Genomic DNA, 57671 nt, shown 5'->3' on the forward strand with positions numbered 1-57671 from the left:
TTGGGCACTAACTAAGAAACACCCGAACGCAGAAGCACGTCGTTACCTAGAAAAAGTTACAAATTTCAAAAAGGAATTTAACTCAAAGCAAACTTTGTAGTGATAGTTGAATAAAAAGCGTTCGAACAAGCACTTTTTTGAAATTATTTAAAAAAAGTGGTTGACGCAAAGCGGGAAAATCCGTTTAATAGCGCTCCGTTGCCCGGATAGCTCAGTCGGTAGAGCAGAGGATTGAAAATCCTCGTGTCGGTGGTTCGATTCCGCCTCCGGGCACCACAATTTGATTTGTTGGTGTCTTAACGAAATGTTATAACACGGACAAAAGCACAAAGAATAAAGTGTGCCGACTTAGCTCAGTAGGTAGAGCAACTGACTTGTAATCAGTAGGTCACCAGTTCGATTCCGGTAGTCGGCACCATTCTTTTGCCTCGATAGCTCAGTCGGTAGAGCAGAGGATTGAAAATCCTCGTGTCGGTGGTTCGATTCCGCCTCGAGGCACCATATTTGGTGCGCTTGCTTAATTTAAATCATTGGCAAGACACAAAACAGAATAGTTCCTCCTTAGCTCAGTTGGTAGAGCGACGGACTGTTAATCCGCAGGTCACTGGTTCGAGTCCAGTAGGAGGAGCCAAATTCAAGAATTTCATATAAATGAGATTCTTAAAACGAAGAGTTCATCTCTTCTAAAAAGAATAAAGTGTGCCGACTTAGCTCAGTAGGTAGAGCAACTGACTTGTAATCAGTAGGTCACCAGTTCGATTCCGGTAGTCGGCACCATTCTTTTGCCTCGATAGCTCAGTCGGTAGAGCAGAGGATTGAAAATCCTCGTGTCGGTGGTTCGATTCCGCCTCGAGGCACCATATTTGGTGTCATTGCTAAACACGATACACGAATAATTCCTCCTTAGCTCAGTTGGTAGAGCGACGGACTGTTAATCCGCAGGTCACTGGTTCGAGTCCAGTAGGAGGAGCCATTTTTAAAAAGCCGCATCTTTTGATGCGGCTTTTTGGCATCTGTCCTACGCTCATTTCATTTTCTTTGTTTCTCTGTTTCTTTGTTTCTTTGTTTCTCTGTTTCTTTGTTTCTCTGTTTCTCTGTTTCTTTGTTTCTCTGTTTCTCTGTTTCTCTGTTTCTCTGTTTCTAGCATCGCAAAATATTAAGCCCAATCTCTAAAAAACACTTATTTTACGCTAAAAATTTAATCCTCATCATAATTTCAATACGCACTAGTATGCGCTCATATTCATCTTCACTAAGATGCCCGAGTTATTACATTTCTTCTTTTAGCTATGCCTTGCATAGTGATGACACTTTATTTGTGAGCTAAATATGAAACTAAAAACTCAAGCCTATTTATTATCTGCGATCATATTGCTAGCACTCCTAGCACTGACCGCAACGGGCTTATGGACACTTCGCGTCGCAAGTAACCTTGATAACAAAGCTCGGGTTACTGAGCTATTCAAAAGTGCGTACAGCATTCTTACCGAAGTAGAAAAAATGGCTATCGAAGGCAAAATGCCAGAGGACGAAGCGAAATCATTAGCCACTCGCCTACTCCGTAATAATATCTACAAAGACAACGAATACGTTTATGTCGCAGATGAGAACATGATTTTTGTTGCAGCTCCGCTTGACCCTCAATTACATGGAACAAGCTTTCACGACTTTCGTGATGGAGATGGCAACAGCGTCGGCCAACTTATCTTAGATGTTTTGGGGCGCAAAACAGGTCAAATCATCGAATATACTTGGAGTCAAAAGCAGGCCGACGGAAGCATTGAAGAAAAACACTCTATTGCCGAGAAAACACCACATTGGGGCTGGGTTGTAGGTACAGGGATCGGCTTTAATGAGGTGAATGCTCGCTTCTGGGCTACCGCTCAATGGCAGCTTGTACTGTGTTTAGTTATCGCGGGGAGTATTCTCGGTGGCCTGATAATCTCGATTCGCAAGATGCTCAATCTACTTGGTGGAGAGCCAAACGATGTGCGCAAAGCCGTTCAAGCTGTCGCACAAGGTGACATTCAGACCAGTTTTGATGCAGTGGCGCCGAGAGGAAGTATCTATCGTGCGGTGCAAGATATGAGTCAATCGCTAGCCAGCATGGTGACAAACCTTGAGAAATCCATGCACGCACTGCGCGCTGAGTTATCTGCCGTAGAATCTCGCTCAAATACGATTGCCGATCTCACCGTATCTCAGCAGCAGTCAACAGCAATGATTGCCACTGCGATGACTGAAATGGCATCTTCAGCCAACCATGTTGCCAACTCGGCAAGTGATACAGCAAACAACACAGACGAAGCCGATAAACAAAGTCAGCATACTCAGAAGCTGATTCACAGTACTGTTGAAAACATTCAAGGTTTGGCTTCTCAATTAAATACTGCAAGTAAAGCGGTCGCCGATCTAGATCAGGATGTAAATAGTATAGTGAAAGTGCTCGATGTAATTGGCGATATTGCAGAGCAAACAAACTTACTCGCACTCAATGCTGCCATTGAAGCAGCACGTGCCGGAGAGCAAGGTCGAGGCTTTGCCGTTGTTGCCGACGAGGTGCGTAACCTGGCAGGCCGAACACAAGATAGCACTAAAGAGATTCAGCATATGATCTCCAACCTGCAAGAAGGTTCCCGTAACGCTATTCACACAATAGAAGTGTGTGCAGAAACCAGTGAGGGCACAGTAACAGAGTCTAAGAATGCCTCTGAAGCTCTGCAGCAAATTGTAACGGCGTTAGAATCTATCACCGCAATGAGTCAGCAGATCGCGACTGCAGCAGCCGAACAAACTCAGGTTAGCGATGATATTGCGCTTCGCGTCAATCTTATCGAGGAAAGCGGAAGCCAGCTCAACTCTGTGGTAACGGAGAGTCAATCAAGCACTCAAAGTTTAGCTTCGCTGGCGGATGAGCTAGAAGGTTGGGTAAACAAGTTCTCTGTAAAGCACTAGGTTAAAGTCAATTGTTTAGTATAAAGCACGTTTTCAAGCGTGCTTTTTTTGTTTTTATCCATTTACTCTACTTTCAAACTCCTATTTCTCCATTAAAGAAAGCTTAGTTGATGGCGGATTTTTATCAAAAATGCATAAAAACAGCCCACTCCGAGCACATTTTCATCAAACGATATTTTATTTTAATTTTATGGTTGACCTAAGAGCCGAAAAACCGTTTAATACACCTCGTCGCCCGGATAGCTCAGTCGGTAGAGCAGAGGATTGAAAATCCTCGTGTCGGTGGTTCGATTCCGCCTCCGGGCACCACAGTTTATTAATTGTTGGTGCTTAGCACGAACAATAGTTAAAGAATATAGTGTGCCGACTTAGCTCAGTAGGTAGAGCAACTGACTTGTAATCAGTAGGTCACCAGTTCGATTCCGGTAGTCGGCACCATTTATTCTTTTAAAAAGACAATTCCTCCTTAGCTCAGTTGGTAGAGCGACGGACTGTTAATCCGCAGGTCACTGGTTCGAGTCCAGTAGGAGGAGCCATTTTTCAGTTAGTAAGTCGATTACTTATTAACGAAAATATGCCGACTTAGCTCAGTAGGTAGAGCAACTGACTTGTAATCAGTAGGTCACCAGTTCGATTCCGGTAGTCGGCACCACTTATTAAAATTTGTTCCTCCTTAGCTCAGTTGGTAGAGCGACGGACTGTTAATCCGCAGGTCACTGGTTCGAGTCCAGTAGGAGGAGCCATATTAGAAAAAGCCGTATCTCTTGATACGGCTTTTTTGCATTGGTTTAAAGTCAAACTCTTTTCTACTCATGTCACTCAGGAAAGAAAATCAGAGTTTAGATCATTACCTTGAAGGCATCGCTTAACTTAGAGTGAAATATCTGCTCACCAACAACTCTGCTTTCTATCGATAGTCCCACCATAAGCAATGTTCACCAATAAATAATAATCATAGTGGGTGGCACACATCTCCCAGATCAAAAAAGCCAGGTAAAACCCAGCTTTTTGCTTAAATCAACCAACTCAGCTTAAACCACCGAGACAAATATACTTTGTCTCCAAATATTCATCGAGCCCTTGTTTCGCACCTTCTCGGCCAACTCCTGACTCTTTCACTCCACCAAACGGGGCCACCTCAGTAGAAATAATCCCCTCATTGACACCAACCATGCCGTATTCCAGACCTTCGCTGAAAGCAACAATACGCTTGAAGTTATTCGTGTAGAAGTAACAAGCCAAACCATACTCTGTGTCATTCGCCATTCCGAGAACTTGCTCATCATTCTCAAAGGTAATAATAGGTAATACAGGCCCGAATAGCTCTTGCTGAACAATCGACATATGCTGCTTGACGCTATCCAAAAGAACGGGCTCCATAAAGCGCCCAGGGCGTCTCTGCGGAGAGTTGGCAATAGAAGCTCCTTCTTGTACGGCTTGATCGATCACTGCCTCTAGGCGATGTTTAGAAGCCATCGTAATAACAGGACCTAATGTGACACCTTTCTCTAAACCATTACCAAGCTGTAATTTGTTTAACTTCGACAATACTTTTTCAATAAAAGCTTGTTTTACATCTTCATGGACATACAGCCGATTGGTACAAACACATGTTTGCCCTGCATTACGGAACTTCGAAGCGACAAGCCCTTCCGCCGCCGCATCTAAATCTGCATCTTCAAATACAATAAAAGGTGCATTACCACCTAACTCCATCGAAACCGCTTTGACAGAGTCACTGGCTTGTTTCATCAAAATCTTCCCGACTCGCGTAGAGCCCGTAAAAGAAACTTTCTTAATCCTAGGATCAGTACTTAGTACTTGGCCAAACTCAGCTGCCTGCTCTGATACCACTACAGGAAGCAGTTCTTTTGGGATTCCTGCCTGATAAGCTAATTCAACAACAGCAATTGCAGTAAGAGGAGTAAGCTCAGAGGGCTTGATCAACATGCCACAGCCTGCCGCCAGGGCTGGTGCTGCTTTTCTTGTAATCATCGCAATAGGGAAGTTCCACGGCGTAATTGCAGCGCATACCCCTACAGGCTGGCGAATAGCAGACAGACGTCGATCTGTCGTGGGGGCAGGTATAACTTCGCCATAAGCACGTTTGGCTTCTTCTGAGAACCACTCGACAAAAGAGGCGCCATACATCACCTCCCCTTTACTCTCGGTTAATGGTTTCCCCTGCTCTAAGGTAATAATTGTGGCAATGTCTTCTGCATTATCAAAGAGTAATTGATACCACTTTTTCAAGCGACGAGAGCGCTCTTTAGCACTTAACTTTGCCCAGCGAATTTGCTCGGTTTTACACTTACCAATAATGTCATCTAATTCCTCAAGAGCACTGGGCTTTAGTCGAACTAACTCTTGCTCAGTTGCAGGGTTGATGACCACAATTCCCTCTTCGGAAGACCATTGTTTAAATACGGATTTCAAGGTTTCATTTTTTATTTGTTGCATCATCAAACTTACTCCTACGAGAACTCCTCTTAGGTTAATCTTTACTAGCAAGATCAGCAAAGAAAACAAAGTTTTCTAAAAGACATGAATGTTCGAATGACTTTATTCTCTTAACAGTCTAGACGCTCATTCTCTTCCAATGACTAAATCAGACTAGCGGTAACAAACTCCAGCAATCCATTCTCCTAGGGACTATCCAGAACACTAGAACGATGAATATTTGCGAAGTAGCAGTAGAAAACTCTTATTAGAGAGGAGCGTTAACGAAATACGCAGTGACAAGAATGCAGAATACGAGCTAGCTTATGCGAATTCTCTGGTCTAATGACCGGCATAACCCATCAGTCCCCAGCATTTACTATAGGCTCGAATCTGTAGAGAAATGGGCAAGATTACATTCAACTAGAATTGTGCAACTTGGTTACAGAGAAAGCTGGTCCTACAGATACCAAAAATCTTAGTCTTTCAAGTGAAGCTTAATATAAGTGGCAGCGGTTCCGGGCTACTAATAGGCCTTTCCGCAGGACTCATTCGATTGAAGGGAAAAATATACTCGCATTAACGAAAAAGCCCCAGTCTTTCGACTGAGGCTTAATATAAGTGGCGGAGTGGACGGGACTCGAACCCGCGACCCCCGGCGTGACAGGCCGGTATTCTAACCAACTGAACTACCACTCCGCAGTGGTATCACTCGCTTGTAATCAGCAAGTGTCCATAATTTAAAGCCTGGCGATGTCCTACTCTCACATGGGGAAGCCCCACACTACCATCGGCGCTATTTCGTTTCACTTCTGAGTTCGGCATGGAAGTCAGGTGGGTCCAAAACGCTATGGTCGCCAAGCAAATTCTTTAATTCGGAAAGCTGTTTCTTAATTCTCGTTCTTACACATTCAATGTTCTTTCATTGAGTCCATCAAAACCCCTTGGGTGTTGTATGGTTAAGCCTCACGGGCAATTAGTACAGGTTAGCTCAACGCCTCACAACGCTTACACACCCTGCCTATCAACGTCGTAGTCTACGACAACCCTTTAGGATACTTAAAGTATCAGGGAGAACTCATCTCAAGGCTCGCTTCCCGCTTAGATGCTTTCAGCGGTTATCGATCCCGAACTTAGCTACCGGGCAATGCGTCTGGCGACACAACCCGAACACCAGAGGTTCGTCCACTCCGGTCCTCTCGTACTAGGAGCAGCCCCTTTCAATTCTCCAACGCCCACGGCAGATAGGGACCGAACTGTCTCACGACGTTCTAAACCCAGCTCGCGTACCACTTTAAATGGCGAACAGCCATACCCTTGGGACCGACTTCAGCCCCAGGATGTGATGAGCCGACATCGAGGTGCCAAACACCGCCGTCGATATGAACTCTTGGGCGGTATCAGCCTGTTATCCCCGGAGTACCTTTTATCCGTTGAGCGATGGCCCTTCCATTCAGAACCACCGGATCACTATGACCTGCTTTCGCACCTGCTCGAATTGTCATTCTCGCAGTCAAGCGGGCTTATGCCATTGCACTAACCTCACGATGTCCAACCGTGATTAGCCCACCTTCGTGCTCCTCCGTTACGCTTTGGGAGGAGACCGCCCCAGTCAAACTACCCACCAGGCACTGTCCGCAACCCCGATAAGGGGTCGACGTTAGAACATCAACACTACAAGGGTGGTATTTCAAGGACGGCTCCACGCAATCTAGCGACTGCGCTTCAAAGCCTCCCACCTATCCTACACATGTAGGGTCAATGTTCAGTGCCAAGCTGTAGTAAAGGTTCACGGGGTCTTTCCGTCTAGCCGCGGGTACACTGCATCTTCACAGCGATTTCAATTTCACTGAGTCTCGGGTGGAGACAGCGTGGCCATCATTACGCCATTCGTGCAGGTCGGAACTTACCCGACAAGGAATTTCGCTACCTTAGGACCGTTATAGTTACGGCCGCCGTTTACCGGGGCTTCGATCAAGAGCTTCGACCGAAGTCTAACCCCATCAATTAACCTTCCGGCACCGGGCAGGCGTCACACCGTATACGTCATCTTACGATTTTGCACAGTGCTGTGTTTTTAATAAACAGTTGCAGCCACCTGGTATCTGCGACTCTCAATAGCTCCATCCGCGAGGGACTTCACCGTCGAGAGCGTACCTTCTCCCGAAGTTACGGTACCATTTTGCCTAGTTCCTTCACCCGAGTTCTCTCAAGCGCCTTGGTATTCTCTACCCGACCACCTGTGTCGGTTTGGGGTACGATTCCTTACAATCTGAAGCTTAGAGGCTTTTCCTGGAAGCATGGCATCAATGACTTCACATCCGTAGATGCTCGACGTCGTGTCTCAGCCTTAAAGAGAGCCGGATTTACCTAACTCTCAAGCCTACGCACTTGAACCTGGACAACCGTCGCCAGGCCCACCTAGCCTTCTCCGTCCCCCCATCGCAATTGTAAGAAGTACGGGAATATTAACCCGTTTCCCATCGACTACGCCTTTCGGCCTCGCCTTAGGGGTCGACTTACCCTGCCCCGATTAACGTTGGACAGGAACCCTTGGTCTTCCGGCGAGGAGGTTTTTCACCCCCTTTATCGTTACTCATGTCAGCATTCGCACTTCTGATACGTCCAGCATGCGTTACCACACACCTTCAACCGCTTACAGAACGCTCCCCTACCCAATATACAAAAGTATATTGCCGCAGCTTCGGTTTACTACTTAGCCCCGTTACATCTTCCGCGCAGGCCGACTCGACCAGTGAGCTATTACGCTTTCTTTAAATGATGGCTGCTTCTAAGCCAACATCCTGGCTGTCTGAGCCTTCCCACATCGTTTCCCACTTAGTAGTAATTTGGGACCTTAGCTGGCGGTCTGGGTTGTTTCCCTCTCCACGACGGACGTTAGCACCCGCCGTGTGTCTCCCGGATAGTACTTACTGGTATTCGGAGTTTGCAAAGGGTTGGTAAGTCGGGATGACCCCCTAGCCTTAACAGTGCTCTACCCCCAGTAGTATTCGTCCGAGGCGCTACCTAAATAGCTTTCGGGGAGAACCAGCTATCTCCAGGTTTGATTGGCCTTTCACCCCTAGCCACAAGTCATCCGCTAATTTTTCAACATTAGTCGGTTCGGTCCTCCAGTTGATGTTACTCAACCTTCAACCTGCCCATGGCTAGATCACCTGGTTTCGGGTCTATATCCAGAGACTGAACGCCCAGTTAAGACTCGGTTTCCCTACGGCTCCCCTAGATGGTTAACCTTGCCACTGAATATAAGTCGCTGACCCATTATACAAAAGGTACGCAGTCACAGGACAAGCCTGCTCCTACTGCTTGTACGTACACGGTTTCAGGTTCTATTTCACTCCCCTCACAGGGGTTCTTTTCGCCTTTCCCTCACGGTACTGGTTCACTATCGGTCAGTCAGTAGTATTTAGCCTTGGAGGATGGTCCCCCCATATTCAGACAGGATATCACGTGTCCCGCCCTACTCGATTTCACTGAATATGCGTCGTCAGTTACGGGGCTATCACCCTGTATCGCCAAGCTTTCCAGCTTGTTCACCTGACGCCTATAAAGCTTAAGGGCTAGTCCAATTTCGCTCGCCGCTACTTTCGGAATCTCGGTTGATTTCTTTTCCTCGGGGTACTTAGATGTTTCAGTTCCCCCGGTTCGCCTCGTTATGCTATGTATTCACATAACGATACTTACTTATGTAAGTGGGTTTCCCCATTCGGAAATCCCAGACTCAAATGGTTTTTACTACCTAATCTGGGCTTATCGCAAGTTAATACGTCCTTCATCGCCTCTGACTGCCAAGGCATCCACCGTGTACGCTTAGTCACTTAACCATACAACCCGAAGGAGTTTCGAATTGATGTTAAACAACCAAAGTTGTCTCTCATTATTTGAATGAGCGAGAGACATATCGATTTTGCCGGACTCAAATTCCAAGAACACTTGAATGTGTTTTTAGTTGTATTCAAATACATGAATACTTTGAGAACTTTACAAACAACAATAAATTGTTGTTTTGTCAGCTTTCCAAATTGTTAAAGAGCTAGATTTTCTGATGAAAACCATTTTTAAAGATTCTTTTTCAAGAACACTTAAAGATGGTGGAGCTATGCGGGATCGAACCGCAGACCTCCTGCGTGCAAGGCAGGCGCTCTCCCAGCTGAGCTATAGCCCCATCAAGGTGTGTCGATACTGTATGCCAATTTCTTGGGAAGGAAATTGGTGGGTCTGAGTGGACTCGAACCACCGACCTCTCGCTTATCAGGCGAACGCTCTAACCACCTGAGCTACAGACCCAGTATCGTCTCTTTACTTTATAAACCGTATCAATCTGTGTGAACACTCATCGCAATAATCATCGTTTAAGGAGGTGATCCAGCGCCAGGTTCCCCTAGCGCTACCTTGTTACGACTTCACCCCAGTCATGAACCACAAAGTGGTAAGCGTCCCCCCGAAGGTTAAACTACCTACTTCTTTTGCAGCCCACTCCCATGGTGTGACGGGCGGTGTGTACAAGGCCCGGGAACGTATTCACCGTGGCATTCTGATCCACGATTACTAGCGATTCCGACTTCATGGAGTCGAGTTGCAGACTCCAATCCGGACTACGACGCACTTTTTGGGATTCGCTCACTTTCGCAAGTTGGCTGCCCTCTGTATGCGCCATTGTAGCACGTGTGTAGCCCTACTCGTAAGGGCCATGATGACTTGACGTCGTCCCCACCTTCCTCCGGTTTATCACCGGCAGTCTCCCTGGAGTTCCCGACATTACTCGCTGGCAAACAAGGATAAGGGTTGCGCTCGTTGCGGGACTTAACCCAACATTTCACAACACGAGCTGACGACAGCCATGCAGCACCTGTCTCAGAGTTCCCGAAGGCACCAATCCATCTCTGGAAAGTTCTCTGGATGTCAAGAGTAGGTAAGGTTCTTCGCGTTGCATCGAATTAAACCACATGCTCCACCGCTTGTGCGGGCCCCCGTCAATTCATTTGAGTTTTAATCTTGCGACCGTACTCCCCAGGCGGTCTACTTAACGCGTTAGCTCCGAAAGCCACGGCTCAAGGCCACAACCTCCAAGTAGACATCGTTTACGGCGTGGACTACCAGGGTATCTAATCCTGTTTGCTCCCCACGCTTTCGCATCTGAGTGTCAGTATCTGTCCAGGGGGCCGCCTTCGCCACCGGTATTCCTTCAGATCTCTACGCATTTCACCGCTACACCTGAAATTCTACCCCCCTCTACAGTACTCTAGTCTGCCAGTTTCAAATGCTATTCCGAGGTTGAGCCCCGGGCTTTCACATCTGACTTAACAAACCACCTGCATGCGCTTTACGCCCAGTAATTCCGATTAACGCTCGCACCCTCCGTATTACCGCGGCTGCTGGCACGGAGTTAGCCGGTGCTTCTTCTGTCGCTAACGTCAAACAACGCCGCTATTAACGACGCCGCCTTCCTCACGACTGAAAGTACTTTACAACCCGAAGGCCTTCTTCATACACGCGGCATGGCTGCATCAGGCTTGCGCCCATTGTGCAATATTCCCCACTGCTGCCTCCCGTAGGAGTCTGGACCGTGTCTCAGTTCCAGTGTGGCTGATCATCCTCTCAGACCAGCTAGGGATCGTCGCCTTGGTGAGCCCTTACCTCACCAACTAGCTAATCCCACCTAGGCATATCCTGACGCGAGAGGCCCGAAGGTCCCCCTCTTTGGCCCGTAGGCATCATGCGGTATTAGCCATCGTTTCCAATGGTTATCCCCCACATCAGGGCAATTTCCTAGGCATTACTCACCCGTCCGCCGCTCGACGCCGTTATCGTCCCCCGAAGGTTCAGATAACTCGTTTCCGCTCGACTTGCATGTGTTAGGCCTGCCGCCAGCGTTCAATCTGAGCCATGATCAAACTCTTCAATTTAAGATTTTGTTCGGCTCAATGAATACTGAACATTACATAAGTAATGTTTGAATTGACTGTGCTGAATCTTTCGACTCAATGGTCACTTCGTATCATTGAAACCTAATTTGAAGCCGAAGCTTCTAATTGGATTATCATCAACGAGTGCCCACACAGATTGATAGGTCTATATTGTTAAAGAGCTTGCTTATCGAGAAGTTTTTCTCTCAAAGCGGAGGTGCATTCTAGCGAGATAATTGAGAGTGTCAAACACTTTTTTCAACTAATTTTCGTCGAAGCTTTTCACCTCTTCGACCCTGCTGAAGCCTTGTGGCGTCTGCCGTGTTGATGGATGCGCATTATAGGGAGAAGATTTTCTTTGGCAATACTAAAAGTACATTTTTTCTAAAAAAACATGCCAAGTGGATACTTTCCATCCAACCCAAAAATTACCCCGAAATAACACTCAAGATTTCTACAGCTTACCCACAAAAACCTGTGGATAACTACTCATCACTATCGAAGAAGTAAGAAATGCGTGAACGCGGATTAAGATACTCTTTGATTTTCTCCGGCAATTTAGACGGATGAATCGCGTTAACTATCTTTATATCCTTTGATGCAAGATCAATGATTGGCGCCTGCGTCCTTGGCACTGATGGGTCGTAAACCAATACATTTGGGAATAATAGATGCGATGCATTCACTGAGATAACCAAGCCCACCATATTATTGGAAAGCTGAACCACAGTGCCTGGAGGAAACACGCCCATAAACTTAATCAGGATATTCAGGTTTTCTTCTTTATATAGGTGTTTACAGTTCTTATATAAATGAGAGAGTGCGGTATAAGGAATTTTTTGCTCTGAGACTATAGGTGTATGACACAAGTTATCAAATGCGTTAGCTACAGCAATAATTTGAGCAAACTCGTTGATCTCATCTCCTTTCAGACCTTTGGGATAGCCAGACCCATCTCTTAGTTCATGGTGCTGTGCAATCACAACTCTTGCAACTTCGGGAAAACCTTCTATTTGACTCGCAAGGTCTACTCCATATTTGGTGTGCAACTTTAAGTAGTTAGTTTCTGGTTCCGTCAGCGGTGCTTGCTTTCTTAATATTGCGGTAGGAATTTTTATTTTCCCGATATCGTGGAATAGCGCTGAGAATGAAAGCTCTTTCAACTGCGCAGCTGAGTACCCCTTAGCACGGCCAATCATCATGGCGATAACAGCAACGTTCAACGAATGGAAATAAATATCTTCAAACTCATTTTTACCGTTCATCAGGTGTAGAGTGACATTATCATCACACATTAACTTCTCGACGATATCTTCAATAAGAAGCTTCGCTTCATCAACGGCAGCTGTTGGACGATTACGAATTTTCGTCATGACCGAGCGCATACGCGCAAGAGAGCGCTCAAACTCTTTTTCGCACTGGATAACGCGTCGACGATACGCACTTAACTTTTCTATGCGGTTTTGTTTTTCTTGCCAAAGTTTTTGAGTTTCATGATCTAGCGACGCTTCATTCGTTACTCTATCAGCTTGTATCTGGTCGACTGGAAGTGGTGCGGCATCACTTTGCTCTGGATTAAAGTAAACGAACTTTACACCGAGGTGACGGATCATCTCGACTTGTTCTTGATCTTTAATCTTAAAACTATTGAGTAGAAAAGGGTGATCGTTCCACTTTAGCGGAAGACGGATATGTAATCCGGGTTGAATACGATCGACCGTAAGTTTAATGGCTGCCACTTATTCACTACTGATTTACGTTGCCTAAGAGAGTTAGAATACTAGTAAATTTTGTGAATAAATTCATCAGTAAGTATCAAAACATCAGATGGTCATTTCTAATTACTCATTTAATGAGCAAAAGCAAGCTACTTTAAGGTTCGATCTGCTTTGCGTATTTTAAGCTGAGCCTCGAACGTTGGCTTATCTATTATTTCTTGACCTTTGACTAATCCCATTAATGTTTGTACCGCTACACGGGCCATATCACTGATAGGAAAGTGCACTGCCGACACTGTAGGATAAAGGCTTTCACAAAGGTCGACACTGTCAAAGCTAGTTAAAGAGATTTGCTCCGGTACTGAAATATTGTGCTCGTGTAAGTACTGCATTGCACCGACCGTCATTTCCTCACTGCAAGAAAAGACTGCAGTAACTTCAGGGTGTCGTTGTAAAATTGCAGCCATTGCATCATAACCACTTTGCCGACCATAATTCCCTTCTTCACACCAGCTTTCGTCAATATCGATACCTGCGTCCTTCATCGCGTCAACGTACCCAAGCTTTCTTAATAAACTATTATGACGTTGGGATGGACCGGTAATACAGGCGATTTTTCTATGACCACCAGCTAAAAGATGCTCGACGGCAATACGGCTTGCATGATGATGATTAAAAGTAACGCAACGCTCTTCTATTCCTTCAACATAGCGATCCAGAAGAACGAAAGGCGTAGGCTGTTTTGCTAATTCACGTAAATCATCATCTGACAAATAACGACTATGGAGGACATAGCCATCACAACGCAGATCATTAAAACGCTGAATGGCTTCCTTTTCACCTTCTGCAGAATGATGTCCTTGAGCGGTAATCAGAAACTTTTTATGAATATCCAGCTCAGTCTGAACCTGCTCCATCATCTCTCCAAAGAAGCCCCCCGTATAGTAAGTCACCAATAAGCCAACCATATTACTGGATGAGGTTGCGAGTGAACGAGCAATCGCACTCGGGCGATAATTCAGTTGCGCCATAGCTTGCTCTACTTTTTTCGAGTTTCTTCGCGAAACTTCCCTCCCCATTAATGATTCGAGAAACGGTAGAGCGATTTACACCGGCGAGTTCGGCGACATCTTTAATCCTTGCCATAATGCTATTGGGTCCAACTGCAATTGTTATTAAATATCCGTTTGTGTAGAACGGCTGCCAGCAATTCGTAAGGTGCTTATAGGGGGCGAAGCTGGCAGCCTTTAATCATACACCGACCATTTGATTGGTAGAAACGAGCTCAGAGTAATCCGTGACAGCTATACCATGTTGAGCTAACTGTTCTTTTAAAATGGGAGAGGTTAGAACTTGTAACTCTAGCTCTCGCTGAAGCGCATAACCACTCTTTAAAATCAGCGCTTGATCGGCCTCTGCCGGGTGGCACATCACCTCAACCAAATCATAGTTTGTCTTTAGACTCAATAAATGCGCCATCAAACCATCTAAACTTACTTTTTGATCGTAAAACTCGTCAGTAAAGACATACCTTGTTGTCATCGATTCTTGACACAAGCCAGTGCCCCGCAGTGGCACTCGGTATTCACTCGCTACCTCTTTAATAACGGGCAAAATTTGAGGGTGAGTATGCGCGTGATGATGGCTATCTAAGTGGCTTAGCTCTAACCCAAGCGATAAAAAATATTCCACCTGAGCTTTTGCTTCGTCATAAATGACCTGAGTTTCGAAGTCCTGCTTACCCCACAGTTCGTCGTATTTGATAAAATGCGCTCGACCGTTGGTCAAATTAGGGTGCCCAGTTAGAGGCACTCCCGCTGTAAACCTAAGATGAACGCCAATTCTCAAGTCTGGATTATGGCGAGCCAACTCTAAAGCATGTTTCTCAGCATCCATACCGACCATCATGGTGGTTGAATGAACAACACCTTGCTGATGAGCTTTTACGATGCCGTTATTTACACCTCTCGTTAAACCAAAATCATCAGCATTAAAAATGACTTTCATTGGCGCCCTTCCTTAGTACTACAACGTCGTTAGTTTAAATTGAGGTAAATACGGAGCGTTCACCGCTAGGATATCATCCAGAATTGACTTGGCACGACCAATGTCTGGCACCAATGGGTTGTTGGTTAATGCCATGAGCGCTTTGTCATAATTACCTTCAACAGCAGCGTCTATTGTCAACTGTTCATATGCTTTGACTTGATAGAGTAATCCTTTGATATTGTTTGACAGCTCACCAACCGCAAGAGGTTTCGCGCCCCAACTACCAATCACCGCGCTACACTCAATCACAGCATCGTCGGGGAGGCCGTTAATCGCTCCGTTATTTAAGACGTTAACAACATGAATACTATTACGATTGTTATAAATTGAATCAACCAAGTTTAGTGATGCATCTGAATAATAAGCCCCACCCCGCTCTTCTAACTCTTTCGGCTTATGATCGAGATTAGGATCTTGATAGAGCTTGAATAGCGCATTTTCTGTTTCCATTACCTGCTCAGCACGAGTGCCCTTTTCACCCGCGCTTTGTTTCTCTTCAGCGAGCATAGCATCGGTTTGATAGAAATAACGATGGTAAGGACATGGTATCGCCCCCAGCGCTTTTAAAAATGCTGGATCCCACGGTTCTTCCCAGATGTTCTTCATGCTGAAGTTAGCACCATCACCGACTTTCTCTAATACCGTTTGAGTAATATCTTCTCCATTGAGCCATGCTTTGTGCACCCAAACGAGATGGTTTAATCCGGCAAACTCCAGTTGTAGCTCTTTTGGCTCGCACTCCATCATTTCTGCGATCATCATTTCCATCGAAACCGGCACATTACATAAACCAATACTCTTTACTTTGGTGTACTTACTGACGGCTTCAGAGACCAAACCCGCAGGGTTGGTGAAATTGAGCATCCATGCATTGGGTGCCAACTCTTCAATATCTTTACATATATCAAGAATAACCGGAATGGTTCGCAGTGCTTTAGCAAACCCACCAGGGCCTGTTGTTTCTTGGCCGATGACGTCGTATTTAATTGGAATTCGCTCGTCATTAGCACGAGCAGCAAGGCCACCCACACGGAACTGCGTCATCACAAAATCCGCATCTTTTATCGCAGCACGACGATCAAAGTCTGCTTTTATCTCAATCTTTGCACCTGCTTTATCAACCATTCGCTGCGCTAGACCTTTGATAATCTCAAGCTTCTCAGCTCCTGACTCAATGTCCACAAAATGAATCTTCTTAACGGGTAAATATTCTAAGCGCTTAATAACCCCTTCAACCAGTTCAGGGGTATAGCTACTACCACCGCCAATAATGGCAAGTTTGATCGCCTCTCTAGACATTTTTCTCCCCTTATTTGTTCGAGATTTTTTTGTTCAGTGCAACGATTTCTACAGCCATTTCTTGAGCCAAAATCGTGGTCATTAAGTGATCTTGAGCATGTACCATCACTAACGTCATCGGGACTTTCCCTTCCCCCTGATCTTCCTCAATCAACTGAGTCTGAATTAAGTGGGCTTTGTTAATGCACTCTCTTGCTTGAGAGAGCTTCTCCTCAGCCGCATCAAAATCTTGTTCTCTAGATAAACGCAACGCCTCGTAGCTCAAACTTCTGGCTTCGCCAGCATTACAGATGATCTCCATCACAACCAATTCTTGTTCCATCATTTTCTCTCCGAAAATCGGGCCGCGGTAATTGCGGCCCATTAAGCACCGTTAAGCAGTAACACCTTCGCCTGAAGGTTGCGCCTCATCTTTAGTTTCTTTCGTCGTTGGTAGTTCTTGCTCCAACATTTGCTTCTCAAACATTTTGAAGAATGGGAAGTAGATAATTAGATCAAGAATCAATAAACCAATGACGAGCAATACTGGAGCAAAGGTCCAACCGCTACCCCACGAAGCACCTATCAGTGCTGGTGTTGTCCAAGGCGTTGTAGCGACACCCATACCCACAAAGCCGACATGCACAGCAAAGTACGCAATCGTAGCGTTGATGACTGGAGCGAAGACGAACGGGATAAACAAGGTCGGGTTCATCACAACTGGGCTACCGAAGATCACAGGTTCATTGATTTGGAAGAAGCCAGGCACCGCACTCATTCGACCAATACTCTTAAGGTGAACAGAACGGCTAAATGACATCAGCATAACAAGAGCAAGTGTTGCACCAGAGCCACCGATAAAGATGTAAAAATCCCAGAAAGGCTGAGTAAATACGTTTGGAATCGGTTCACCTGCAACAAAGGCTTCGATGTTGGCACCAATGTTGGTCAAGAAAATTGGAGAAAGCAGCCCCACAACAATTGCAGCACCATGGATACCCGCAAACCAAAGTAATTGGCAAAGCAATAGAGCGCCAATAATGGCAGGCAATGAGTTAGACGCACTAATTAAAGGCTTAAAGACTGCCATGACAGCATCTGGAATCAGCATGTCGTACTGGGTTTGCACGAAAAGGCTAAGTGGATATAAGGTAATAAATATCGCTAAGACTGGTAACAGTACTTCAAATGATCGTGCAATCGCAGGTGGCACCTGCTCTGGCATACGAATCGTAATATTGTGCCTTTTCATAAAACGGTAGAGCTCTACCGAGAAGAATGCACACATCACTGCGGTGAAGATCCCGGTTCCTCCCATGTGTGACATAGACAACGCGCCATCTTTAGCAGGGGCCGCGATGAGTAAAAAAGACATCAGCGACAATACTGCACTCGTGATCCCATCCATCTTGTAAGCCTTAGCTAAGCTATAAGCAACGCCGAGCGAAACAAAAATGGTCATGATCCCCATCGACATGTTGTAGGGCATCATTATGGTATCAAAATGTGTGGTGGCGAAATCGAGCCAAATTCGACCGAAAGTAAAGGTCGTGTCTTCGGCAAATGGTGGGAATGCAAAAATCAAAATGAAACTACCGACAATAATAAACGGCATTGCAACTATAAAACCGTCTCTCATTGCTCGAACATGGGGCTGATTCCCCACTTTTGCTGCTATAGGGGCTATATGCTTTTCGACTGCGCCTATAATTGCGTCATAAAGCTTCATAGAATCCATCCTTATTTTAGGCAAAAGAATCCCGCATCAAATATTTATATTTGATGTACAGTTATCTTTTTTAATTTAAAACTATGGTTTAGTTAATTAATTCTAATGCTTGCTCTAGTACTTCTTCTCCCTTCATCATTCCATAATGCTGAGGAGAAATCGCATCAATGTTTTTACCATGCTCTTGCGCCGTTTTTCTTAGCTCTTCTAGCTGAAAACGTACTTGAGGCCCGAGAAGACAAACATCGTACTCTTTAATTGCATCTTCAAATGCATTCACTGACATCGCGTCAATTTTGCATTCAATTCCTTTATTTTCAGCAGCTTGCTCCATTTTTTTAACAAGCATACTGGTTGACATCCCTGCGCTACAGCATAAAAGGATCTTTTTCATAGCCTTACTCCCGTTGTGTAAATTTCAACCTGCAAAAACTGTAGCAAAAATAACCAAGACAAAAAAGCGCAACCGGTTGCATTATTCGTGAACACAATCCCAATTTAGAAAATACGACCTGTTTTTTAGTAATTATTTAGGTCTAGGATAAAAGTCAGGAAATAAATTAAGACACCACATTAGGTTTCAAATTATCAATATATTACTACTGACAACGTCGTTATTAATTTCTAAAAAGGAATAGAGAATGAAATTTAATAAATTGGCTATTGCAACGCTTGTAAGTGCCGCACTATCACAATACTCATTTGCTCAAACCGACTCTAAAGGCACCATTTATCTAACGTTTGATGATGGACCAATCAATGCATCTATTGACGTTATTCAAGTACTTAACCAAGAAGATATCAAAGCGACGTTTTACTTTAATGCTTGGCACTTAGACGGAATTGGTGATGAGAATGAAGACCGTTCGCTAGAAGCCTTAAAGCTCGCATTAGACACTGGTCATATTGTCGCGAACCATAGTTACGATCATATGGTTCATAACTGCGTTGATGAGTTTGGACCTAATAGCGCAGCAGAATGTAATGCTACCGGCGACCACCAGCTTAACTCGTACCAAGATCCTGTTTACGATGCCTCAATGTTTACAGAAAACTTATCTGTTTTAGAAAAGTATCTGCCTAACATTACAAGCTACCCGAATTATAAGGCAACAGAGTTTGCTAGACTGCCCTACACCAACGGCTGGCGCGTGACTAAAGACTTCAAAGCAGATGGATTATGTGCAACGTCTGATGACTTTAAACCTTGGGAACCAGGCTACGTTTGTAATATCAACGACCTATCAAACAGTGTGAAAGCCTCAATTGCGGTACAAAACATTCTGGCTAATAAAGGCTATCAAACACATGGTTGGGATGTGGATTGGGCACCTGAAAACTGGGGGATAGCAATGCCAGCCAACAGTCTAACAGAGGCAGAACCTTTCCTAGGTTACGTAGATGCAGCATTGAACAACTGTGCTCCTACCACCATCAACCCTATCAATTCAAAAGCACAAGAGTTTCCATGTGGTACACCACTCCACGCAGACAAGGTCATTATTCTAACGCATGAGTTTTTGTTTGAAGACGGTAAGCGAGGAATGGGCGCAACCAAGAATTTACCTAAATTAGCGGAATTTATCCGACTAGCAAAACAAGCTGGCTATGTATTCGATACGATGGATAACTACACACCAAACTGGCAAGTTGGTCATAGCTACAACGCTGGCGACTACGTCCTACATTTAGGCACCGTTTACCAAGCAGTGACCAGCCATAACGCACAGCAGGACTGGGCACCTTCCCCAACCTCTAGCCTTTGGACCAATGCTGATCCGGCAACAAATTGGGAAGTGAATGTTTCATATAAAGAGGGAGATGTTGTGACGTACTCTGGCAAACGTTATCTCGTCAACGTGCCACACGTATCTCAAGCCGATTGGACACCTGACTCACAGAACACCTTGTTCACAGCTCTATAAGCTGTTCCCTACTATTATCATGTAGTAGCTTGCGCGAGGTAATCCCTCGCGCTTTTTTATTTTTAGAAAAGTAAAAATGGAAAGCAGTAAAGAGTGGAGTGACTGGGCCTGGCATTCCTGACGCCACGCTGGATTTGAATTCACAAACCCTAGACACAACAAAGCCCCGACTTTCGTCGAGGCTTTATCATATGAATTATGGTACCCGTGGGCAGAGTTGATTGGACAAGCACTCCTACCGCCACCGCAAAGGCAACGCTAACTTTCTTTTGATATTTACAAGCACCTAAAACGACGAAAGGCCGCTATAAGAGCGACCTTTCTATATATGGTACCGGTGGGCGGACTTGAACCGCCACGCCCTAAGGCAACGGATTTTGAATCCGTCGTGTATACCAATTTCACCACACCGGCATCTTTGGGCTATTGCCCTTTGATGGTTGGCATTATACGGAAGCTTTTGACCTGCGCAAGCAGAAATACCTTAAATAACTATCGTTTGCTGATAATTTCGCCACAAAGTGTGACAAAGCTGTACTGATAAGAAACGTACGCTCCATTTCCTACTACTGATCCAGGTGAAAATGAGTATACGCAACTCTTTTTAAATTCTATTCACTGTAATATCAGAAACATAACCATTCCCAATGCTCGACAAAGCCGTATGGAGCATCTCGGCAGCATCTTCCGCTTGCATGAAGTGACTCGTGTCCATCGTGTTGCCGCTTGTCTTCCAGAATTCCGTATCCATACCACCAGGATAAACCGCGATAATTTTCATCGGCTTTCCTTTTAACTCCAAACGAACCGACTCGATTAATCCTTTGACAGCCCACTTCACAGCACAATACGTAGACTCTTGCGCTTTTGGTTGTTGAGCGGCTGTGGACATGATCATGACCACTTTTATCGGTTGATCTTTGTAACGCTTTACTAACTCTCTTAACACATGAATCGCAGAATTCAGGTTATTATCAATCAGTTTTTGAATCTCTTCCGGCTCCTGCTCTTCCAGTTCGCCAAAATAACCACTTCCTGCACTATGAATGACCATTTCAGGCGGCTGTTTCATCCCATCAAATAGGTGTTTCACATCTTGATGCAGTGAGAGGTTGCAAGCTTGATATCCGACGTTATGAGAGAGTTGTTTAGCTAATGCGGATAGTTTTTCTGTGTTTCTTCCTATGATATACGTCTCTTTGTCTTCCGCATCATAACGCTTTGCCAGCTCTGCCCCTAAACCGCTACTTGCACCTGTAATTACAATCATGGCTACCTCTTTTCAATCACATACTTTTAATGCATCTATCAATTAAGGTAACAGAATCTTGGTAATTCACACCTCAAGAACACCATTCTTTGAAGCAAGCGGCTTTCTTACTCTCATGATGCATGAAATTCCACGTAGAATGAGGAAGATTTAACCTATGCTTAAGCAAGAATAACTTTCTGAATTTTCTATCGACTTTCGAGTAAGAACCTCATAGGAGCATACGAATGACTGGGTCAAAATGGCAATGGTTACTGAAGCAAATGACGCGTAAACTGTGGGTTCGCACGTCACTTTATGCCTTACTTGCTGTCGCCACTGCCCTAATATCCATTGTTTTAAACCAGTTCATTACTCTGCCTCCTGCAATCAACGTCAGTAAGGATTTGCTTAACAACATATTAAATATCCTCGCGACTTCCATGCTTGCGGTGACCACATTCTCGCTCAATATAATGGTCTCAGCGTACAGTGCCGCTAGTGCAGGGGTAACGCCGCGAGCGACAAAACTGTTGATGGAAGACAGCACAACACAAAATGCTTTGGCGACCTTTCTTGGCTCTTTTCTATTTAGTTTGGTAGGCATTATCGCGCTAGGCATTGGCGCCTATCATCAACAAGCACAAATTTACCTATTCATCGTAACCATCGCCGTGATCGTGATGATCATACTCACCTTGCTACGTTGGATTCAGCACCTTTCCGTACTAGGGAGAGTCAGTGAAACTACCTCCTACGTGGAACAAGCTTTGTTAGATGCGATAAGAAAACGGGGCAAAGAGCGTTGGCTAGGCGCTCACCCATGGAGCCATCCAGAACATAAACCCAGAGGAAGCAAGCCTATTTTCAGCCAAGAAATTGGCTACTTACAGCATGTTGATATGCATCATCTCGATAGTATTGCTGAAGCAAACCAATGCACTATCTATCTTGAACGACAACCAGGAAGCTTTGTGTATGTGAGTCAACCATTGGCTTGGGTTTGTGGAGCGTTGCCAGACGAAAGCGAAGTAACGGCGGCCTTCACGATTCGAACGGAGCGTTCCTATGATCAAGATCCTCGTTTTGGATTAGTCGTTATGGCGGAGATCGCCTCACGAGCTCTCTCCCCCGCCGTGAATGATAACGGTACCGCGATTGATGTTCTTGGGCGTTCTGTACGAGCCCTTTCATTGTGGGGAGAGTTACTCAGCGAACCTCCCACCAAGACTCGATACCCTAGGCTATTTGTGCCCGCATTAAGCTGCCAAGATTTATTTGATGATGTCTTTTTGCCAATCGCGCACGATGGTGCAGCGCAACTCCAAATACAGATTCGCCTACAAAAAGCCTTGCTGGCTCTTTCTAGTATGCACCCCAAGTTGTTTTTATCACCTGCAACCAAGCTATCAGAAAAAGCTTTAGAGCTCTCCTTGAGCCAGCATTATACCGAAGATGAGAAACACCAACTCTCTCATCTGTCTAATCTAGTTACAGACCAAAAAGCTAATGGTTAGGCAAGTAAAATTCAGTTGAAATAGGTTACCGAAAGGCCTTGTACATCATGGTATATATTCATAACACACAGCAGAAAAGTCACTTCGTTTATGCATAATTAAAGACTCTGTGCGTTAGGTCTCTTTTCTCTTGGTGAGGGAATCTATATTCTGACGCACAATTTTTAAGGTAAGTGATGGAATAATGACGACGTCTACAACTCTTCCACCTGCAGGTCTCTTTCGTCGACTTGCAGCGTTGATTTACGACACATTGATTATTATCGCAATCGAAATGATGGCCGCAGGTATTGTTATGGCCGTTGTATTTGCACTAAATGCAGCAGGGCTGTTGAGCTATGGCGAGTACGCAGATGCCGCTGATATGCTCGGAAAGCACCCTGTATTAAGCCCTCTATTTACACTGTATCTTGCGGTTGTGTGGATATACTTCTTTGTCTTCTTCTGGACGCGAGCAGGGCAAACACTTGGGATGCGCGCTTGGAAACTTCGAGTTCGCAATGCCAAAGACGGTGCGCCGATTACAGTCACTCAAGCCCTGATTCGCATTGCAACATCTGGCTTTGGTTTGGCAAACCTGACTGTGCCGATTGATCCCAAGAAACGTGGTTTCCACGACATTTGGGCAAAAACAGAGGTTGTTGTGTTGCCTAAGGCAAACTAACTTATCCGGGAATACAAAAAAGGAAGGCATAATGCCTTCCTTTTACATTTAGTCCGATGAAACATGGTTTATTCGGTGATACTTCAGCTACAGCTTTCTTCTCAGCAGCGCAATCGCAATGGCTAAGAACACCAGGCTCGGGGCCAATGCACCAAACACTGGGGATATACCATATACCAAGCTTAATGGGCCAAAGAACTCACTGGATATATAAAAAGTAAACCCGGCAACCACACCCGATAATACCCTTGCCCCCATGGTCACACTTCTGAGTGGACCGAAAACAAACGATAGCGCCATCAACATCATCACGGCAATTGAAAGCGGCTGTGTCAACTTACGCCAAAACGCCAATTCATAGCGAGACGCATCTTGCTCTGATGCTTTCAGATAGGTCACGTAATCATACAAACCGCTCAGTGATAACTCTTCAGGCTTTACCGTCACCACAGCTAGCTTATCTGGAGCCAATGACGTATGCCATTCCATCTGTTCGATGTCTTGCTTCGAAATCACGTTTTCATTTTTCATATCCGTGATTTGTACGTCTCGCATCAACCAATTGTTATCTTGTTGATAGTCGACTTCTTCGGCGAAAATAACTTTTTGTAGATTCTTATCATCATCAAAACGCCACATATTTAAAGCATAAAGCTTGTCGTCTTCGACTTTACCTATAAAGATAAAGTCGTTTGCGTCACGAGCCCAAACTCCAGAACGAACTGAGACAATACTACCTCCCGATATCGCAAACGCACGTAAGTCACGCGCCATCTTTTGTGCTTCTGGAGCGCCCCATTGCCCTAACGTCATAACGATAAGCATCAATGGCACCGCCGTTTTGAGCACGGATAACCCGATATCCAACTTTGAGAAACCAGCAGCTTGCATCACCACCAGCTCAGAGCTTGACGCCAACATACCCAAACCAATAAGGGCACCGAGTAATGCCGCCATTGGAAAGAACATTTCGATATCACGCGGCACACTGAGTAACACAAAGTACAACGCATGAGTGAGGTCGTACACGCCTCGCCCTACTTTACGTAACTGTTCTACGTATTTGATGATGCCCGATAAGCCAACAAACGTCGCTAAAACCAAGGCAGTGGTAGAGATGATGGTTCTACCGATGTAAAGGTCTAAGATTTTGAACACAGCTTACGCGAGCCTCTTCTTACGGAATTTGTCTTTTATTCGTCGAGCAGCAACGCTGTCCATCATATTGGCCATGATTGCGACAATCAGTAACATCGCATTAATTGGCCACATGCCGATTGCCGCCGGAATGTCACCATCTTCTAATGCAGATTTTGTTGCACTAATCGCCAGGAAATACGCTAGATAAATAAGAATCGCGGGCCCCATTTTGGCAAATCGTCCCTGACGCGGATTCACCGCCGACAAAGGAATAACCAGCATCGTTAAGAGTGGAATACACACAAATAACGAAATTCGCCATTGCAGCTCTGCTTGCGCTTCTGGGTCTGGGTGTCCGATCAAATCAACCGTTGGGTACGCTTCCCAATCTCGCCCTTTCTTTTTGACCTCACGCTGGCCGATAACGCCTTCGTATTCATCGAATTTTGTGATCATATATTCAACGCGAGTAGGCACACCTTCATAACGCGTGCCTTCTTTCATGGTGATGACCTGACGGCCGTCCGACAGTTCTTTTACTTCACCAGAGGACGAGAACATCACACTCGGCAATACTGAATCTCTCGGGCGCATCTGAGCGACAAAAACGTTGCTCAATGTATTGTCTTTAATGTCATCGATGAACACAACCGATGAACCATCTGGCGTGCCTTGGAATTGCCCTTTCTTTAGCAAGTCAACGCTGTTTTCTGCCGCCACTTGTTCATAAAGTTGCTCAACACGGTCTTGAGACCACGGCGATAACCACAATGCATTAAAAGCCGCCACAGCAGAAGTAATCAGCGCTAAGTACAAGGCCGCTTGTACCAAGAATTTGTTACCAATACCTGTCGCGTTCATCACGACAATTTCGCTCTCTGCATACAGACGACCAAATGTGATCAATATGCCGATATACAGACTTAAAGGCAGCATTAATAGACCCATTGCTGGCATATTCAAACCAACAATCGAGAAAATCAATCCAGCAGGAATATCCCCATCAGAAGCATCAGCAAGAACACTTATGAATTTCTGGCTTACAAACACCAAAAAAAGTACGAAAAAAATCGCAAATTGGCTCTTGAGTGTTTCGCGGATCAAATATCTAACAATAATCACGCTGAAATTACCTATACAAAACTTGTTTTTTTGGTCGAATCACTATAGTTTCCCGTTGAACCATTTATTTTTTTAAAAATTATAAACTAGATGTTAGTCGCTTAATCAGCTCTGCATGTAAGCCTGGAGCTAAAATTCAACAAGTAAGCGATCATTATCTAACATTTAGAGCAATTTGTCTTCAGGATGTAGGAGTACGCATGGAGTTCAGTGTAAAAAGTGGCAGTCCAGAGAAACAACGTAGCGCATGTATCGTTGTTGGTGTGTTTGAACCACGTCGCCTTTCTCCAGTAGCCGAACAACTTGATAAAATCAGTGACGGTTACATCAGTTCACTACTTCGCCGTGGTGATCTAGAGGGTAAACCTGGTCAGATGCTGCTACTGCATCAAGTACCAGGTGTTTTGTCAGAGCGCGTTTTACTTGTCGGTTGCGGCAAAGAGCGTGAACTTGGCGAGCGCCAGTACAAGGAAATCATTCAAAAGACGATCAGCACACTTAACGAGACAGGCTCAATGGAAGCGGTATGTTTCCTAACTGAACTGCATGTTAAGGGTCGTGATACATACTGGAAAGTGCGCCAGGCTGTAGAAGCGACTAAAGATGGTCTATACACATTTAATCAATTCAAGAGCGTTAAACCTGAGACTCGCCGCCCACTGCGCAAGCTTGTTTTCAATGTACCAACGCGTCGTGAATTAAACTTGGGTGAAAAAGCAATCACTCATGGTCTCGCTATCGCATCTGGTGTCAAAGCCTCAAAAGATCTTGGCAACATGCCACCAAACGTAGCTAACCCAGCTTACCTTGCTTCTCAAGCTCGTCGTCTGGCGGACGATTACGAAACCGTAACCACCAAAATCATTGGTGAGCAAGAGATGGAAAAACTGGGTATGACCTCTTACCTAGCAGTCGGTCGTGGTTCTAAAAACGAATCTATGATGTCTATCATCGAGTACAAAGGTAATCCTGACTCAGATGCAAAACCTATTGTGCTAGTAGGTAAAGGTCTAACCTTCGATTCAGGTGGTATCTCTCTAAAACCGGGCGAAGGTATGGATGAGATGAAGTACGACATGTGTGGTGCGGCATCGGTATTCGGTACAATGAAAGCGCTAGCGAAGCTAAATCTACCAATCAACGTTATTGGTGTTCTAGCGGGCTGTGAAAACATGCCTGGCAGCAACGCTTACCGTCCAGGTGACATCCTTACAACCATGTCTGGTCAAACTGTAGAAGTTCTGAACACGGATGCGGAAGGTCGTCTTGTTCTTTGTGACGCACTGACTTACGTAGAGCGTTTCGAACCAGACTGCGTGGTTGACGTTGCAACGCTAACCGGCGCTTGTGTTATCGCACTAGGTCACCACATCAGTGGCGTTATCTCTAACCACAACCCTCTTTCTCATGAGCTAGTTAACGCTTCAGAGCAAGCGAGTGACCGTGCATGGCGTCTACCAATGGCAGATGAGTACCACGAGCAGTTGAAGAGCCCGTTTGCGGATATGGCAAACATTGGTGGCCGTCCTGCTGGTACTATCACTGCGGGTTGCTTCTTATCTAAGTTCGCGAAGAAGTACAATTGGGCACACGTCGATATCGCAGGTACTGCGTGGAAATCAGGCGCAGCGAAAGGCTCAACGGGCCGTCCTGTCTCAATGCTTGTCCAATTCCTTTTGAACCGCAGCGGCCAAGAGACAGAAGAGTAATTTCTGAACAAAATCTAAAAGGGCCGCAAGGCCCTTTTTTATTATCCTAATTTTCTAAAATGAAAATGGGATTTAAGATGGTCTTAGGAAGAGACCCAAGGCAAGTGAGAGAATGATGCAAACTGCAACCTTCTACATCATTAACGAAGAGAGCCCGCAAGCAACGGTGGCTGGCTTTGAAGAGTACATTGTGTTTTTGGCGCAGCACTTTGCCCGCCAAGGCGCTAAAGTGTATTTAAACTGCCAAGACAAACCACACGCCGAGCAGCTCGCTGAAGCCTTTTGGCAAGTTGATGCAGACAAGTTCATGGCACATAACCTAGTAGGCGAGGGACCGAAATACGCCACCAATATTGAGATCGGCCATAACGGTGTAAAGCCGTCTTGGAATCGTCAATTGGTAATTAATTTGGCGGAAAATGAGACAACCTTTGCGAACAAGTTTGCTCAAGTGGTAGACTTCGTGCCCTGCGAAGAAAAAGCTAAACAACTCGCAAGAGAAAGATATAAAATTTACCGTCAAGCAGGTTACCAGCTGCAAACGATCGAAATTCAATATCCTTAACGGTCAATCCTTATAGTTAAGGCGATCTTGTTAAGATCCCTCACTTATAAAGATTGACTAAGATTCAACCATCAACGTATCCATTAAAAGAGCGCTATGGAAAAGACATACAACCCAACTTCAATCGAACAAGCTCTGTATCAGACTTGGGAAGAGAAAGGCTACTTTAAGCCACACGGTGACACTACTAAAGAATCATACAGCATCATGATCCCGCCACCGAACGTCACTGGTAGCCTACACATGGGCCACGCGTTCCAAGATACGATCATGGATACGCTTATCCGTTGTGAACGTATGAAGGGTAAAAACACCCTTTGGCAAGTAGGTACTGACCACGCTGGTATCGCAACTCAGATGGTTGTTGAGCGTAAGATCGCTGCAGAAGAAGGCAAAACAAAACACGATTACGGTCGTGAAGCTTTCATCGACAAAATCTGGGAATGGAAAGGCGAATCTGGCGGCACTATCACTAAGCAGCTTCGTCGTCTTGGCGCATCTGTAGACTGGGATCGTGAACGCTTTACGATGGACGATGGTCTATCTAACGCCGTTCAAGAAGTCTTCGTACGTCTATACGAAGACGATCTAATCTACCGCGGTAAGCGTCTAGTTAACTGGGATCCAAAGCTACACACAGCGATTTCAGATCTAGAAGTAGAGAACAAAGACACTAAAGGCCACATGTGGCACTTCCGCTACCCACTAGCAGATGGCGCTAAAACAGCGGATGGCAAAGACTACATCGTTGTTGCAACGACTCGTCCAGAGACCATGCTAGGCGATACAGGTGTTGCAGTTAACCCAGAAGATCCACGTTACAAAGATCTTATCGGTAAAGAAATCATCCTTCCTATCGTTGATCGTCGCATCCCAATCGTGGGCGATGAGCACGCAGATATGGAAAAAGGTACTGGCTGTGTGAAAATCACACCTGCGCACGACTTCAACGACTACGAAGTTGGTAAGCGCCACCAGCTACCAATGATCAACATTCTGACTTTCGACGCGAACATCCGCGACGCAGCAGAAGTATTCAACACTAACGGCGAAGCAAGCGACGCTTACAGCACTGAGCTACCAGCTAAATACCACGGTATGGAGCGTTTTGCCGCTCGTAAAGCTATCGTTGCTGAATTCGACGAGCTAGGTCTACTTGAAGAAGTGAAAGATCACGATCTACAAGTTCCTTACGGCGACCGTGGTGGCGTGGTTATCGAACCAATGCTAACTGACCAATGGTACGTACGTACTGCGCCTCTAGCGAAAACAGCAGTTGAAGCAGTAGAAAACGGCGACATCCAATTCGTTCCTAAGCAATACGAAAACATGTACTTCTCTTGGATGCGTGACGTTCAAGACTGGTGTATCTCTCGTCAGCTATGGTGGGGTCACCGCATCCCAGCGTGGTACGACAACCAAGGTAATGTTTACGTAGGTCGCACTGAAGAAGAAGTTCGCAAGAACAACAACCTAGAGTCAGTAATTGAGCTGCACCAAGACGAAGACGTACTGGATACATGGTTCTCTTCTGCGCTATGGACGTTCGGTACTCAAGGTTGGCCAGAGCAAACTGACGATCTGAAAGTATTCCACCCTTCAGACGTTCTAGTAACTGGTTTCGACATCATCTTCTTCTGGGTTGCGCGCATGATCATGATGACCATGCACTTCGTGAAAGACGAAAATGGCAAACCACAAGTACCATTTAAGACAGTTTACGTTACCGGCCTAATCCGTGACGAAAACGGCGACAAGATGTCTAAGTCGAAAGGTAACGTACTTGACCCAATCGACATGATCGATGGTATCGACCTAGAGTCTCTAGTAGAGAAGCGTTGTGGCAACATGATGCAGCCTCAGCTAGCGAAGAAGATCGAGAAGAACACGCGTAAGACGTTTGAAAACGGTATCGAAGCATACGGTACAGACGCACTGCGTTTCACTCTTGCAGCAATGGCATCAACAGGTCGCGATATCAACTGGGATATGAAGCGTCTTGAAGGTTACCGTAACTTCTGTAACAAACTATGGAACGCAAGCCGTTACGTAATGATGAACACAGAAGAGCAAGATTGTGGTTTTGGTGAAGGTGAGATCGAGTACTCACTAGCAGACAAGTGGATCGAGTCTCAGTTTGAACTCGCAGCGAAAGCGTTCAACAACCATATCGACAACTTCCGTCTAGATATGGCTGCAAACACACTTTACGAATTCATCTGGAACCAATTCTGTGACTGGTACCTAGAGCTAACTAAACCCGTTCTATGGAAAGGTACTGAAGTGCAACAGCGTGGTACTCGCCGTACACTAATCACGGTACTTGAGAAGACGCTACGTCTGGCTCACCCAGTGATTCCTTATATCACAGAAACTATCTGGCAAAGCATCAAGCCACTAGTTGACGGTGTTGAGGGCGAGACAATCATGCTACAAACGCTGCCTCAATTCGACGAAGCGAACTTCCACCAAGAAGCGCTAGACGACATCGAATGGGTGAAAGCGTTCATCACTAGCATCCGCAACCTACGTGCAGAGTACGACATCAACCCTGGCAAGCCTCTAGACGTTATGCTCAAAGCAGCGAATGAGAAAGACGCCTCTCGTCTAGAAGCAAGCAAACAAGTATTGATGTCTCTAGCGAAGCTAGAAGCAGTACGCGTGCTTGAAGCCGGCGAAGAGACCCCTGCGTGTGCAACGGCACTGGTTGGCAAGTCTGAGCTGATGATCCCAATGGCGGGTTTGATCGACAAAGATGCAGAGCTTGCTCGTCTAGATGGCGAAATCAAGAAGACGCGCGGCGAAATCAAGCGTATCGAAGGCAAACTGGGCAACGAAGGCTTTGTAGCGAAAGCACCTGAAGCGGTTGTTGCTAAAGAGCGTGAGAAGCTTGAAGGCTACAAAGAGACACTAGCTAAGCTAGAAGAGCAGAAGACAACGATCGCTGCACTTTAAGCCTCAGTAAAAGAGAAGAACTAACACTTCTCACTTTGAATCCAAAGGTTGGCCATCATGGTCAACCTTTTTTGTATATCTTTCACCAAAAACCATCATCAATAGCTTTCCCCTATCGCAACAATACTCATCATCCATTAGCATTAATGAGAATTATTATCGATAATAAACTCATCGAAACAAACACGATTGAGTAATTATCATGAAAAAGACACTAACTTTCGCAGCACTGCATTTTACTATCGCATTTAGTGTCGCTTACGTACTCACAGGCGACATTTTAATTGGTAGTTTAATTGCCATGATTGAGCCTTCAGTGAACACCGTAGCCTTCTACTTTCATGAAAAGGCATGGGCAAAAGTCCCAGCACTTAAAGCTCGTCAGTGGATGACCAAATTAAAAACCGCAAGCTTTGCGACCGTGCACTTCAGCGTCGCTTTTACCGTGGTTTACTTACTAACAGGTGATGCATTTGTCGGCGGCGTAATGGCGATGCTAGAGCCGAGTTTGAATACGGTGGCTTACTACTTCCACGAGAAAGTATGGATGCGTAAATCATCAGCAAAAACTCCAGCACCGCAGTTTTGTTTACATCACCACGCTTAAACATGGAGGCTCACTACGTCTCCTAACGAGCCAAATGACATTTATCATTGACAAAGTTGCGCACCGCAATTAATTTAATTGCGGTGCGCAACTTTATTTTTAGAGGTAAGTGATAATGAACGCTCGTCAACTCCGACACTACTCCCGTCAAGCCGTCCGATTGCTTGGTATGCTCGATAAACAATGCGGCGATGTCGCTCTTACCCCGGTACAAGCGCACGCATTAGGTGAAATCCAATTGCAGCCATTGACCATAAACCAACTGGCGCAGCAGCTTAGTGTCGACAAGTCCAATGCAAGCCGCACCATTACTGGTTTGATTAAATTAGGTTTGGTTGAGAGCATCGAAAACCCGAAAGATAAACGAAGCCAACTCGTAGTGCTCACAATTCAAGGACAGCAGGCGTTAGCGCAACTAGACCAACAGCAAAACAGCTTTTTTGAGCAGTTGCTTACACAACTTGATGACTGTGAGCAAGAACAACTCAAACTTGGTCTAGAGACTTACCTAAAAGGGCTAACAAAAGTGTGTCAGGCAGAGGAATACACCCTTCGACCTCTTACCAAAGCAGACAATCCGCAAGTGGCAGACGTAATTCGTAAAGTCTCCGCAGAATACGGCTTAACCGCAGACAGAGGTTATGGTGTGGCAGATCCAACGCTTGATGATATGTATTCGGTGTATAATCAAAACGGGGCCGCCTATTGGGTCATTGAACATCGCGGAGAGATCGTTGGTGGCGGTGGCTTTGCCCCTTTAGCTGGTGAGCCAAATGTGTGTGAGCTGCAAAAGATGTACTTCTTACCTCAAACACGAGGACACGGTTTAGCCAAACGCATCGTCGCATTGAGCTTACAACTGGCGAAACAGCTTGGGTATCAGCAGTGCTATTTAGAGACAACAGAATGTCTAAGAGAGGCGGTAGGCTTGTATGAAAAGCTAGGCTTTGAGCATCTCGATGCCCCGCTTGGGCAAACAGGGCATGATGCATGTGAAGTCGTAATGCTTAAGGTACTGTAATAAAAAATATTATCAGACGTTAAAGCACAACATGGGTAACGCAAAGCTCCTGGCTCAATGCAACAGTGAAGTTTTGGCGTTGTCCATCCAATTCAACAGACAACTGATAGAGATCATTTGGATCAGGGTCATTAAGATCAGCATACTTTGGCGCTTCAATCTGAAAGAGTGCGCTGGCGTGATCTGCACGAACGTCAATTGGGATATGGTAAGTCATGCCATTAAACTTTACCGCTGCTGACACTAGCCCTGGTGCAAATGTCTGGTAATACAAATCGACCTTAAATTCACACCCGCCACCATGGTGCCAAATCTGCTCGGTTGCCACGCGCTCTAAACGCACGTTGCGAATAAACTGCAAGTACGGTTCTTGCCACACGCCCAGTCGCTCATCACTTTTCTTATATTGATGTTCAGAAAGCGGGCACAGCTCTGGCTTATCCTCATCGAATAAAAGATCTTCTTCTTCCTCTAGGAACAATATCTCAAAGCGATTACGCCCCATTTGCATGTATGGGCGAATGTCTTTCTTATACACACTTTGCGAGCCATCACAATCAAACACAGCCACGCCGTTCAAACGTACCTCCGCATGGTAATCAACACCACCCATTACCATTTCCACTGCAGGAAATGCCATCATCGCCTCATCCACTTCAATATCGTGCATCAAGTGCCATTCTTGTTGACGAATCGCTTCTTCCGTCAATTCATCAGGCAGGACCAGACTTAAAGGGGCGGGAAAAGTGATGTCATCCTGTGGAATCGAGAGGTCCGTCAGTGGAGAGACTTGCCATAAACCGGCGAGTGAGAGTTGCATATACACCTTGCGCTAGATCAATTTTCACGCATTATAGGGAGAAATCCCCTATAAACTCAATGTGAATTATTTATCACCTCCACATTCATCTGTTGTTGGATGCCATTTTCAAGGTATAAAAAAACCAGCGTTAAACGCTGGTTTTTCTAAAAGAGGTGAGCTTTGATTACTCGTCGTCTTCATCTTCTTCAGGGTAAAGCGCATCTTCGCCTTCGTAGTACGTACCCCAACCGTCGTAGATGATGTCGTATTTTTCTGCCAAGTGAATCAGTTTTTCAACTTGCGCATCAATGGCTTCTGCGTCTAATGCTGATTCCATGGTTGCGTCACAGCAAAGCAACTTGTTGCCATCTTCATCTTCAGTTTCTTCCGCTTCAAGCACTTCAAAGCCCATCTTGAATGCTTCAACTACCGCTTTTTCTAGCGTGTCAAAATCTTCTGCAAACAGGTGGTGCTCGATTTCGTATAGCGAATCTGGATCGCTGCCATCTTCTAGCAATGCTGCAATGATATCGCGAGTCTCTTCCTTTTGAATCTCAATTAATTCTTCTACTGATAGATATTCATCTTCGTGAGACATGTTTTGGCTCCAGATTAGTTACTTGATAGAAACACTATACCCGATACTGAGTATGCTGATCCGGTGAAATATGGCATGGATTGCGATGAAAAGCCACAAACAAACATCATACCACCGCGATTCTTATCGGTTATTTGAATATAAATATTAAACCGACCACGCAAAGAAACAAAAAATTAACAAAAAATGGCATTTTTTAATATTCAGAACATCCTAACTGACACTTAATGCGGTTATTTTCTCTTTCTGTGCGTGTTTATGGCGCTTTCTTGAATACACTCACGTGTAAAACGAAGAAGCATAACGAATAAATTCACTTTAATAATGCATAATTGAGAATAAAAATGCACGTTTTATGCACTATGCATGTATTCTTTCTCAACGGGGAAATTAGAATAAAAACGCACGCTCTCCACATTTCACAAAATAGAATTTAAACCTAAACCAAGACTTCATAAGAAAACACCCAAAACTAAAATCTAAAAAACAATAAAAACTCAGAATATAGACAAAGTGTAGTGATTTGCATCTTTCTAGGAAGCTTGTCATAACTAACGGCTGGAAAATTTGTAAGGATACAAAATGAGCAAGCTGTACGTTGGATCAGAAGTTGGTCAACTTCGACGAGTTCTATTAAATCGCCCAGAGCGCGCCCTAACCCACTTAACTCCATCAAACTGTCATGAGTTACTGTTTGATGATGTTCTTGCTGTAGAAGCGGCCGGTGAAGAGCACGATGCGTTCGCACGCACGCTACGCGATCAAGATGTAGAAGTGCTTCTCCTCCACGATTTACTGGTCGAAACCCTCGCCGTTCCAGAAGCAAAACAGTGGCTGCTAAATACTCAGATTTCTGACTTTCGTTACGGGCCAACCTTTGCGCGAGACCTGCGCCAATATTTTTCAGAAATGGATGATGAACACCTTGCCAGCATCTTTTTAGGTGGCTTAGCTTACTCAGAGCTGCCGATCACCTCATCTTCTATGCTGCCAAAAATGAAGCGTCCGCTGGATTTTGTTATTGAGCCGCTACCTAACCACCTATTTACGCGTGATACCTCATGCTGGGTTTATGGTGGTGTATCGCTCAACCCAATGATGATGCCTGCACGCCAACGTGAAACAAACCACTTACGTGCGATTTATCGTTGGCACCCAATTTTTGCTGGCCAAGACTTTATCAAATACTTCGGTGATGATGATCTGCATTACGATAACGCGAATGTCGAAGGCGGTGATGTGTTGGTTATCGGTAAAGGTGCGGTGCTTATTGGTATGTCTGAGCGCACGACCGCGCAAGGTGTAGAAAACCTTGCAGCGAGCCTGTTTAAGGCAGGACAAGCGACCGAAGTGATTGCGATTGATCTGCCTAAACACCGTTCATGCATGCATTTAGACACCGTTATGACCCATATGGATGTGGACACTTTCTCTGTTTACCCAGAGATCATGCGCAAAGATCTCGACACATGGCGCTTAACACCAAAAGGCAATGGTGAAATGCATGTTGAAGCATCTCATAACTACCTACATGCGATTGAATCTGCTCTTGGCTTAGATCAGCTGAAAATCATTACCACGGGTGGTGACAGTTATGAAGCTGAGCGCGAACAATGGAATGACGCCAATAACGTTCTTACCGTAAAACCGGGCGTTGTGATTGGTTACGAACGCAATGTATACACCAACGAAAAATACGACAAAGCTGGTATCAAAGTACTGACAGTCCCAGGTAACGAGCTTGGCCGTGGCCGTGGTGGCGCCCGCTGCATGAGCTGTCCGATAGAGCGAGACGATATATAACCAATTCGTCCTTTTACATTAAATGAATAAAAACTAAGGTTGATGTGAGTGCATCAACCTTTTTTAGTTTCACGCAAAAATAATTATTCACAAATAAAGCATTTATATGTTTTAATGCATTCTATTAATTCAATCACACGTACTAAGGGACGAGCTATGGCTTTCAATTTACGTAACCGCAACTTTTTGAAGCTATTGGATTTCTCAACCAAAGAAATCCAGTTCTTGCTCGAACTGTCTGCAGAGCTAAAAAAAGCAAAATATGCAGGAACAGAGCAGAAGACACTTCAAGGTAAAAACATTGCACTCATCTTTGAGAAATCTTCGACTCGTACCCGATGTGCGTTTGAAGTCGCAGCTTTTGATCAAGGCGCTCAAGTCTCTTACATCGGCCCTTCTGGTTCTCAGATTGGCCATAAAGAATCAATGAAAGACACCGCACGCGTCTTAGGTCGCATGTATGACGGCATCGAATATCGCGGCTTTGGCCAATCCATTGTTGAAGAGCTTGGCACTTATGCTGGTGTTCCAGTGTGGAATGGTTTGACTGATGAGTTCCACCCAACCCAAATCCTTGCCGATTTCCTTACCATGCAAGAGCACGGACGCGGTAAGCAGCTGCATGAAATGACCTTCGCTTACCTAGGCGATGCACGCAACAATATGGGCAACTCGCTCATGGTGGGTGCCGCTAAAATGGGCATGGATATTCGCCTTGTCGCGCCAAAAGCGTTCTGGCCTGAAGAAGATTTGGTGGCAACTTGCCAAACTATCGCGCAGCAAACTGGTGCAAAAATCACATTAACTGAAAGCGTGGAGGAAGGCGTGAAGGGTTGTGACTTCCTTTACACCGATGTTTGGGTATCTATGGGTGAGTCTGCCGAGGCATGGGATGAACGTGTAGCGTTAATGACACCATATCAAATCAATATGGACGTGATTAAGCAAACGGGTAATCCACATGTGAAATTCATGCACTGCCTTCCTGCTTTCCACAATGATGAAACCACCGTCGGCAAAGAAGTCGCTGAAAAATACGGAATGAAAGGCCTTGAAGTAACAGAAGAGGTATTTGAATCGGAATACTCCATCGTATTCGACGAAGCTGAAAACCGTATGCACACCATCAAAGCCGTGATGGTTGCGACGCTAGGAAGCTAAACCAGCGCGCAAAAACAGCTGCCAAAAACCATGATGTAATCGCTTGCGCTCACGAAAGTTAAGCGTATAATGCTCGGCAATTTGTCTGAGGATTAAGAAATGACCAAGCTAATTGCCAACATGAAAACGCGATTTGCTCTCGCTAAGCGACTACGCTTACGTGGTGTTATTTTCGTTAATTCTATTGAATTTTAAAACCTCCCCATTTGGGGAGGTTTTTTTATGTCCAAAATTCCTTTCGGCAATTTGGATATAGTCATCAATGTTATAGGGAAGAAGATCATGGCGAACTCGCTTTACCAGAAGCACATCATCTCTATTCCAGAGCTTTCACGTGAAGAGCTGGAACTTATCGTAGAAACAGCAGGCAGCCTTAAAAAAGCACCTCGACCAGAACTGATTAAAAACAAAGTCGTTGCCAGTTGTTTCTTTGAACCATCAACACGTACACGTTTATCGTTTGAAACAGCGATTCAACGCATTGGTGGTGACGTGATTGGCTTTGATAATGATGGTAATACCTCTCTGGCGAAAAAAGGCGAAACACTCGCAGATTCAGTACAGGTCATCTCTTCTTACGTCGATGCCTTTGTAATGCGCCATCCACAAGAAGGCGCCGCTCGCTTGGCCTCTGAATTCTCAAATGGCGTGCCAGTGATCAACGCTGGTGACGGTGCAAACCAACACCCAACTCAAACGCTACTCGACCTATACACCATCGCAGAAACACAAGGGCGTCTAGACAACCTGAACGTCGCATTCGTAGGTGACCTAAAATATGGCCGCACAGTGCACTCACTGACTCAAGCCTTAGCGAAGTTTAATAACATCCGCTTCTTCTTTGTTGCACCAGAAGCATTGGCAATGCCAGATTACATCTGCGAAGAGCTAGACGAAGCTGGCATTCAATATAGCCTGCACACGGACATGGAGAGTGTGATTCCTGAACTGGATATTCTGTACATGACGCGCGTACAGAAAGAACGTTTTGACGAATCGGAGTACGCGCACATTAAATCGGCGTATATTTTGACAGCAGCATTACTCGAAGGGGCGCGCGAGAACCTAAAAGTACTCCACCCCTCCCTCGCGTGGATGAAATCACAACCGATGTTGATAAAACGCCTCATGCTTACTTCTTCCAGCAAGCTCAAAATGGCGTATACGCTCGCCAAGCACTGTTGGCGCTTGTTCTAAACGAAACACTGTAATCGAGGAGAAAACCCATGGCTAAAGAAACTCAATTGCAGGTAGAAGCAATCAAAAATGGCACGGTCATCGACCACATCCCTGCGCAAATCGGCATCAAAGTACTAAGACTGTTCGATATGCACAATTCATCACAGCGCGTTACTATTGGTCTGAACTTGCCATCATCAGCACTCGGTCATAAAGATCTACTGAAAATAGAAAATGTGTTTATTAATGAAGAGCAAGCGAGCAAGTTGGCGCTGTATGCTCCTCACGCGACCGTGAACCAAATCGAAAATTATGAAGTGGTGAAAAAGCTTGCGTTAGAGCTTCCAGAGCGCATCAATGATGTCTTCGAATGCCCAAATTCAAACTGTATTTCTCACAATGAGCCAGTAGAAAGCAGCTTTAGCGTATTCGAAAAGAAACAAGAAATCCGCCTAAAGTGTAAGTACTGCGAGAAAGTTTTCTCACGCGAGATCGTAACCGAACGATAAACACACCGTACGACTAGGCGTGATACGTTTAAAATACCCTGCAATGTCGGGGTATTTTGCTCTTTACCTACCACAGGTTTAGAGGCAAACTGAGAATCTTTATTCCCTACAACTGATGGAAAAAATCAAATGACGAAAGTACTTCACACTGAGTCTGCACCAGCAGCAATCGGTCCTTACGTTCAAGGCGTAGATCTAGGTAACATGGTTCTTACTTCAGGCCAAATCCCAGTAAACCCAGCGACAGGTGAAGTGTCTGCTGATATCGCAGAGCAAGCTCGTCAGTCTCTAGAAAACGTAAAGGCTGTAGTTGAATCTTCAGGCCTTAAAGTGTCAGATATCGTGAAGCTAACGGTTTTTGTTAAAGACCTAAACGACTTTGGCACGGTGAACGAAGTTTACGGCAAGTTCTTTGATGAGCACGGCGTAGCAAACTACCCTGCACGTTCTTGTGTAGAAGTGGCTCGCCTACCGAAAGATGTTGGTATCGAGATTGAAGCAATTGCAGTTCGCAAATAATTGCACTTGCTGACAAACATAAAAAAACGGGTAGCTCAGGCTACCCGTTTTTTATTGTCTTTTCGTGATGATATCGCAGTAAAACTTAAGCAGCATTACGCTGTTTGACTTCTTCATCTAACGATTCAAGCTTCTCTTTCATCTGTTCACGACAGATATTCGCTAGCTCGCGAATGCCCTCTTTACCATAGCCTTCAGTGCTGATTGGAGGTAGCATTTCAACAATCACATGACCATTGTTCCAACGGTTCAGCTTAATTTTATTCGTCGAGCTACATACGATAGGAATGATTGGCACGCCTGCTCCAATTGCTGCATGAAAAGCACCTGTTTTGAATGGCAGCAGACCACGCCCACGAGAACGCGTTCCCTCCGGGAACATCCACACCGAAACATCACTTTCTTTCATGCTGCTCACTACCTGATCGATAGTACCTTTTGCTTTCGAGCGATTCGCTCGGTCAATCAGAATGTTACCCGTAAGCCAGTAAAGCTGACCAAACAGTGGCATCCAAGCCAAGCTCTTTTTACCTACTGTCACAACTTTCGGAGTCACAGCAGCAGAAACAGTAAACATGTCCCAGTTGTTTTGGTGGTTAGCTATGTAAACATGTTGGCCGCGTGAATACGCATCTTCAGGGATACGCAGCTCTAACTTAATCCCAAATACACGAGACATCTTGGCAAACAAGCGGCCAAAAGTGAAAACGTGCTTAGGGTTTCGGGGGCTTAATAGGCAGTAACCACAACCACCAATAAACATAACAATCGCAAAGATAGCGACAGCAAATACACGTAACAGTGCAATCATTCTTGTTCTCCAGGAACCGGCTTTTGCCAGATACAGCTATTAATTTCTCTCTTTCCATAAAGGATAACTATGGTCATGAGAGTGATATAAAAAAGCCGAAACTCAGGTTTCGGCTCTCTTGATATCCAAGTTACCTGCGGTGCAGTTTAACTTGCCTCGCTCACTCGCTCAATATTTGCGCCAAGTGCAGCCAGTTTATTTTCGATTTTGTCGTAACCGCGGTCGATATGGTAAATACGATCAACGATGGTTTCGCCTTTAGCAATACAGCCCGCAATTACCAAACTAGCCGAAGCTCGTAGGTCGGTTGCCATCACTTGCGCACCGCTGAGTGACTCAACATCACCACAGATAACAGTGTTGCCTTCAATCTCGGCTTTCGCGCCCATACGCATCAATTCTGGTACGTGCATAAAGCGGTTTTCAAAGATAGTCTCAGTGATCACGCCGCCGCCTTTCGCCATCATGTTTAGTAGCGTAAATTGCGCTTGCATATCGGTCGGGAAGCCTGGATGCGGCGCTGTACGTACACTCACTGCTTTCAGCTCGCGATCAGTCATATCAACTGAAATCCAATCTTCACCCGTTTCGACAAGCGCGCCAGCTTCTTCTAGCTTGGCTAAAACCGCTTCAAGCAAATGAGCGTTAGTGTTACGACATACTACTTTACCACCAGATACCGCGGCAGCGACAAGGAATGTTCCTGTCTCAATACGGTCGGCAACTACGTTGTGTTTACAACCACCTAGGCGCTCAACACCTTCAATCGTGATCGTATCTGTACCTGCACCAGAAATTTTTGCACCAAGCTTATTTAGGAAATCCGCTGTGTCTACAATTTCAGGTTCACGCGCCGCGTTGTCTAACGTTGTAGTGCCTTCAGCAAGTGCTGCAGCACACATGATGGTGATCGTCGCGCCTACGCTGACTTTATCCATCACGATGTGCGCACCTTTTAGACGACCATCAACCTCAGCTTTAACGTAACCATCTTCAAGCGTAATCGTTGCGCCAAGCTGCTCTAGGCCAGAAATATGCAGATCAACAGGACGAGCACCGATAGCACAACCGCCAGGTAGAGAAACCTGACCTTGACCAAATCGCGCTACGAGCGGACCCAAAGCCCAAATAGAAGCACGCATGGTTTTCACCAAATCATACGGTGCGCAGTACTCAGTAATGCTACTAGGATCGACGTGAACAGAACCATTACGGCTTACTTTCGCGCCTAAACGCTTAAGCAGTTCCATGGTTGTATCGATATCACGAAGGTGTGGCACGTTTGCCACTTCTACAGGCTCTTCCGCCAAGATAGACGCAAATAAAATCGGCAGTGCTGCGTTTTTTGCACCGGAAATGGTCACTTCACCAACGAGTGGTTTATCTGACCCAATAACTCGAAACTTTTCCATCAATAAACCTTAAAGCGACATCAGTTTCTTATCACGAGCCCACTCTTCTGGTGTGAACGCTTTAATTGATAATGCGTGAATGTCGTTACGCTGGATGTATTCCATCAGAGGACCATAAATTAACTGCTGCTTCTTAACGCGGCTCATTCCATCGAAACAAGCATCAACAGCAACCACCTCATAGTGGCTACCTTCACCTTTTACATGCACTTCTTGAAGGTTTAGTGCTTCTTCTAATAACTGTTGTACTTTTGCGCTATCCACAATTTACCCCTGATAATTCTGTATGTGTTTGGCCACTAAAGATTCAACATTGCTCAGTTGAAACAAAGTGCGCAGTTGCGCCGGCACGAAACTGAGCATTATATGACAGTTTTGCTTTTTTGCATGCTCTAATAAGTGGATTAACATCACCATTCCTGCAGAGTCGACGCGCTCTATCTCTTTTAACGAGCATTCCAGCTCAGCTTGAGCTGGTTGCCATTGCTGAGCATACGCCCACAATGAGGGCACTGTATCTCTATCAAGTGCCCCTGTTAGCTTAAGAATGTTTTGATCTAATTGCCACTGAGCGGGAGTCTGGGCCATTATTTCTTCGCCTCAAAGCGAACCGGTTCCGCAGCTAATTTTTCTAGATCTTTCGCGACAGATAGAATGCCTTCTTGACGAATTTTGCTATTCCATTCTGACTGTTTGCTAGAGAGTAAACTGATGCCTTCCGCAATCATATCGAACGCTTCCCACTCACCAGATTTGTTGTCTTTACGCAATTTGAACTCTAGCTTGATGTTTGGACGCGGCGTATCGATGATATCAACTTTAATGCTGGTGATACGCTTAGAGTCATCAATACTAGGCTCAGGACCAAATTCAATTTTCTGGTCACTGTATTGCGTTAGCACTTGGGCATATGAAGCAATTAAATACGCGCGAAATGCATCGATAAACTCAAGTACGTCTTCACGTTTCGCTCCTTTTAGGTTTGGACCTAGGAGCTTTAACCCAGCATAGCGGTAGTTGACGTAAGGCATTAGCTCTTCTTCAACAATCACCTTGAGTAAATCTGGGTCTTGTTTGATTTTCGGCTGCTCGGCTTTTAATCTTTCGAACGTGACTTCAGCCACTTGCTTCATCATCTTATAAGGTTCAGTTTTATCCACTTCTGCTGCACTTGTACCAAACGCGCTAAACACAGCACAAACTGAAAGTAATAATCTCGCTAACATAGTTATTCCTTACTTGAATCGTCTGAACCACCTACGCTGTAAAGCACTTGACCAATTAAGTCTTCAAGCACGAGCGCTGATTTGGTGTCTTCGATGGTATCGCCATCGACCAGCATGACTTCATCGTCAAAAACAAAGCCTGGTACTAAACCAATGTATTGCTCACCAATCAAGCCAGACGTCAAAATTTGTACGCTCGACGTTTCTGGGAATTGATTGTATTTGCTATTGATCGATAGAGTTACAACAGGTAATAAGTTATCTGGGTTAAGCGAAATATTGCTTACCCGGCCAATCACAACCCCACCCACTTTTACTGGCGAGCGAACTTTTAAACTACCAATATTATCGAACTCAGCTTTGAGGGTGTAAGTATCACCAGAGCCAATGCTTTTTACGTCAGCAACTTGAAAAATCATCACAAGAATCGCGCAAATTCCCGCTAATACAAAGCTGCCAACCCATAATTCAGTTTTACGTGTTTGTTGCATGATTAATTCCCAAACATCAATGCGGTCAGTACAAAGTCTAGTCCTAGTACTGCTAAAGAAGAATGCACAACAGTGCGCGTAGTTGCTCGGCTGATCCCTTCCGAAGTTGGAATAGCATCATAACCATTAAATAGAGCAACCCAAGTAACCGTAATTGCAAACGCAAAGCACTTGATCATACTGTTACCAATATCCTGTCCTAGTTCAACTGAGGACTGCATCGCTGACCAAAAACTGCCATGGTCAACACCTTTCCAGTCAACACCAACAAGCTGGGCGCCCCAAATACCCACCGCCATGAAAATCATAGCCAGTAATGGCATTGAAATAGCGCCAGCCCAAAAACGTGGCGCGATCACTCTTTTCAAAGGATCTACCGCCATCATTTCAAGGCTAGAGAGTTGCTCCGTCGCTTTCATCAAACCTATCTCTGCAGTTAACGCAGAGCCTGCACGACCAGCAAACAGAAGTGCAGTGACAACGGGCCCTAATTCACGTAGCAATGAGAGCGCCACCATTTGCCCCAAACTGCCCTCTGCGCCGTAATCCACCAGCACAACATAGCCTTGTAGGCTCAAGACCATACCAATGAACAACCCAGATACGACGATAATCGCCAGAGACTGGACGCCTACGGAATAAAGTTGTTTAACGAGCAGAGGAAAGCTTTTGAGCGGTTGTGGCTTAGTAAACAGTGCCCCGATCAGCATGAAAGTCGCACGACCAAATGCTCCGCAGATGGAGAGCGTTCGTCTACCTAGTGAGGCGACAAAATGCATAAAGTTATCGACCATCAAATAAGTCCTTTTCGATACTTTGAGAAGGGAAGCGAAACGGTACCGGACCATCTGCATCACCTTGTAAGAACTGCTGAACGCGAGGGTCAGGATTCTGATTAAGCTCTTCTGGTGTGCCAAAAGCGATAATTTTGCCATCGGCCATCAGATAAACCCAATCGGCAATACTCATCACTTCAGGCACGTCGTGAGAAACGACTATAGAAGTTAAACCTAACGCATGATTTAGATTACTAATGAGCTCAACCAAGACACCCATGGTGATTGGGTCTTGTCCGACAAATGGTTCATCATACATGATTAAATCAGGATCCAGGGCGATCGCACGCGCCAACGCAGCGCGTCTAGCCATGCCACCCGATAGCTCGCTCGGCATCAATTGCGCCGCGCCGCGTAGACCGACGGCTTCAAGCTTAAGCAACACCATGGTACGAATCAGCTCTTCAGATAAATTCGTATGCTCTCGCAATGGGAAGGCGACGTTATCAAAGACATTCAAATCAGTGAATAAAGCTCCTGATTGAAACAACATGCTCATTTTCTTTCGAGCATGGTAGAGTTTTTTACGCGAGAGAGAGGGAATATTGTCGCCATCAAACCAGATCTCTCCTTGCTCGGGATACAACTGACCACCAATTAAACGCAGCAGTGTAGTTTTACCTATTCCCGATGGTCCCATAATGGCCGTCACTTTGCCCTCAGGAACATGCAGATCAATACCATCAAAGATCTTGCGCTCTCCCCGTGAAAAAGTGAGGTTGTTCACGGTGACTAAATCGTTGTTCGACATATCATCTCTTCTACTGTCGGAGCGTTGCAACTCACGGCATCATCAACCAGACACACAACGGAGTTGAATTTCACGTTTAATAAAGTAACGTCGGTACATTTATTAGGCTGCAATCATAAGCACATTGGCTTTGAATTTAAAGCACTGTTCAATTAAATAAAGTCGAGTATATACCTGCAATTTTTTATGGATTACGATCAAATCAGCGCAAAGTGTTTAAATCCTAGACAAGAATTGCTGATTTAAGTGAACGACATTTGCATACATTTTCGTTACTAACCTTTAATTTATTCGTCGTTTATCTTCCATTTTAGGCCGCAAAAGGTCAAAATTAGCGGTTATTCATGTTACTTATTTAATACTTAGGAATTCTCATGCTCGAAGCCGTAGCGTTGCTTATAGTCGGTCTTGTTTTGCTCGTATGGAGTGCAGATAAACTTGTTTTTGGTTCTGCAGCGATAGCCCGCAACGTCGGTATTTCACCTCTTGTCATCGGCATGACAATCCTTGCGATGGGCTCTTCTGCGCCAGAGATGATGGTTTCTGCAACCGCAGCCTGGGACGGAAAAACCGATACTGCAGTGGGTAACGTTTTAGGCTCAAACATCGCGAACATCGCGTTAATCCTAGGTATTACAGCACTCATCAAGCCTCTGTCGATTAGCTCCGCGGTCATCCGCCGGGAACTGCCATTAATGATTGCAGTAACAGTACTCGCCGGTATTCTGCTTTGGAATAGCCATCTCGGTTTTTATGAAGGTGTCTTATTGTTTGTACTCTTTGGGGCATTTTTATTTGCTATGTTGCAGATCAGCCGCAAAGAACAAAAATCAGGTGACGTTTTTCTTGATGACCAAGAGTCAGAGATCCCAGAAGGCGTCAGCAACCCTAAAGCGATCATGTGGGTGGTTATTGGCCTGATACTGCTTCCTTTGGCAGCAAGCATGCTAGTGGATAACGCGGTGATTATTGCAAAGTATTTTGGCATGAGCGATCTTGTCATCGGTCTGACTATCATTGCCATCGGTACTAGTCTACCTGAGCTCGCAGCATCGCTTGCTGGTGTTTTAAAAGGTGAAGACGACATGGCCGTCGGTAACATTATTGGCTCGAATGTGTTTAATATTCTGGCCGTAATGGGCATTCCTGGCATCATTAATCCATCGGTGCTGAGTGAGTACGCGATGGGACGTGACTTCTGGGTCATGTTAGGCGTTTCACTGTTACTTGTCGCGATGTGTTTGGGTAAATCACGCAGTATTAACCGTATTGAAGGTGCAATCTTGTTTGCATGCTTCCTAGGTTATCAAGTGTACTTATTCGCAAACATGGCCGCTTAATTACCACGATAAATAAGTAGAGAACTGATATGTCCAATCAATTTGATTTTCGCGCTGCTGCTAAACAAGTTCTTGATATCGAAGTTGCTGCTCTGCAAGAGCTGGATACCTACTTTGATGATCAATTTGAGAAAGCGTGCGAACTGATCCTTTCCAACAGCGGCAAAGTAGTCGTTATGGGTATTGGCAAGTCAGGCCACATTGGTAACAAGATTGCTGCGACTCTGGCAAGCACGGGGACTTCTGCGTTTTTCGTTCACCCTGGCGAAGCAGCACATGGCGACTTGGGCATGATCAGCCCTGGAGATATTGTGCTCGCAATTTCTAACTCTGGTGAGTCAAACGAAATTCTGTCTCTATTTCCGGTATTAAAACGCCTGAACATCAAGATAATTAGCATGACAGGCAAGCCAGAATCCAATATGGCAAAACTGTCTGACTTGCACCTGCAAATCACGGTACCTCAAGAAGCTTGCCCACTAGGGTTGGCACCGACCAGCAGTACCACGGCCACATTAGTAATGGGAGACGCATTAGCCGTAGCCCTACTCCAAGCGCGTGGTTTTTCTGCCGAAGATTTTGCTCTATCTCATCCAGGTGGCGCGTTAGGGAGAAAACTGCTGCTTAAGTTGTCTGATATTATGCACTTTGGAGAAGCGTTACCTAAAGTTTCTCCAAACGCATTGATTCGCGATGCCCTGCTTGAAATTTCAGAAAAAGGGCTAGGCATGACCGCTATCGTCGATGAACACGATGCTATGCTTGGTATATTCACCGATGGTGATTTACGTCGCACCTTAGACAAACGCATTGATATTCATACGACCGCGATTGGCGAAGTCATGACGACAAATCCAACCACAGCGCACCCTGATATGCTAGCGGTTGAAGGTTTGAACTTGATGCAGAATAAAAATATTAACGCTCTGATTTTATGTAAAGACGAAAAAATTGTGGGTGCACTGAACATGCACGATTTACTAAAAGCTGGCGTGATGTAATATCAGCACAAACATTTAAATCATTTATTACACAAATAAAGGCAATGGTCAGGGAAGTACTGAGCTAAACGATAGGCCTTCATTATATGAGTTTTACTCGCCTTATTTATTTGCTCTTGATCTTCGTTGTCGCATGGTGCGGTTATTACCTACTGACCCCAAAAGGCAACGACGCAATTCAAGTAGCACCAGATTCTGAACTGCCCATGTTCAGTGGTACTGGACTGGAAAACATCACCTATGGTGAAGATGGTGTCCGCAGTTACATCATCCGCTCCACGAACTTAGACCATTATGCTAAGAGTGGAGATACCATTTTTAATAACCCGACTTTGATGGTTTACCGTGAAGGTAGCGTCATTGAATGGAAGGTGACGGCCACAAGAGCCGTGTTAGATGAAGACCAAGTCTTAACGTTATATGACAAGGTCTTAATGCAAAATCTTCTGCCAGGTGCGAGTTTTGATACCATGGCAACAGACAAGTTAGTCATTAATCTAACCAATCGTGATTTTAAAGCTGATCAACAGGTCATGTTGGTTGGGCCACAATTTGAAACTACTGGAGGCGCAATGCAAGGCAACTTAAAGCAGCATACCGCAACTCTGACAGACGAAGTTCAAGGTCGATATGAAACCGTTACACCTTAGCCTACTGGCACTGGTATTGGCGGCGCCTCAAGCGCTGGCACTTAAGTCGGATACTCAACAACCGGTTTACATTAATTCTGACACCCAACAAGTGGATATGAAGAGTAACCAGGTTATTTTTAAAGGCGATGTATCTCTTAAGCAAGGTAGCATCAATATCGATGCTGATAGAATCGTGGTAACGCGCGATCCTAAAACCGAAGCCATCAAACAGATTCAAGCATTTGGTAAACCTGCCAAGTTTTCTCAGCTGATGGACGATGGTAAAACACTGAGTGGTCAAGCTGTGGAGCTGGATTACCGTATTTCTACAGACGAACTGACCATGAAAGGTCAAGCGCAACTGGCACAAGACAACAACACCATTAAAGGTTCTTCGATTCGTTACCAAATTGGTAAACAAAAGCTAGTCGCTGATAGCTCTAAGGAAGAGCGCGTTACGACCATTTTGCAACCCAATCAGATAGAGAACTAATATGGCAGTACTGAGTGCGAAAAACTTGGCGAAAAGCTACAAAAAGCGCAAAGTCGTAACCGATGTTAGCTTGGAAGTTGAATCTGGTCAGATTGTTGGGCTGCTAGGCCCAAACGGCGCAGGTAAAACCACCTCGTTTTATATGATTGTCGGCTTGGTGCCACGAGATGAAGGCACCATCACCATTGATGATAAAGATATCAGTATTCTGCCGATGCACAGTCGTTCGCGTCTCGGGATTGGCTACCTTCCGCAAGAAGCGTCGATTTTCCGTAAGCTGTCGGTAGAAGATAACATCATGGCTGTACTCGAAACTCGTCAAGAAATGACACGTGAAGAGCGCCAAGATAAGCTGGAAGATTTGTTGGAAGAATTCCACATCCAGCACATCAGAACCAGTGCGGGTATGGCACTATCGGGGGGTGAGCGACGCAGGGTAGAAATCGCTCGCGCTTTAGCAGCCAACCCTCAATTCATTTTGTTGGATGAACCTTTCGCAGGTGTTGACCCAATCTCGGTTAATGACATCAAGAAAATCATCGAGCATCTACGCGATCGCGGCCTCGGAGTGTTAATCACTGACCATAACGTGCGTGAAACACTGGACGTATGCGAAAAAGCCTATATCGTAAGCCAAGGGCACCTAATTGCATCGGGAACTCCGGCAGAAGTTCTCAATAATGAACAGGTGAAACAAGTTTATCTCGGCGAACAATTCCGTCTATGATTATATTAGGAACGGTAAGATTCTGAGCATTACAAGGTAAGTAACACTGAATGAAACCTTCATTACAACTCAAGCTAGGTCAACAGTTAGCCATGACGCCACAGTTGCAACAAGCGATTCGCTTACTGCAACTGTCGACACTCGATCTTCAACAGGAAATCCAAGAAGCCTTGGATTCAAACCCATTATTGGAAGTTGAAGAAGGCCAAGATGAGCCTCTAGCAAACGGTGAAGATAAATCAGCGGTCGAGGCTGCTGATAGCAACAGTGCTAACGAACCAGCAGACATTGACGTTCCAGACAGTTCAGACGTAATTGAGAAGTCAGAGATCAGCTCTGAACTTGAAATCGATACCACTTGGGATGACGTCTACAGCGCGAATACCGGTAGCACTGGCTTAGCTCTTGATGATGATATGCCTGTCTACCAAGGCGAAACCACGGAATCATTGCATGACTACCTAATGTGGCAGCTTGACCTGACACCATTCAGTGAAACCGATCGTACGATTGCATTAGCGATTATTGACGCTGTTGACGACTACGGTTACCTAACCCTATCTCCTGAAGAAATTCATGAGAGCTTCGATAACGAAGAGATTGAGTTAGACGAAGTAGAAGCCGTTCGTAAACGTATTCAGCAGTTCGATCCGCTCGGTGTGGCATCACGCAACTTACAAGAGTGCCTACTGCTACAGCTAGCGACTTTCCCAGAAGACACACCGTGGCTTGCTGAAGCCAAAATGATTCTTGCGGATCATATTGATCACCTGGGGAACCGTGATTACAAGCTCGTCATCAAAGAGACTAAGCTGAAAGAAGCCGATCTCCGTGAAGTCCTCAAACTTATCCAGCAGTTAGATCCTCGTCCCGGTAGCCGTATCACACCGGATGATACCGAGTACGTAATTCCAGATGTGTCCGTTTTTAAAGACAACGGCAAATGGACCGTTTCTATCAACCCAGATAGCGTTCCAAAATTAAAAGTAAATCAACAATATGCTCAATTAGGCAAAGGCAATAGCGCGGATAGCCAGTACATCCGCAGCAATTTGCAAGAGGCAAAATGGTTAATTAAGAGCTTAGAGAGTAGAAACGAGACGCTACTCAAAGTTGCAAGATGTATTGTTGAACATCAACAAGATTTCTTCGAGTATGGTGAGGAAGCCATGAAGCCAATGGTACTAAATGATGTAGCCTTGGCAGTGGACATGCATGAATCCACGATTTCTCGTGTAACAACACAAAAATTTATGCATACACCACGTGGCATTTTTGAATTGAAGTACTTCTTCTCTAGCCATGTTAGTACTGACAACGGCGGAGAATGTTCGTCAACAGCAATTCGCGCACTCATTAAAAAACTGGTCGCAGCAGAGAATACTGCTAAGCCATTGAGTGATAGCAAGATTGCTGCTCTTCTGGCTGACCAAGGGATTCAGGTCGCGAGACGTACGATAGCCAAATATCGAGAATCCTTGGGAATTGCCCCTTCAAGTCAGCGTAAACGCCTATTATAAGGCACTAACTGAAAAGGAAAGTCTATGCAAATCAATATTCAAGGCCATCACGTTGATCTTACCGATTCAATGCAAGACTATGTAAATTCTAAGTTTCAGAAGCTCGAAAGGTTCTTCGACCATATCAATCAAGTACATGTTGTACTAAAAGTTGAAAAAATCACTCAAATCGCGGAAGCTACGCTTCATATAAATCAAGGCGAAATCCACGCATCAGCTGATGACGAAAATATGTATGCCGCGATCGATTCGCTGGTAGATAAATTGGTTCGCCAACTCAATAAGCACAAAGAAAAACTAAACAGTCATTAATCATGCAACTGAGCGAAATACTGTCATTGGACTGCACCAAGAGTGCGGTCCACTGCACGAGTAAAAAACGCGCCCTTGAAATGATCAGCCGCATCGTGGCTGATCAAACGGGCCAAGATTCTACCGAACTGTTCGAGTGCATGCTCAACAGAGAGAAAATGGGCAGTACTGGTATCGGAAACGGTATTGCGATCCCACACGCTAGAATGCAATCGAGCGACAAGGCTATTGCTGTCTTGCTGCAATGTGATGAAGCAATTGAATTCGATGCGATTGATAATCGACCTGTCGACCTTCTTTTTGCGCTCCTTGTACCAGAAGAACAGTGCAAAGAGCACCTCAAGACTCTATCCTCTATGGCAGAACGTCTGAGCGATAAGCAAGTATTGAAACTACTGCGCAATGCTCAGAGTGATGAAGAACTTTACGACATCATGATTCACCAATAAGCAGGACGGACATCATGCGACTAATCGTGGTTAGCGGGCACTCAGGTGCCGGTAAGAGTATTGCGCTGCGCGTACTGGAAGACTTAGGTTATTACTGTGTTGATAACCTCCCAGTGAATTTGCTGGACGCATTTGTTCACTCTGTTGCTGACAGCAAGCAGAATGTTGCGGTAAGCATTGATATTCGCAATATCCCTAAAAAGCTAAAAGAACTGACTGGTACACTGGAGCAGTTGAAAACAGAGCTTGATGTGACCGTGCTTTTCTTGGACGCCAATAAGGAAACGCTACTCAAACGCTACAGCGAAACACGCCGAATCCACCCTTTATCTTTAGGTGGCACCTCTCTCTCCCTTGACCAAGCCATCGAGCGTGAGAAAGAAATTTTAACACCACTTAAAGCGCATGCCGATCTTGTACTGAACAGCAGTGGACAATCTTTGCATGAGTTGAGTGAAACCGTGCGTATGCGTGTTGAAGGCAGAGATCGCAAAGGGCTTGTTATGGTATTTGAGTCTTTTGGCTTCAAATATGGCCTGCCTTCCGATGCCGATTACGTATTCGACGTTCGCTTCTTGCCCAACCCACATTGGGAACCAGCGTTGCGCCCACTTACGGGTTTGGATGCCCCTATCGCCGCATTTTTGGAGCAGCACCAATCGGTGTTAAGTTTGAAATACCAAATTGAAAACTTTATAGAGAATTGGTTACCTCTGCTCGAGAAAAACAATCGCAGCTATTTGACCGTTGCAATAGGTTGTACCGGTGGTAAACACCGTTCGGTGTACTTAACTCAGCAAATCGGTGAGTACTTCGCCAATAAAGGACACCAAGTGCAAATTCGCCATACCTCACTAGAGAAAAACACTAAGGAGTAGCTGTGGAGTTAAGTCGTAAAGTATTGATTCAAAATCGCCTTGGCTTACATGCTCGCGCAGCCGTCAAACTGGTCGAACTGGCCCAGAGCTTTGAAGCGGTCATCACTATCGACAATGAAGAAGACAAAACCGCCACAGCAGACAGCGTAATGGGTTTATTAATGCTTGAGTCTGCTCAAGGACAGTACGTCACAATCCACGCTGCGGGTGAGCAAGCAGAAGAAGCACTGGATGCCGTTTGCCACTTAATCGAAGATAAATTTGATGAAGGCGAGTAATTTACTCGCTTTTTTATTACCTCTCACTCCCCTTCCCCTGACTGCGCCAATAAATAAATTTGCTTAGTATCATAAGTTGTTATTAAAAGGCGCCTAGAATTAAGTTATTATTCAACGCATTGTAAATATCAGGAATTGGGAGGAATGAATGGCAGAGCAAATTGAATTCGACCAAGCTCACCAAGCCCTCCAAGAAGTCACAGAAGCGCTAGAAAATGGCCGCTTCGTCCATGTTCGTCGTCAGTTACAGGACATGGAACCTGAGGATATAGCTCACCTTTTAGAAGCCTCTCCACGCAAAAGCCGTGAAGTTCTCTGGCAACTCACCGACCCTGAAGACTACGGTGAAATCCTCGACGAACTGAACGAAGACGTCAAAGATAGTCTCGTATCCAAAATGGCACCAGAAGCGCTTGCAGAAGCGACAGAAGGCATGGATACCGATGACGTGGCTTATGTACTGCGTAGCTTGCCAGACAACCTGTCACGCGAAGTCCTGTCGCAAATGGACTCCTCTGACCGTCTGCGTGTCGAAACCGCCCTGTCCTACCCAGAAGACACTGCAGGTGGGCTGATGAACACCGACGTTATCACGATTCGTGGTGACGTAGATGTGGACGTGGTTTTACGTTATCTGCGTATGAAAGGTGAACTACCCGAAGCAACGGATGCACTTTATGTCATTGATGAAGAAAGCAAACTGATTGGTGAACTACCCATTACTCTGCTGATCACGACCCAGCCTGATGTCAAAATTGTCGACATCATGGAAGATGCTGACGAAGCGATCACTGTCGATACCAGTGATTCAGATGTTGCTAGTCTGTTCGAACGTCGGAACTGGGTCTCTGCTCCTGTCGTAGACGAGAATCAGCATCTCGTTGGCCGTATCACTATCGATGACGTAGTTGACGTTATCCGTGAAGATGCCGAACACTCGATGATGAGTATGGCAGGTATGGACGATGACGAAGATACCTTCGCACCCGTTGTAAAATCAGCTCGCAAACGCAGTATCTGGCTTGGGGCTAATGTGTTGGCCGCACTCGCCGCCGCTTCTGTTTCTAACATGTTTGAAGCTACGCTAGACCAGATGGCTGCCATTGCCGTATTGATGACGATTGTTCCTTCCATGGGTGGTGTCGCTGGTAACCAAACCGTCGCACTAGTGATTCGTGGTCTTGCTCTTGGTCATATCGGTGACTCGAACAAACGAGAACTGTTGATGAAAGAAGCCTCGATCGGTTTACTCAACGGCATCATGTGGGCGCTGATTATTGGCGGCATTGTTGTCGCTTGGAAAGGTAACTGGATGCTAGGGGGAATCATTTCCGCCGCGATGCTGACTAACTTATTGGTCGCTGGGGTTGCCGGAGTAACGATTCCAATCCTCTTAAAGAAAATGAACATCGACCCAGCTTTAGCTGGTGGTATGGCGTTAACGACCGTAACGGATGTAATTGGTTTATCAGTATTCTTAGGGCTTGCCACAATACTGATTACCTAACTGCAAAAACTAAAAAGCCTGATGAACACATCAGGCTTTTTTAATTCTGAATTAGGAAAGCTTACTCACCCGCAACTTTCATCGCATCCAGTAAGATTGAACCCGTTTGAATTTGCGAGCGCGTTTCAACGTCGCTACCTACGGCAACAATCTTATTGAACATGTCCTTCAGATTACCAGCGATGGTAATTTCCGATACTGGGTATTGGATTTCACCGTTCTCAACCCAGAAGCCTGCAGCACCGCGAGAGTAATCACCTGTTACCACGTTCACGCCTTGTCCCATCACTTCTGTCACTAGAAGACCAGTACCGAGCTCTTTGAGCATTTGTTCGAAGTTTTGGCCTGTCGACTTCACGTACCAGTTATGAATCCCACCAGCGTGACCTGTCGGCGCCATCTTCATTTTACGTGCGGCATAACTGGTTAACAGATAAGTTGCTAGCACACCGTCAGTAATGATCTCACGGTCTTGAGTATATACGCCTTCGCTATCGAATGGGCTTGACGCCAAACCACGTAATACATGTGGACGTTCCGAGATATTGAACCACTCAGGAAGCACTTGCTTACCAAGGTGATCAAGTAGAAAAGAAGATTTACGGTACAGGTTACCACCGCTGATCGCCATCACAAGGTGACCAATCAAGCCAGTTGCAACATCAGCGGCAAACATGATTGGGTATTTACCTGTCTTTAGGCGCTGCGCATCTAAGCGGTTAATCGTATTCTCTGCCGCCTTACGACCCACTGTTTCTGGTGTCCATAAGTCATCGCGATGACGTGCCACAGTGTAGCTGTAATCACGCTCCATTTCGCCATTTTGACCAACGCCAATCACACAACAGCTGGTACTGTGGCGGCTAGACGCATAGCTTGCTAATAAGCCATGGCTGTTACCATACACTTTTACACCGTAGTGGCTATCATAACTCGCGCCATCACTTTGCTTGATTGCACTGTCATAACTTAACGCTTCTTTTTCTGCGGCAATCGCCACATTGGCAGCATAGTCAGGATCTGGTGCGTCTGGGTGGAAAAGATCAAGCTCAGGGATCTCTTGCACCATGTATTCTTTGGCAGCGGGCCCTGCGAATGGATCTTCAGATGTGTAATGCGCAATATCCAGCGCCGCAATAACGGTTTGCTCGATAGCAGCTTCACTTAAATCAGACGTGGAAGCACTGCCTTTACGTTGACCTCGGTAAACGGTAATGCCCAGCGCACCATCGCTGTTGAACTCGACATTTTCTACCTCGCCCATGCGAGTAGATACACTTAAACCAGTGCTTTTGGTAATTGCGACTTCGGCGGCGTCAGATTTTGCCGATGCAAGCTTTAAGGCTCTTGCGACGGCTTGCTCTAGCTCGGTACGTTGCTCAGCAACCTGCTGTTTAATATCCATTGTCTTTCACATCTTGTCTTTGATGAACAATAGGATAACAAGAATTTCGCTTTCTCCCCACGATTCTTGTTAAAATAGTCATAATATTAATCAAAACACAGGCAACTGAAATGGCACGTAAGAATCAAAAAGCGCCATGGGAACCAGAAGAAGAGATCATCTGGGTAAGCAAATCCGAGATGAAGCGAGACATGGAAGAACTGCAAAAGCTAGGTGAGGAGCTTGTCGGCCTCAAACCTGCAGTTCTAGAAAAGTTTCCATTGAGCGAAGACCTGCGAGAAGCAATTGCAGACGCACAACGCTTTAAAAACGAAGCACGTCGTCGCCAATTACAACGTATTGGTAAGTTGATGCGTTATGAAGATCCAGAGCCAATCCAAGCGGCATTGGATAAGATTCGTAACAAGCACTCTCAATTAACGGCGGTATTCCACAAGCTTGAAGCTCTGCGTGATCGCGTGGTAGAAGAAGGCGACAAAGCCATTGATGACGTAATGGAAATGTACCCAGAGGCGGATCGTCAGCGTCTACGCCAATTGGCTCGCCAAGCAGCGAAAGAGAAAAAGGCTGGGAAACCAGCAAAAGCGTACCGCGAAATCTTCCAGATCCTAAAAGGTCTGAACGAAGAAGAGTTTTAATTAGACGGTTCGATTCCAACGAGCATTCAATTAACGAAAAAAGCAGACATGATGTCTGCTTTTTTATCTTTTACTTAAATGTCAGCGTTACACCAAGCGATTAATACGCTCTCCGCGCTCGAAAGCGTTAATGTTCTCAATCAAGATTTCCACTAAACGTTGAATCGATGAGTCGCTGCCCCATGCAACATGCGGTGTAAGTAACAAATTAGGTAAACCCATATTGGCAATCAGCGGATTGCTCTCATCAGCTGGTTCTTGTGTAAAAACATCAAAACCAGCCGCAGCGATTTCTCCCTGTTTTAGGGCATCCACCAGCGCGTCCTCATTCACCAAGCCTCCACGCCCCGTATTAATTAGAATGGCGTTGGGCTTCATTTGTTGCAACTCTGCTTGACCAATCAAATTCTGAGTATGATCGTTGAGCGGGCAATGCAAAGTCAACGCATCAGAACGTTTCAACACTTCCTCAAGCGGTACATAACCAGGTCGACATTCCGGTGCACCTTTACGCTCAGCAAAGATCACCTGCATGCCTAGCGCATTAGCTAACTGTGCTGTCGCTTGCCCTAAAGCGCCGCTGCCAATAACACCTAGTGTGCTACCACCTATATCCCCGATTGGGTGCGTAAAAAAGCAGAACTGCTTATTACTCTGCCATTCGCCAGCGGCAATATCTTGATGGTAACCAAATAAATTTCGGCGTAAAGCAAACAGCATCGCAATCACGTGCTCAGGCACCGAACGCGTCGCGTAACCACGTACATTGGCAACCGCAATATCATGCTTAGCACAGTAGTCCACATCGACGTTGTTAAAACCAGTCGCGGCAACCGCGATCATCCGCAATTGTGGTAGTTGCTCTAATACATTTTGGTCAAGCAGGACTTTATTGCTAATCACGATATCTGCATCTGCTAACCTTTCTATTACCTGCTCTGGCGCGGTTAAGTCGTACTCACGCCAGTGGTGCTGAAAGCTAGGTCGTGGGATCTCAATGTGTTCTGGGATGGTCGCTCGGTCCAAAAATACGATGGTCGGCAAAGACATAACAACTCCTTGTTCACGGCTGAAAGACAGGATACATCAACCACAGTAACGAAATAGCGAACTAGAAAGAACCGTTGTTGACTGCGGTTGGCATTAAGGGTGTGGCAACGTTTTATAATCAGGCAATGTACGTTCTGGCGAAAAATAGTTAAAGATCGCCGCCTCGGCTTCAGGATAAAAGTCACAAGGTACAAAAATACTACTCAGCTGATCCGTGGCTGGGTGATAAAAACTTAGCTCCGCAGCGTGCAGCTCTAAACGTTCTGAAAACTGATACGCCTCTTCAGTTGCATAAAACTCATCACCAATAATCGCATGACCAATCGCCATCAAATGCACGCGTAACTGATGCGATCGACCAGTAATGGGCAGTAGTCGCACAACGGTCGTATGGGTGCCATCAGGGTGCACTTCACGCTTCACCACTTGGAATAAAGTTTGAGATGGCTTGCCGTCGTCGAAGCATACTTTTTGTCGCGGACGGTTTGGCCAATCACAAATTAATGGAAGGTCAATATTCCCTTCTTGCGGCTCGACATGCCCCCAAACACGTGCGTAATACACCTTGTGGGTGAGACGATATTGGAACTGCTTTTTTAATGCTCGCTCCGAAGGTTTGTTTTTCGCCAGCAGCATCAACCCTGATGTCGACATATCCAAGCGATGCACTACTTGGATTTCTGGATGCACTTCCTTGAGGCGGCTCCACATGCTGTCGTAATGCTCTGCAAGTCGACCAGGAACAGACAGTAACCCAGATGGCTTATTCACTGC

General features: G+C 45.4%; 49 protein-coding genes, 16 tRNA genes, 3 rRNA genes and 2 pseudogenes (2 of these 70 only partly in view). 39 read left to right on the forward strand and 31 right to left on the reverse strand.

Features of this window, described 5'->3' with window-relative positions; translation table 11 throughout:
- The 14 genes from mltC to P4S59_RS13465 form a co-directional block, all read left to right on the forward strand.
- A protein-coding gene (mltC, locus tag P4S59_RS13400) for a membrane-bound lytic murein transglycosylase MltC (protein WP_237312394.1) crosses the window boundary here: on the forward strand, positions 1 to 100 show its 3' portion. The gene continues 1040 nt to the left of window position 1, outside the view; 100 of the gene's 1140 nt are visible here — the last part of the coding sequence; its start codon lies off the left edge, out of view; the stop codon is at positions 98 to 100.
- A gap of 100 nt (positions 101 to 200) precedes the next feature.
- Positions 201 to 276, forward strand: a tRNA-Phe gene (locus P4S59_RS13405).
- Between the two features lie 66 nt (positions 277 to 342).
- Positions 343 to 418: transfer RNA gene (locus P4S59_RS13410), tRNA-Thr, on the forward strand.
- Between the two features lie 7 nt (positions 419 to 425).
- A tRNA-Phe gene (locus P4S59_RS13415) sits at positions 426 to 501 on the forward strand.
- A gap of 54 nt (positions 502 to 555) precedes the next feature.
- Positions 556 to 631 (forward strand) — tRNA-Asn (locus P4S59_RS13420).
- A 70-nt stretch (positions 632 to 701) separates the two neighbouring features.
- Positions 702 to 777, forward strand: a tRNA-Thr gene (locus tag P4S59_RS13425).
- A gap of 7 nt (positions 778 to 784) precedes the next feature.
- Positions 785 to 860 (forward strand) — tRNA-Phe (locus P4S59_RS13430).
- Between the two features lie 37 nt (positions 861 to 897).
- Positions 898 to 973 (forward strand) — tRNA-Asn (locus tag P4S59_RS13435).
- A 356-nt stretch (positions 974 to 1329) separates the two neighbouring features.
- Positions 1330 to 2955: a methyl-accepting chemotaxis protein gene (locus P4S59_RS13440; RefSeq protein ID WP_337168540.1), complete on the forward strand. Its 1626-nt coding sequence runs from the start codon at positions 1330 to 1332 to the stop codon at positions 2953 to 2955.
- A 233-nt stretch (positions 2956 to 3188) separates the two neighbouring features.
- Positions 3189 to 3264: transfer RNA gene (locus P4S59_RS13445), tRNA-Phe, on the forward strand.
- 53 nt (positions 3265 to 3317) lie between these two features.
- A tRNA-Thr gene (locus P4S59_RS13450) sits at positions 3318 to 3393 on the forward strand.
- Between the two features lie 22 nt (positions 3394 to 3415).
- A tRNA-Asn gene (locus P4S59_RS13455) sits at positions 3416 to 3491 on the forward strand.
- Positions 3492 to 3531: 40 nt separating this feature from the next.
- Positions 3532 to 3607 (forward strand) — tRNA-Thr (locus P4S59_RS13460).
- A 15-nt stretch (positions 3608 to 3622) separates the two neighbouring features.
- Positions 3623 to 3698, forward strand: a tRNA-Asn gene (locus tag P4S59_RS13465).
- A 283-nt stretch (positions 3699 to 3981) separates the two neighbouring features.
- On the opposite strand, the gene P4S59_RS13470 is transcribed toward P4S59_RS13465, so the two are convergent.
- The 14 genes and pseudogenes from P4S59_RS13470 to P4S59_RS13535 all read right to left on the reverse strand — a co-directional run bounded on the left by P4S59_RS13470 (position 3982) and on the right by P4S59_RS13535 (position 18489).
- Positions 3982 to 5418 (reverse strand): NAD-dependent succinate-semialdehyde dehydrogenase, encoded by a 1437-nt coding sequence (locus P4S59_RS13470; protein ID WP_337168541.1) that lies wholly within the window; start codon positions 5416 to 5418, stop codon positions 3982 to 3984.
- Between the two features lie 598 nt (positions 5419 to 6016).
- Positions 6017 to 6093, reverse strand: a tRNA-Asp gene (locus P4S59_RS13475).
- Between the two features lie 46 nt (positions 6094 to 6139).
- A 5S ribosomal RNA gene (gene rrf, locus P4S59_RS13480) occupies positions 6140 to 6256 on the reverse strand.
- A gap of 93 nt (positions 6257 to 6349) precedes the next feature.
- Positions 6350 to 9239, reverse strand: a 23S ribosomal RNA gene (locus P4S59_RS13485).
- Positions 9240 to 9504: 265 nt separating this feature from the next.
- A tRNA-Ala gene (locus P4S59_RS13490) sits at positions 9505 to 9580 on the reverse strand.
- A 45-nt stretch (positions 9581 to 9625) separates the two neighbouring features.
- A tRNA-Ile gene (locus P4S59_RS13495) sits at positions 9626 to 9702 on the reverse strand.
- A 66-nt stretch (positions 9703 to 9768) separates the two neighbouring features.
- A 16S ribosomal RNA gene (locus tag P4S59_RS13500) occupies positions 9769 to 11321 on the reverse strand.
- Together the 16S, 23S and 5S rRNA genes with 3 tRNA genes alongside form the textbook arrangement of a ribosomal RNA operon.
- A 485-nt stretch (positions 11322 to 11806) precedes the next feature.
- Complete coding sequence (locus P4S59_RS13505; RefSeq protein WP_012841389.1) at positions 11807 to 13060, reverse strand: HD-GYP domain-containing protein; 1254 nt, start codon at positions 13058 to 13060, stop codon at positions 11807 to 11809.
- A gap of 128 nt (positions 13061 to 13188) precedes the next feature.
- Positions 13189 to 14185, reverse strand: a pseudogene (locus P4S59_RS13510) (LacI family DNA-binding transcriptional regulator).
- A gap of 105 nt (positions 14186 to 14290) precedes the next feature.
- Complete coding sequence (chbG, locus tag P4S59_RS13515; protein WP_301661321.1) at positions 14291 to 15046, reverse strand: chitin disaccharide deacetylase; 756 nt, start codon at positions 15044 to 15046, stop codon at positions 14291 to 14293.
- A gap of 18 nt (positions 15047 to 15064) precedes the next feature.
- A complete protein-coding gene (locus tag P4S59_RS13520; protein ID WP_005397437.1) occupies positions 15065 to 16387 on the reverse strand; it encodes a 6-phospho-beta-glucosidase in 1323 nt (440 codons plus the stop codon).
- A gap of 10 nt (positions 16388 to 16397) precedes the next feature.
- Positions 16398 to 16709 (reverse strand): PTS lactose/cellobiose transporter subunit IIA, encoded by a 312-nt coding sequence (locus P4S59_RS13525; protein WP_031780628.1) that lies wholly within the window; start codon positions 16707 to 16709, stop codon positions 16398 to 16400.
- A 51-nt stretch (positions 16710 to 16760) separates the two neighbouring features.
- Positions 16761 to 18095 (reverse strand): PTS sugar transporter subunit IIC, encoded by a 1335-nt coding sequence (locus tag P4S59_RS13530; protein WP_256954215.1) that lies wholly within the window; start codon positions 18093 to 18095, stop codon positions 16761 to 16763.
- A gap of 88 nt (positions 18096 to 18183) precedes the next feature.
- On the reverse strand, positions 18184 to 18489 hold the full coding sequence (locus P4S59_RS13535; RefSeq protein ID WP_025767645.1) for a PTS sugar transporter subunit IIB: 306 nt from the start codon (positions 18487 to 18489) through the stop codon (positions 18184 to 18186).
- A gap of 247 nt (positions 18490 to 18736) precedes the next feature.
- Between P4S59_RS13535 and P4S59_RS13540 the strand changes: the two genes are divergently transcribed.
- Positions 18737 to 20020, forward strand: a complete 1284-nt coding sequence (locus tag P4S59_RS13540) for a carbohydrate-binding protein (RefSeq protein WP_182034390.1) — start codon at positions 18737 to 18739, stop codon at positions 20018 to 20020.
- A 329-nt stretch (positions 20021 to 20349) separates the two neighbouring features.
- On the opposite strand, the gene P4S59_RS13545 is transcribed toward P4S59_RS13540, so the two are convergent.
- Positions 20350 to 20434 (reverse strand) — tRNA-Leu (locus tag P4S59_RS13545).
- 190 nt (positions 20435 to 20624) lie between these two features.
- The gene (locus P4S59_RS13550) at positions 20625 to 21290 is read right to left on the reverse strand and encodes an SDR family NAD(P)-dependent oxidoreductase (protein WP_104969819.1); all 666 of its coding nucleotides are present in this window, start codon (positions 21288 to 21290) and stop codon (positions 20625 to 20627) included.
- Positions 21291 to 21517: 227 nt separating this feature from the next.
- Here P4S59_RS13550 and P4S59_RS13555 point away from each other — a divergent pair, with 227 nt between their 5' ends.
- Positions 21518 to 22786 (forward strand): DUF2254 domain-containing protein, encoded by a 1269-nt coding sequence (locus P4S59_RS13555; RefSeq protein WP_256950206.1) that lies wholly within the window; start codon positions 21518 to 21520, stop codon positions 22784 to 22786.
- A gap of 184 nt (positions 22787 to 22970) precedes the next feature.
- A complete protein-coding gene (locus tag P4S59_RS13560; RefSeq protein ID WP_005397453.1) occupies positions 22971 to 23450 on the forward strand; it encodes an RDD family protein in 480 nt (159 codons plus the stop codon).
- Between the two features lie 87 nt (positions 23451 to 23537).
- On the opposite strand, the gene lptG is transcribed toward P4S59_RS13560, so the two are convergent.
- Together lptG and lptF are read right to left on the reverse strand one after the other, a co-directional pair.
- Complete coding sequence (lptG, locus tag P4S59_RS13565; RefSeq protein WP_046873614.1) at positions 23538 to 24608, reverse strand: LPS export ABC transporter permease LptG; 1071 nt, start codon at positions 24606 to 24608, stop codon at positions 23538 to 23540.
- A gap of 3 nt (positions 24609 to 24611) precedes the next feature.
- Positions 24612 to 25712 (reverse strand): LPS export ABC transporter permease LptF, encoded by a 1101-nt coding sequence (gene lptF / locus P4S59_RS13570; protein ID WP_006742363.1) that lies wholly within the window; start codon positions 25710 to 25712, stop codon positions 24612 to 24614.
- Positions 25713 to 25912: 200 nt separating this feature from the next.
- Here lptF and pepA point away from each other — a divergent pair, with 200 nt between their 5' ends.
- The 5 genes from pepA (at position 25913) to P4S59_RS13595 (ending at position 32569) form a co-directional block, all read left to right on the forward strand.
- A complete protein-coding gene (gene pepA / locus P4S59_RS13575) occupies positions 25913 to 27421 on the forward strand; it encodes a leucyl aminopeptidase (protein WP_005397459.1) in 1509 nt (502 codons plus the stop codon).
- A gap of 115 nt (positions 27422 to 27536) precedes the next feature.
- Positions 27537 to 27986, forward strand: coding sequence for a DNA polymerase III subunit chi (locus P4S59_RS13580; protein ID WP_046873623.1), 450 nt, complete (start codon positions 27537 to 27539; stop codon positions 27984 to 27986).
- 96 nt (positions 27987 to 28082) lie between these two features.
- A complete protein-coding gene (locus tag P4S59_RS13585) occupies positions 28083 to 30941 on the forward strand; it encodes a valine--tRNA ligase (protein WP_337168542.1) in 2859 nt (952 codons plus the stop codon).
- Positions 30942 to 31143: 202 nt separating this feature from the next.
- Complete coding sequence (locus P4S59_RS13590; RefSeq protein WP_005397464.1) at positions 31144 to 31548, forward strand: DUF2061 domain-containing protein; 405 nt, start codon at positions 31144 to 31146, stop codon at positions 31546 to 31548.
- 115 nt (positions 31549 to 31663) lie between these two features.
- Positions 31664 to 32569: a bifunctional helix-turn-helix transcriptional regulator/GNAT family N-acetyltransferase gene (locus tag P4S59_RS13595; protein ID WP_006742361.1), complete on the forward strand. Its 906-nt coding sequence runs from the start codon at positions 31664 to 31666 to the stop codon at positions 32567 to 32569.
- Between the two features lie 19 nt (positions 32570 to 32588).
- Here the strand turns inward: P4S59_RS13595 and P4S59_RS13600 are convergent, their stop codons facing one another.
- Together P4S59_RS13600 and rraB are read right to left on the reverse strand one after the other, a co-directional pair.
- Positions 32589 to 33389 carry a glycosyl hydrolase 2 galactose-binding domain-containing protein gene (locus P4S59_RS13600; protein ID WP_104974782.1) on the reverse strand — a complete coding sequence of 267 codons (801 nt, stop codon included), beginning with the start codon at positions 33387 to 33389 and terminating at the stop codon, positions 32589 to 32591.
- Between the two features lie 166 nt (positions 33390 to 33555).
- Positions 33556 to 33969, reverse strand: a complete 414-nt coding sequence (rraB, locus tag P4S59_RS13605) for a ribonuclease E inhibitor RraB (protein ID WP_005381081.1) — start codon at positions 33967 to 33969, stop codon at positions 33556 to 33558.
- A gap of 582 nt (positions 33970 to 34551) precedes the next feature.
- On the opposite strand from rraB, the gene arcA reads away from it, so the two are divergent.
- From arcA to P4S59_RS13630, 5 genes and pseudogenes are all read left to right on the forward strand, one after another.
- Positions 34552 to 35772, forward strand: a complete 1221-nt coding sequence (gene arcA, locus P4S59_RS13610) for an arginine deiminase (protein WP_005397470.1) — start codon at positions 34552 to 34554, stop codon at positions 35770 to 35772.
- 156 nt (positions 35773 to 35928) lie between these two features.
- Positions 35929 to 36933, forward strand: a complete 1005-nt coding sequence (locus tag P4S59_RS13615; protein WP_012841385.1) for an ornithine carbamoyltransferase — start codon at positions 35929 to 35931, stop codon at positions 36931 to 36933.
- A gap of 282 nt (positions 36934 to 37215) precedes the next feature.
- A pseudogene (gene pyrB / locus P4S59_RS13620) lies at positions 37216 to 38144 on the forward strand (aspartate carbamoyltransferase).
- Between the two features lie 15 nt (positions 38145 to 38159).
- Positions 38160 to 38621, forward strand: coding sequence for an aspartate carbamoyltransferase regulatory subunit (pyrI, locus tag P4S59_RS13625; protein ID WP_005381086.1), 462 nt, complete (start codon positions 38160 to 38162; stop codon positions 38619 to 38621).
- 129 nt (positions 38622 to 38750) lie between these two features.
- The gene (locus P4S59_RS13630; protein WP_005381087.1) at positions 38751 to 39140 is read left to right on the forward strand and encodes a RidA family protein; all 390 of its coding nucleotides are present in this window, start codon (positions 38751 to 38753) and stop codon (positions 39138 to 39140) included.
- An 85-nt stretch (positions 39141 to 39225) separates the two neighbouring features.
- Here the strand turns inward: P4S59_RS13630 and P4S59_RS13635 are convergent, their stop codons facing one another.
- From P4S59_RS13635 to mlaF, 8 genes are all read right to left on the reverse strand, one after another.
- Positions 39226 to 39951 carry a 1-acylglycerol-3-phosphate O-acyltransferase gene (locus P4S59_RS13635; protein ID WP_005381088.1) on the reverse strand — a complete coding sequence of 242 codons (726 nt, stop codon included), beginning with the start codon at positions 39949 to 39951 and terminating at the stop codon, positions 39226 to 39228.
- A gap of 146 nt (positions 39952 to 40097) precedes the next feature.
- Complete coding sequence (gene murA / locus P4S59_RS13640; protein WP_046873610.1) at positions 40098 to 41363, reverse strand: UDP-N-acetylglucosamine 1-carboxyvinyltransferase; 1266 nt, start codon at positions 41361 to 41363, stop codon at positions 40098 to 40100.
- A 9-nt stretch (positions 41364 to 41372) separates the two neighbouring features.
- Entirely contained in the window at positions 41373 to 41627 is a 255-nt protein-coding gene (gene ibaG / locus P4S59_RS13645; protein WP_005396230.1) for a BolA family iron metabolism protein IbaG, read from the reverse strand.
- 3 nt (positions 41628 to 41630) lie between these two features.
- Positions 41631 to 41951 carry an STAS domain-containing protein gene (locus P4S59_RS13650; RefSeq protein ID WP_005396231.1) on the reverse strand — a complete coding sequence of 107 codons (321 nt, stop codon included), beginning with the start codon at positions 41949 to 41951 and terminating at the stop codon, positions 41631 to 41633.
- The gene (gene mlaC, locus P4S59_RS13655) at positions 41951 to 42589 is read right to left on the reverse strand and encodes a phospholipid-binding protein MlaC (RefSeq protein WP_006742355.1); all 639 of its coding nucleotides are present in this window, start codon (positions 42587 to 42589) and stop codon (positions 41951 to 41953) included. Before mlaC ends, P4S59_RS13650 begins: the two co-directional genes overlap by 1 nt.
- 2 nt (positions 42590 to 42591) lie before the next feature.
- A complete protein-coding gene (gene mlaD, locus P4S59_RS13660; RefSeq protein ID WP_012841383.1) occupies positions 42592 to 43080 on the reverse strand; it encodes an outer membrane lipid asymmetry maintenance protein MlaD in 489 nt (162 codons plus the stop codon).
- A gap of 2 nt (positions 43081 to 43082) precedes the next feature.
- A complete protein-coding gene (mlaE, locus tag P4S59_RS13665) occupies positions 43083 to 43874 on the reverse strand; it encodes a lipid asymmetry maintenance ABC transporter permease subunit MlaE (protein WP_005396234.1) in 792 nt (263 codons plus the stop codon).
- Positions 43864 to 44667 carry a phospholipid ABC transporter ATP-binding protein MlaF gene (gene mlaF / locus P4S59_RS13670; RefSeq protein ID WP_048626854.1) on the reverse strand — a complete coding sequence of 268 codons (804 nt, stop codon included), beginning with the start codon at positions 44665 to 44667 and terminating at the stop codon, positions 43864 to 43866. The genes mlaE and mlaF overlap by 11 nt, the downstream gene beginning before the upstream one ends.
- A gap of 374 nt (positions 44668 to 45041) precedes the next feature.
- Between mlaF and P4S59_RS13675 the strand changes: the two genes are divergently transcribed.
- The 11 genes from P4S59_RS13675 to mgtE all read left to right on the forward strand — a co-directional run bounded on the left by P4S59_RS13675 (position 45042) and on the right by mgtE (position 53804).
- A complete protein-coding gene (locus P4S59_RS13675; protein WP_005396236.1) occupies positions 45042 to 46007 on the forward strand; it encodes a calcium/sodium antiporter in 966 nt (321 codons plus the stop codon).
- Positions 46008 to 46036: 29 nt separating this feature from the next.
- The gene (gene kdsD, locus P4S59_RS13680) at positions 46037 to 47008 is read left to right on the forward strand and encodes an arabinose-5-phosphate isomerase KdsD (protein WP_005396237.1); all 972 of its coding nucleotides are present in this window, start codon (positions 46037 to 46039) and stop codon (positions 47006 to 47008) included.
- Positions 47009 to 47094: 86 nt separating this feature from the next.
- Positions 47095 to 47658 (forward strand): LPS export ABC transporter periplasmic protein LptC, encoded by a 564-nt coding sequence (gene lptC / locus P4S59_RS13685; protein WP_005396238.1) that lies wholly within the window; start codon positions 47095 to 47097, stop codon positions 47656 to 47658.
- Positions 47639 to 48133 (forward strand): lipopolysaccharide transport periplasmic protein LptA, encoded by a 495-nt coding sequence (lptA, locus tag P4S59_RS13690; RefSeq protein ID WP_005396239.1) that lies wholly within the window; start codon positions 47639 to 47641, stop codon positions 48131 to 48133. The genes lptC and lptA overlap by 20 nt, the downstream gene beginning before the upstream one ends.
- 1 nt (position 48134) lies before the next feature.
- Complete coding sequence (lptB, locus tag P4S59_RS13695) at positions 48135 to 48860, forward strand: LPS export ABC transporter ATP-binding protein (protein WP_005396240.1); 726 nt, start codon at positions 48135 to 48137, stop codon at positions 48858 to 48860.
- Between the two features lie 50 nt (positions 48861 to 48910).
- Positions 48911 to 50380, forward strand: coding sequence for an RNA polymerase factor sigma-54 (locus tag P4S59_RS13700; protein ID WP_005396241.1), 1470 nt, complete (start codon positions 48911 to 48913; stop codon positions 50378 to 50380).
- A gap of 24 nt (positions 50381 to 50404) precedes the next feature.
- Positions 50405 to 50692, forward strand: a complete 288-nt coding sequence (hpf, locus tag P4S59_RS13705; protein ID WP_005381114.1) for a ribosome hibernation promoting factor — start codon at positions 50405 to 50407, stop codon at positions 50690 to 50692.
- Between the two features lie 2 nt (positions 50693 to 50694).
- The gene (gene ptsN / locus P4S59_RS13710; RefSeq protein WP_005381116.1) at positions 50695 to 51141 is read left to right on the forward strand and encodes a PTS IIA-like nitrogen regulatory protein PtsN; all 447 of its coding nucleotides are present in this window, start codon (positions 50695 to 50697) and stop codon (positions 51139 to 51141) included.
- Positions 51142 to 51155: 14 nt separating this feature from the next.
- Positions 51156 to 52019, forward strand: a complete 864-nt coding sequence (gene rapZ / locus P4S59_RS13715) for an RNase adapter RapZ (RefSeq protein ID WP_006742353.1) — start codon at positions 51156 to 51158, stop codon at positions 52017 to 52019.
- Positions 52020 to 52021: 2 nt separating this feature from the next.
- On the forward strand, positions 52022 to 52297 hold the full coding sequence (locus tag P4S59_RS13720; protein WP_005396244.1) for an HPr family phosphocarrier protein: 276 nt from the start codon (positions 52022 to 52024) through the stop codon (positions 52295 to 52297).
- 148 nt (positions 52298 to 52445) lie between these two features.
- Complete coding sequence (gene mgtE, locus P4S59_RS13725; RefSeq protein WP_006742352.1) at positions 52446 to 53804, forward strand: magnesium transporter; 1359 nt, start codon at positions 52446 to 52448, stop codon at positions 53802 to 53804.
- Positions 53805 to 53865: 61 nt separating this feature from the next.
- Here mgtE and pmbA read toward each other — a convergent pair whose 3' ends face one another.
- Positions 53866 to 55209, reverse strand: coding sequence for a metalloprotease PmbA (gene pmbA, locus P4S59_RS13730; RefSeq protein WP_054868193.1), 1344 nt, complete (start codon positions 55207 to 55209; stop codon positions 53866 to 53868).
- A gap of 110 nt (positions 55210 to 55319) precedes the next feature.
- Here pmbA and yjgA point away from each other — a divergent pair, with 110 nt between their 5' ends.
- On the forward strand, positions 55320 to 55847 hold the full coding sequence (gene yjgA, locus P4S59_RS13735; protein WP_005396253.1) for a ribosome biogenesis factor YjgA: 528 nt from the start codon (positions 55320 to 55322) through the stop codon (positions 55845 to 55847).
- Positions 55848 to 55934: 87 nt separating this feature from the next.
- Here yjgA and P4S59_RS13740 read toward each other — a convergent pair whose 3' ends face one another.
- Together P4S59_RS13740 and P4S59_RS13745 are read right to left on the reverse strand one after the other, a co-directional pair.
- Positions 55935 to 56897 (reverse strand): D-2-hydroxyacid dehydrogenase, encoded by a 963-nt coding sequence (locus tag P4S59_RS13740; RefSeq protein ID WP_337168543.1) that lies wholly within the window; start codon positions 56895 to 56897, stop codon positions 55935 to 55937.
- Positions 56898 to 56990: 93 nt separating this feature from the next.
- A protein-coding gene (locus P4S59_RS13745) for a pseudouridine synthase (protein WP_243328137.1) crosses the window boundary here: on the reverse strand, positions 56991 to 57671 show its 3' portion. It continues 72 nt past the right edge of the window; the window shows 681 of its 753 coding nt (coding positions 73-753); the start codon falls outside the window, past its right edge — the gene reads right to left on this strand; it ends in the stop codon at positions 56991 to 56993.

This window comes from Vibrio sp. M60_M70 (assembly GCF_037162085.1).
Classification (GTDB): Bacteria; Pseudomonadota; Gammaproteobacteria; order Enterobacterales; family Vibrionaceae; genus Vibrio; species Vibrio diabolicus.

Coding starts and splice junctions, on each gene's coding strand:
- P4S59_RS13635 (WP_005381088.1), bottom strand. CDS start 39,951: ATGATTGCACTGTTACGTGTATTTGCTGTCGCTATCTTTGCGATTGTT.
- P4S59_RS13585 (WP_337168542.1), top strand. CDS start 28,083: ATGGAAAAGACATACAACCCAACTTCAATCGAACAAGCTCTGTATCAG.
- P4S59_RS13440 (WP_337168540.1), top strand. CDS start 1,330: ATGAAACTAAAAACTCAAGCCTATTTATTATCTGCGATCATATTGCTA.
- P4S59_RS13630 (WP_005381087.1), top strand. CDS start 38,751: ATGACGAAAGTACTTCACACTGAGTCTGCACCAGCAGCAATCGGTCCT.
- mlaC (WP_006742355.1), bottom strand. CDS start 42,589: ATGTTAGCGAGATTATTACTTTCAGTTTGTGCTGTGTTTAGCGCGTTT.
- P4S59_RS13650 (WP_005396231.1), bottom strand. CDS start 41,951: ATGGCCCAGACTCCCGCTCAGTGGCAATTAGATCAAAACATTCTTAAG.
- arcA (WP_005397470.1), top strand. CDS start 34,552: ATGAGCAAGCTGTACGTTGGATCAGAAGTTGGTCAACTTCGACGAGTT.
- lptA (WP_005396239.1), top strand. CDS start 47,639: ATGAAACCGTTACACCTTAGCCTACTGGCACTGGTATTGGCGGCGCCT.
- rapZ (WP_006742353.1), top strand. CDS start 51,156: ATGCGACTAATCGTGGTTAGCGGGCACTCAGGTGCCGGTAAGAGTATT.
- P4S59_RS13590 (WP_005397464.1), top strand. CDS start 31,144: ATGAAAAAGACACTAACTTTCGCAGCACTGCATTTTACTATCGCATTT.
- P4S59_RS13740 (WP_337168543.1), bottom strand. CDS start 56,897: ATGTCTTTGCCGACCATCGTATTTTTGGACCGAGCGACCATCCCAGAA.
- yjgA (WP_005396253.1), top strand. CDS start 55,320: ATGGCACGTAAGAATCAAAAAGCGCCATGGGAACCAGAAGAAGAGATC.
- P4S59_RS13530 (WP_256954215.1), bottom strand. CDS start 18,095: ATGAAGCTTTATGACGCAATTATAGGCGCAGTCGAAAAGCATATAGCC.
- P4S59_RS13560 (WP_005397453.1), top strand. CDS start 22,971: ATGACGACGTCTACAACTCTTCCACCTGCAGGTCTCTTTCGTCGACTT.
- pepA (WP_005397459.1), top strand. CDS start 25,913: ATGGAGTTCAGTGTAAAAAGTGGCAGTCCAGAGAAACAACGTAGCGCA.
- murA (WP_046873610.1), bottom strand. CDS start 41,363: ATGGAAAAGTTTCGAGTTATTGGGTCAGATAAACCACTCGTTGGTGAA.
- P4S59_RS13675 (WP_005396236.1), top strand. CDS start 45,042: ATGCTCGAAGCCGTAGCGTTGCTTATAGTCGGTCTTGTTTTGCTCGTA.
- P4S59_RS13540 (WP_182034390.1), top strand. CDS start 18,737: ATGAAATTTAATAAATTGGCTATTGCAACGCTTGTAAGTGCCGCACTA.
- P4S59_RS13470 (WP_337168541.1), bottom strand. CDS start 5,418: ATGATGCAACAAATAAAAAATGAAACCTTGAAATCCGTATTTAAACAA.
- lptB (WP_005396240.1), top strand. CDS start 48,135: ATGGCAGTACTGAGTGCGAAAAACTTGGCGAAAAGCTACAAAAAGCGC.
- P4S59_RS13595 (WP_006742361.1), top strand. CDS start 31,664: ATGAACGCTCGTCAACTCCGACACTACTCCCGTCAAGCCGTCCGATTG.
- ptsN (WP_005381116.1), top strand. CDS start 50,695: ATGCAACTGAGCGAAATACTGTCATTGGACTGCACCAAGAGTGCGGTC.
- rraB (WP_005381081.1), bottom strand. CDS start 33,969: ATGTCTCACGAAGATGAATATCTATCAGTAGAAGAATTAATTGAGATT.
- P4S59_RS13615 (WP_012841385.1), top strand. CDS start 35,929: ATGGCTTTCAATTTACGTAACCGCAACTTTTTGAAGCTATTGGATTTC.
- mgtE (WP_006742352.1), top strand. CDS start 52,446: ATGGCAGAGCAAATTGAATTCGACCAAGCTCACCAAGCCCTCCAAGAA.
- P4S59_RS13700 (WP_005396241.1), top strand. CDS start 48,911: ATGAAACCTTCATTACAACTCAAGCTAGGTCAACAGTTAGCCATGACG.
- P4S59_RS13555 (WP_256950206.1), top strand. CDS start 21,518: ATGACTGGGTCAAAATGGCAATGGTTACTGAAGCAAATGACGCGTAAA.
- pyrI (WP_005381086.1), top strand. CDS start 38,160: ATGGCTAAAGAAACTCAATTGCAGGTAGAAGCAATCAAAAATGGCACG.
- P4S59_RS13550 (WP_104969819.1), bottom strand. CDS start 21,290: ATGATTGTAATTACAGGTGCAAGTAGCGGTTTAGGGGCAGAGCTGGCA.
- chbG (WP_301661321.1), bottom strand. CDS start 15,046: ATGAAAGTCATTTTTAATGCTGATGATTTTGGTTTAACGAGAGGTGTA.
- kdsD (WP_005396237.1), top strand. CDS start 46,037: ATGTCCAATCAATTTGATTTTCGCGCTGCTGCTAAACAAGTTCTTGAT.
- P4S59_RS13580 (WP_046873623.1), top strand. CDS start 27,537: ATGCAAACTGCAACCTTCTACATCATTAACGAAGAGAGCCCGCAAGCA.
- mlaD (WP_012841383.1), bottom strand. CDS start 43,080: ATGCAACAAACACGTAAAACTGAATTATGGGTTGGCAGCTTTGTATTA.
- mlaF (WP_048626854.1), bottom strand. CDS start 44,667: ATGTCGAACAACGATTTAGTCACCGTGAACAACCTCACTTTTTCACGG.
- hpf (WP_005381114.1), top strand. CDS start 50,405: ATGCAAATCAATATTCAAGGCCATCACGTTGATCTTACCGATTCAATG.
- P4S59_RS13520 (WP_005397437.1), bottom strand. CDS start 16,387: ATGTCTAGAGAGGCGATCAAACTTGCCATTATTGGCGGTGGTAGTAGC.
- P4S59_RS13525 (WP_031780628.1), bottom strand. CDS start 16,709: ATGGAACAAGAATTGGTTGTGATGGAGATCATCTGTAATGCTGGCGAA.
- lptC (WP_005396238.1), top strand. CDS start 47,095: ATGAGTTTTACTCGCCTTATTTATTTGCTCTTGATCTTCGTTGTCGCA.
- pmbA (WP_054868193.1), bottom strand. CDS start 55,209: ATGGATATTAAACAGCAGGTTGCTGAGCAACGTACCGAGCTAGAGCAA.
- P4S59_RS13600 (WP_104974782.1), bottom strand. CDS start 33,389: ATGCAACTCTCACTCGCCGGTTTATGGCAAGTCTCTCCACTGACGGAC.
- mlaE (WP_005396234.1), bottom strand. CDS start 43,874: ATGGTCGATAACTTTATGCATTTTGTCGCCTCACTAGGTAGACGAACG.
- P4S59_RS13535 (WP_025767645.1), bottom strand. CDS start 18,489: ATGAAAAAGATCCTTTTATGCTGTAGCGCAGGGATGTCAACCAGTATG.